We start from the raw sequence: 57671 nt of genomic DNA on the forward strand, positions 1-57671 counted from the left end.
GTGGCCCGTGATCACCAGTGGCATGTTTTCACGACCTTTGACCAGCTTGTCCCAGAGTTCCTTGCCATCATTTGCCCCCGTGGCCCAGCCATAGGAATGAGGATTGTAGATGGATTCGGTATGATTAACCTCGCCATCGCGGATTTGGTCATAAGTCGGACTCATAGGATCATTGGGGTCCACATGCGAAGCATCAAACCAACGGCCTCCATCGAACATGTAGGCATGAGTAAGAAGAATCGCCCGATGATCCGGATGCGAATCGAGAACTGCATTGGCCCAATTAATGACTTCATCACGAGGCCCAAATTCCAAGGCCATGATAATCGTTTTCTCACCATTGGCCTCAAAAGTGTGAAATGTGTTTAGCATGCTGTTTGGTTCGGCCGGATAGTTGCCACCGAGTGTGGATTGATTCGCATAGGGCGAACCGCTGCCAAATCGGTTGGCCTGGTTGAATTGTGTGACGTTGCGATTGTTGGCATAGTCATGATTTCCCGGTGCAATGGCATAAGGAACCTGGGCATTGTCGAGGGTGCTCATCGCAGCGGCGGCATTATTCCACTGGGTAGTGTCATCGAAATTAACCACATCCCCCACGTGGAGCACCATTTGAATGTTCCGACTACTGGCATTGTCTGCCAACCACTGGGTTTGCAGGGAATAAATGTCGGGACGGAACTGACTGTAGTTCTGAGTATCACCTAAAATCGCGATCGAGTAGGAACCGGGCGAAACCGTCGCAGGATCGGTTGCAAAAACTTGCCCCGCGACTCCTGTTCCCTGCGCGTTGGCTCCACCAAGCTGCAGAATTTCTCCCGAGCTCATGGCCCGATCCAAATAGCGGTAGCTGCTCACGTAGCCTGGGGCAGTATCATTGCTCTCATCAGCAAAAAGATGAAACGTCGGATCCAGTGCGAAACGGCTGCTGCTGGCATCTTGTTCGCCAACATAACCTCCATTGATATACTTGTGCCAAGTGCCTGTTGAATCTCGGGTGACGGCAATACGATTCCATTCGTCGGGGCGAATCGCACCGTGATACTGCCCACTAATTCCAATTCCCCCCCAAGGGACGTTACGCACAAAAAGGTCGCCATCGTTGCCGTTTGTAACACTTGTCTGCATCAACGAACGCCACTGAATATCGCTCGACTCAGGATACAAGACATCCCAAACCATAGTGTATTCCTGCACGAGAGGAGAACCCCCGTGCGTAACGGTGTAGCCTTGGCTCGGTGTGGCGGCTGGGAATGCCATTACTTGCTCGCTACCCGAGCTGCCGTAGATTGATGGTAGCCCCAAAGCACCTGTAGTTCCGAAGCTTGTAAAGGTCGCTGTGTCACCTCGATAGCTGAGTAAGCTGCTTCCAACAGAAGTACTGAGATCTCCTTCGAAGTTCCAAATCGAATCGATTCCGTCGGCTGATTTGGAATTACAGAGCAGTATCGTCAGAAGGGATATCGACAGGAACAGCCGAACATCAGAAATTCGTAGAATTGCCTCGTTCATGCGACACCTCGTAAGAAAAGGCACATAGCCATGTGCTTGCTTTCAGATTCAGGATAAGAAAATACGGTGGTTCCCTCGCGGAAAACCACCGTACGTTCGCAGGCTTCCATAAGTTAAGTCGACTAGCTTCTGCGGCGAACCGCCAGCAAGCCAGTCAGTCCCATTCCGAATAGAATCATTGAAGACGGTTCTGGAACCGGATCTGCAAAGACCAGCGGAGTTGGAAATGGGTTAGCAACTTGATCTGCAGCGTAGCCTCCCATTGCGGCAACTTCCTGAGTGGTCAGGGCATGATCCCATACCATACCTGTTCCCAAAAGTCCCCATCCGTCTTCGAAATTATTATCAGTCAAAAAATGAAACTGCGAACCAAGAGACCATCGACCGTCGATAGGTTGGCCAGCACCATCAAGAAAGAGGACTCCATCAACGTAGGCCCTGAAGAAATTGCCGTTGTCGACAGACAGGACTATTCTGTGCCATAGAAACGGGTCATAAGATGCTGCAGAATAACCCGGCTCACCATTCCCTGCGTTACCGACACCAATTTGGTTGTTAGGGTTTGTCCACAGGTCGCCATCATTGGCGTTGGGAGAGCCAGCAGTTTGATACAGGCTGTTGTAATTCCCGTTTCCGTTGCTTGTTTGTTTATAATCCCAGAGAATTGTATATTCATTGACGAAGCTGCCACCGCCGTTGGGAGCAATGCCATGAGTTGCCGTAAAGGTGTCAAAACTCCTGCTCTGAGCGACACCGCTGTCCTGGTAAAGGAAGGGAGAAGAATCCGTCCCAATCTGAATTGATGGTGCCGTAAAATAGCTGCCGTTATTGGCGTTGCTGTTTACCAAGTCTGTGCCAATAGTCGCGGCCATTGTCGCCCTGCCCGTATTGGGATCTTGGGTTTGGAATCGCCAAAGTCCGGTCACTCCACTGGGTACATTCACTACAGCAGAAGCCACGTTGGCTAATGCCAACCAACACAACGCTAGCAACATAGATTTCTTATTCATGAGCGTTTCTCCTAAAAAAAGTTGTGCGCCGAACAAAAACTACTCCCAATGAGAAGTGTCGGCTACAAATACCAAGGTGCCTATTCTCGAAACTCGGAAATGCAAAATCGAACGAGTCAAAAGTACAACGAAAAGCTAACCAAATTAAGTGAGAGGTGGTAACACCTTCATTCACTATCACCATTATTATTTAACACTCGTTGTCTACACATGCAAATTTGCAGTCTATTTTCTGTGTTTTTTCACAAATGTAGTCGCGAGTCCCAAGCCTAAGTTAGTGTGTAACGAGCGTTGGAGATCATAACAAATCCGGCCCGAACACTTATCGACGCGTTACCAAGCCACAAGCGGCCGCAGCTAACAGAAGTATCATTGCGGTAGGCTCCGGAACGGCCACAGTAGCAAATAAAGGCGAGGATCCATACTGGTCTTGCCATATAGTGAGATCTGCCCCGTTGACGCTCCCATCATTGTTGGCGTCACCCTGCGATAGAGTCGTCCCAATCCCATAACCTCTTTGCCAGGTTAGGAAATCAGCTCCATCAACATCTCCGTCTCCGTCGAAATCGGCATTCATTATCCCCACATCGGGTAATACATCGAAAGAAAAACCCGCGATACCTGCACCCGTCCCGCTTCCGGTGTTGGGGGCTGCTGTTGCCGCGAAAACGAACGAGTCGCCTTCTTGAGCATTGGTGATATCAAAGAAGTGCATATCGACAAACCGATCTTTTAAGGTACCTGATAGAATACCCGTTTGAACGGGTGATCCTACTGGCACAGGAGTCGCCCCCGAATTGTCAAACTGCTGGAGAAAGACTTCTTTCGGAGCAAATCTATCTGCATCCATGCCACCTGTCATAACGCCGACGCGGAAGGCCGATGGAGTGTCAGGGCCAACGGTAAATCCCCATCTTCCCGTGGGAGTGTTTTCAGGGAGATTGCCCAAAATGTCCGTTCCGTCCAAGTAACCCATTTTGACCCAAGGATTTTGCCCCGTGTTATTCCCTTGTGCAGCCTGAGGATAATTTGTTCCATCGAAAGACCACTGTCGCGTGCCATCATGCATTAGCACGGGATCATCGATAAGCGAGTACGCATAGCCACCCGCCATCCGAGTAGACAGAATCTGCGAATCCGAAATCCAGCTAGGAAGATCGATGAGGTTGGGAAAGAGCGGATCACTTCCATCGGTTGCAATAAATGCATCGCCAGGAACCAGATTTGCGTTGGGATACGTAAAAGTAGTGGCAAATAATGCATATCCAGCTTTGCCGTAGAAATTATCTGGATAGGCACCACTGCCCGTCGCATAGATATTTGCAGCAGTTGATGTTCTCCATGGGACAGTGACATAAGGTAGACCACCCCCAGGAAATAGACCCGCTAAATTGGCTTGCGATCCAACGAATTGTAAACTTACCCCGAAACAAGAACTCACTGCGGGGGCAATGCACAACGTGCACGCTGCCAAAGATAATCTCATTTGTTGCTGATTCATCGTCTATTCCTCAAATAAATGGAATTGCTGAAAAGTTTCACAATCACTGCAACGAAGCAATGACCGGCCAACCTACGATTTTACTCTGAAATAAGCTCAAAATCCTGTTGAAGGTATTCAACTGGATCGATCTGTACCTTAAGACTCGAACCTGTATTGAATTGTGGAGGTATGTATTGTTCCATTATATCTAGGGATGCCCCTTGGCTAGCTTCCGTAAATGCGTCAGGTTTGGCCTTCTTTCCGGTGGCCCGATTACCAGTGATTCGCACCAAGTATTCTCCGGGAACTAATCCAAATTCCGCTGGAATGGAGTACGTACCATCGACAATAATTCCAAACTCCATTTTTCCGCTTTCCCCCTGAACAGGTTCAAATGATACTTGTCCATCCTCAACCGGTTCTCCATCTAAACTAACGACCCCCGAAACCGCCGTTTTTTCTGCTTGCTTACTACATCCAGCTAATGTTGCCACCCACATGAAAAGTACAAGTAGGGATAGGTATGTCCGTAATTCCATAATATGCGTTGTATCCAGCAGCTACGAACTCTTACTCTTCAATTCATATTAAAAGCGCACGTTTTGCAATCTGAGAGGCCGTCAGAATTTGGACCCTAGTTCTGCAAACCTAGTGCCTCACCGTTAGCCATGGTTGAGATCGCTCTCCAGACATCGATGGAAACCTCATCATTCACAAACTCGACATGCCCGTCGCAGAAAGCCACATGGACTCCTCCAGGATGCGTGCTGCGGGCAGGTTGCGTCCATGGTCCTCTGGCGGCACTCCTCGATTCCGAGCATGGTGCCGACGGGTTAAGAATGCCCAGTTTGTCATCTCCGCCTGATTGATCAGCACACCATTCCAAAAGGTCTTGTGACCGAGCATTGGGCGAAAACTCATGGGAGTAAACACAACTTCCCAAAAACAGGACTCCTCGAGAGTCTTCGCCCGGATATTGGCGACATTCCCCAAGCATTACAGTATTGCTTAGACCATCCGTGATCTGGCTGAGTTTCGTACCTTTGTTTTCTTGGCCCCAGACCTTCCCGAAGGGACCCTGTTTGTCAATTCCAAGAGTAGCTTGCACGTCAATATCGCGGCGAAACTCGTACAGAGTCTTGGAAGTTCTTTGCCACCATTGCCACCAGCCTTGATTAGCCAGGTAGTTGCCATGAGCGAAGCATTCGGACGCTCCTGTATGGATGCCACGCGCCTGATCTGAAGGGCACTGGAAGACATCGAGTTGCGTATAGCTCCATGGAGCAGCATTAGGGCAAGTTCGCCCTGCAAGCTCCCAGGGTCGATAGGCAGGGATCGTAAAGTCAATTTGCCCAAACATACTCGCTTGCTCTAGGTAGGGGAGAATATAAGAGGCCCATGTATGGAAACAATCCACAGTGTCAGAGGGGCCACCGTCAACCGAAGTGAACCCTGCGGGCAAGCGACTAAAACTGCTTTCGTGATTCAAGCACGCCAATCCAAGTTGCTTCAAGTTGTTTTGGCACGTATTACGACGAGCAGCCTCACGTGCAGCCTGAACGGCTGGCAACAGCAGCGCCACAAGGACACCGATTATCGCGATCACCACCAATAGCTCGACCAGGGTAAAACCCCTGATGCTGTCTGACGCATCCTTAGGTGGCCGTTTCATGATTGCCTGTCTTCTCAATCTTTTCATTCCCTTAAAGCCTCAGCCTTCCCCGCACTGACGTGCTGGCTCATTGAGCTCTTACAGGGGAATCCCGCCTAAAAAACTCTGTTACCCGTGATGTATGCCTAGAACAATCAAGTACTTGAACTAATTGAAGAGTTACTGGAATGTGCCATTCATCATGAGGAATTTAGTAGGCAATTAGAAGAATAAGAAACTCCACTAGTGCCTACTCCTTCAATTCTTGATGCATACTCCGTTTTCGTCAATTGAATAATGCCAACGTAATACTGTGATAATTTACACGCCACCGCGAGCGCAAAACGAAGCATATGCTGTGAGGAGCCCTTTCTCTGCTAGATAACCAGTGAAAGGATTTGACCCGAAGTTGCCGTGTTATTCGGCAGAAGAAGTTGGGGGGCGATTTGCAGCCGAGAGTATCGCAGCTGGCAGAGAAGGAGCGATTCTGGGGTCCGCAACGGAATAATCGTATCCCAGCAGTGCTGCTACAGTGGTAGCTACCTGTCCTTGCGATAGTCTGCAACCACTTTGAATTCCGGTAGCAGGTGTGTCTGGTCCTAGAACGGCAATCCAGATTTGCTCTGATCCAGGTAGATCCGCACTATGATTCTTCCACCCTTCACGCCCATGGCCTCGCCCGTGGTCGACGGTTATTACAAGCGAGGTTCGTCCGCGATAGATTGGCGAGCTTTGAGCATAGTCCCACAACTCGCGCAAATAGCCATCACAACGGCGTGCAGAATCTAGGTACAGGTCGTAACGCCCCGAATGACACCAATCGTCGGGTTCATCCATTGAAATGTATAGTATTCGGGGATGCTGAGACTGTAAGTATTCCATCGCGCCCAAAAAAGTCAGATTGTCAAACCGTGCATATTCCCACAAGTGAGGCGTTTCACGTACGGATTGATTGATGAATTTGCGACGATCCGGATTCACGATGTGATCAAACTCTTGCCAGCCCGCATTCACATAGATCTTGCTTCGCTCGGCATTGATTATGTACGGAATGGCATCCCAAGATGCGAATGCGGCGATCTTGCCAGTCAACTCGGGCTTCTCATTGAGCCACTCAAGCACGGTCTTGTTTTTGTTGTTAATCTTGTCATTCGAGTTGATCGAGTCGTCAGGAAATCCGCACAGGAGTTCTTGATAGCCCGGGTAGGAGAAATACTTGCCGTTCTCAACCAAAACATGGCAGTCGTCCATTGCCGACCCATATATCTGCCCTTCCTTTGCTAGAACCTCCCAAATAAACGGCATTAATAGTTTTCGTCTTACCAGCGGATTCTCATGCCAAAAGGAGTTTAGAACTCTTTTCGGGTTGTAAACACCCCCAATATCTTTGTCGATGAGTCGATTGTCCGCACCCGTAAATAGCTCTTCAGGGCGCATGCCATCGATCGTGACAAGGAAAACATTCTGGGTGGACAATTCTTCAGCCGGGCAACTGCTTTCTAACATGCCATCGCAATGCGGTAAGCATAATAGCGTGGCTAGAAAGCACCACAATCGGAGTGAACGTACCAATGGTGGTTTTGCAATATGCGAACCGTCATCCATATTCTCAATGATTAAACCACTCATTCCAATTCTCTAATCATAGTTTCGTTCGATCAGTATGGCTTACAAAGGTCACAATTTGCAGCCACAATCAAAGCAACAAATGTCTCGTTCTATTCACAAGAGAATTCGTTTTGAGGCGGACGTGAGCGCGTGCATCAAGCTTCCCCAGGGCCTTGAATGCCACCGGTAAACTTCTCATCGATTGCGGCATGTCCCGTCAAAACCTCAGCACGATAACCACCTCGGGACTTAAAATACAAAACCAAGACGAGGTAACAACCGCACATGATCATTGGAAGAATTGCGATTTTGGCCAGGGCCTTTTGCTTGGTTTGACCTTCCAAGGCAATTATCTTCTTCTGGGTCTCCTCCGGTAGAGTAGAAACCTTTGCGCCATCGATTGCTTGATATTCGAAGAAGAGCCCCTGCTGATCCTTAGCGATCTCAGAATGAACTTCCGGCATGGCCAGCATTACCGCAGAATTGACCGTCTGATCTTGTAGAGTGCCAATGGCCGGACCGCCAAGAGTTCCAATCGAAATCATGCCTATTCCGCTGATCGCATTGATTAAGAGTGCTCCCCCCTTGGGGTACTGTTCAGAAACGACCCCGAGCGTAGTCGGCCAGAAGAATGTTTTTCCCACGCCATACAGTGTTGCAGCAGCGAACAGCATGCCGGCGGCAGTTCCGGCGTTGCCAAGCCAATAAAGACCAATCGCCGCAAGCGCAGAGCAACTTGCCAATAAGCCTAAGGGCGAAATTCGATGCACAATTGGGCCAGCGAAAAACCGAAGCACGAACATGATCGCCGAAGTGTAGATCAGAAACAATGTCCCTTTGATGGGATCATTCAACACGGTTCCCATTATATTTTGAATCCAGCCATCAGTTCCCAGTTCGGTTGTTGCCAGTAGGAACATGATTAGCATAAGAAAGACAAACATGGGTCGGCCGAAACTACGAATAAATGCCGCGAAGATCAGAGTGGGAGGCACAGCCCAGAGCAATGCCATCTTTGGCGACACGGGAGCGTATCCGAAAACGGTGATTAGTTGGCTAACGCCCATAACGATCAAGAATGAAACAATATAGGCACTTCCGGCACCGAACTCTTCGAGCATTGTTCGATAGCTAACACCTGCCTCAACACGCTCCTGCTGAGGAAATTCCATACCTCTTAAGAGAAATCCGTATAACAAGATTGGCAGCAACAGAATCCCAAGTTGCCACTGCCACAATTCACCGGGCAAGGTAGCACCGAGCTTATTCCCGACTGTTAGCACTAGAATCGACAGCACACCTCCCAATACAAGCCCACCTGGCCAGCCGGCATGCAAAATATTGAGCCAGTGAGTCTTGTTCTCCCGATGAATCGTGGCAACCACTGGATTAATCACAGCCTCGACAGCTCCGTTGGCAAGCGCGTAGATAAAAGTAGCAACATACAGCGTGCGAAAATCTTTGGCCATGATTGTAAGTATCACCGAAGCAAGATGTCCGACGAATGCGAAAACTAATATTCTTCCATAGCCAATGCGATCGACTACAAGACTAAGCAGGATGATAGAAATGGCAAATGGAAATAGCCCTACGCCTATTAAGGTGCCAATCTGCTCTTCGGTGAGATCAAAAGACTGCTGCCAGCTATCAATGACCTGCGGTGAGTTGCGGACTGCAAATCCAAAAGCGGTGGCAACAAGTGCCACGAAACAGCCCAAGAAAAGCCTTTTTTGATTATTTTCCGAGGACATCGTGTTGATCTCTCTATCTGGTGTGGAAGTGAGAAGTAATTGAATGTTTGATTGAAGGCAGAACAGAAAGTTAAGTGGCTTCTAATTTCGACGAGACAAGCGGTTTTTCTTGCGATAGTTTCTCGGTGTCGTCTCCATGTAATTCTTAAACGCGACGGAAAAGTAATCCGGATTGGCAAATCCAGATCGACTGGTAATTTCAGCTAATGAAAGATCAGTTTCGCGCAGTAACCGGCAGGCTCGTTCCATTCGGATGCGAATGATCTCCGCATGCGGAGTTCGGCGCACTAGTTTCTGAAAACGATGTTCCAACATCCTACGGGAGAGGGGTACAGCTTTAAGAACGTCGGCAACGCTAATTCCCTTACAGGCGTTTTCTCGAATAAAGCGGAGTGCCGAGACGATGTCAATATCGTCGAGCGCATAAACATCGCTCGACTGGCGCTCAGCGATTCCCGAAGGAGGGACGAGTATACATTCTTCGGACTCACCAGACTCTTGCATCAATTGATCCAATAGTTGAGCAGCCTGGTAGCCAGTACGATGCGTATCAGGAATTACGCTTGAGAGCGGCGGCGTGCAAAGACGACATAGCCTAACGTCGTTATCAACACCGATGACTGCCATTTGCTCTGGCACAGCAATTTCAAGCTCTCGGCATACATCGAGTAGTTGTTGTCCTGTGAAATCGTAACAAGCCATTACTCCGATGGGTTTGGGTAGATTCTGCACCCATTTCTTTAAGCGGCGGCGCTCTGCGTTCCAAGAATATCCGTTGTTGAATCGGCTCTTGCCTTCAAAAACAAAAAACTCGCAACCTTCCTCGGTGGCCATCTCAGTAAAATGTTGTTGACGCCATTGCGACCAGTTGAATTGTGGTTCTCCACAAAAAGCAAGCTTCTCGAATCCTCGTTCGATCAAATGCTGTGCTGCTAGTCTGGCAATCTCGCGATCGTCAGTCTCCACCCAGGGAATGTTCTTAACCAAACGGGCAGCACTTACGTCTACAACCGGCAGATGAGTTCGACGAACTACAGTTGCGATTGCATCGGTCTCGATGCGAGCAATAATGCCATCCCCCTTCCAATTCTTGATCCACAAAGGGGGTTGTGCACCGCGTCCTTGCTCCCCAACGTATATCGACCAGGGATCATGTTCACGCTGATACGCGATGATCCCGTCGAGCAATCCACGTGCATAAGCGTTCGACGTCTCAATCAACAAAGCAACGGATTTTCGGTTTTGAAGAGTCTTGCTATGATTCACATGGCATCCACGAAAAGGAGTTGCGAAATGATTCGGCTGCCACACGGGCATGTAATAAATCACAGGTGTTATGCGCTTTTCTCCATACTACATTAGCCTCCCCGTGATAAAATAAAAGAGTCAAATAGTATTTATCATTGCAGGATTTTTCTGCTCAGTTAAGAATTGCTGATAGCCTCAGCAATGCAGCCCCTCTCTTGCGCGGAGATATACAACGAAATGAAAGAGACACGTCCCTTAAACGCTGCTCTCGTAGGTCTAGGCTTCGGCGCAGAGTTCATTCCCATCTACCAGAAATATCTAGATGTAAATCTAGCAGCAATCTGTCGTCGCAATGAAGCAGAGGTCAATAAGATAGGTGACGCCTTCGGCATAGCCAGGCGTTATACCAGTTTCGAGGAGGTGCTCGCCGATTCAGATATAGACTTTGTTCATATCAATAGCCCTATCGGCCAACATGGCAAAATGAGTATCGCTGCACTTAAGGCAGGCAAGCATGTGATGTGTACCGTGCCAATGGCCACAAAGATAAAGGAGTGCGAGGAGATTTGCCAACTCGTGGCCGATACGGGACTCAAATATATGATGGCAGAAACCGTGGTATATAGTCGCGAGTTTCTTTTCATCAAAGAAATGTATGATCAAGGTGATTTTGGCAAAATTCAGTATCTTCAGGCTTCGCATCCCCAGGACATGGACGGCTGGCCTGCATACTGGGAGCACATGGTACCGATGCATTACGCCACTCATGTGGTCAGTCCTGTCTTGGGATTGATGGATAGTCGTGCTGAGTGTGTTTCTTGCTTCGGTTCGGGGAGTGTGCGTGACGATATCCGCGAGAAAAGTGGTAGTCCATTTGCGGTTGAGTCTTGCCACATCAAATTAGCTGACAGTGATGTTTCTGCCCACGTTTGGCGATTTCTCTACGACACGGCTCGCCAATATCGTGAAAGCTTTGACGTTTATGGCTCGAAGAAATCTTTCGAATGGTCGCTCGTCGAAGGCGAACCACATATTCTTCACACTGCCAAACGCCCTGAAAATGAAATCGCCGAGCGAATCGAAATCCCCGATTTTGCCCATCGCCTGCCCGAAGAAATTCGGCCCTTCACGCGTTCGATAGTCGATGCCGATCATCTATCGTTCTTGCAAGGTTCGGGGCATGGTGGCTCTCATCCTCACTTAGTTCATGAATTTGTCGATTCTTTGTTGTCCGATCGTGATCCATGGCCGGATGCGACCACAAGTGCCAACTGGACTTGCGTTGGCATATTGGCGCATGAATCGGCTATGCTTGGTGGTGAAATTCGGAGTCTCCCGGAGTTCACTCGAGCAGGCTACACGCGTGTCGATGCTATTGAGCGGGATGTTCGCCCTCCAATTCACGCACGCCAGGCTGCATCCACGAGTCAGCCCACATAGTAATAATAAACGATTTTCGACAGCGAATTAGTGAGATATCTATTCAGCCATGGCTGTTTCTAAGAAAACGCTGTTTCTATTCTTGATCTTGTTCTCAATGCCTTCACTGGCGAGCGCTGAGACAGCTGAAAACCTCCCTTCGTATAAAAGACACCAATTGACGGATCAGTTCCTGTCTGAAGGTGCAACCGCTGTTGATCTCAATGGTGACGGTCACCTCGATATTGTATCGGGCCCCTATTGGTACGCAGGTCCTGAATTCATGGATCGCTTTGAGTACTACCCTCTCAAAGCTTTCGACATCGCAGGTTATTCCGATAATTTCTTGGCATTTCACTACGACTTCAATAGCGATGGTTGGAGCGACGTCTTGGTAGTTGGTTTCCCGGGTGCTGAAACATGTTGGTATGAAAACCCTCAAAATAAGCCCGGCCACTGGCGTCGACATGTGGTCCTGCAGATCACCGACAACGAGTCCCCAACTTTCACGGATGTTACCGGTGACGGTATCCCGGAATTAGTCTGCATGTCCGGAGGTCAGATCGGTTACGCGGAAATCCCTAGCAACGATCAGTCCCAGCCATGGCACTTTCGCGCTGTCTCACCGGAACGAGGCTATGAACGATTTACTCACGGCCTGGGTGTCGGTGATGTCAACGGCGATGGTCGAATGGATTTACTTGAAAAGAGCGGTTGGTGGGAACAACCAAACGAGCAAAACGTCGAAAAATGGACTTTCCATGAAGTCCCGTTCTCTGAACAAGGTGGTTCTCAGATGTTCGCCTACGACTTCGATGGTGACGGAGACAACGACGTAGTCACCTCGTTGGCAGCTCATGCTTATGGCCTGTCATGGTTTGAAAACATTGGCAAAGGAGAGTCCGGTGACATTGAATTCCAAGAACACAAGATCATGGGTGAACGTCCCGATGAATACGACTTCGGAGTTGCGTTCTCACAGCTTCACGCGATAGCCCTGGCCGACATTGATGGCGATGGTGACCAAGATATTGTCACTGGCAAGCGATTCTGGGCTCATGGTGGACACGACCCTGGAGGTCGTGATCCTGCTGTGCTGTACTGGTTTGAGACGGTACGCGGCGAAGGTGCGATAAAGTTTGTCCCCCACCGGATCGATCCTAATTCGGGCGTCGGCACACAGGTATTTGTGAGCGATATCTCGGGTGACGAACTCCCCGACATAGTTGTGGGAAATAAGAAAGGCACCTTTGTCTTTACCCAAACATCTGCCAAAAGTGAAGAGAATGTCAGCGGTATCTCAGCCGCATCTGATGCTGAGACTGGCCTCAAAAATCAGCCAGATCATGCACATAAAAGAGAGGCCGAAGGCGAGATTCTCGCCACTGCAGACGATGGTCGCGTTCTAAATCTTGATTTTGAAACGGGTGATCTCCAAGATTGGACTGCCGAGGGCAATGCTTTCCAAAGTCAGCCCGTCAAAGGTGACACTGTTCACATACGGCGTCCCGAACTTGTTAGCGGCCATAGCGGCAATTTTTGGGTGGGCACTTACGAAGTGGGGGGCGACAATGTTCAGGGCTCCTTGTCCTCAGTCCCTTTTACAGTGACCCATCCTTACGCCAGCTTCCTCATCGGTGGGGGCGGAGGAAAGGCGTTAGGAGTGCAAGTCGTACGCGCCTCTGACGACAAAGTGATTCATCACGAAAGTGGCTACAATGCGGAAGAACTGCGTCCAGTTGTAGTCGATCTGAATGAATTTCAAGGCGAGAAGATTTACCTTCGCATTCTCGATCACGGAGTTGTCGGTTGGGGTCACGTAAATTTTGACCACTTCCGGTTCCATGACCAGCAGCCTGAATTCCCTAAAGTAGCTGAGGGGGATCCCAAGCCCGACGTCTACCCCTACGCTGGGCTTCCTGGTGCAGAAGCCGTAGCGGTTATGAAGTTGCCCGAAGGTTTTAAGGCGCAACTTTTTGCCTCAGAGCCCGAAGTAAGACAGCCGATCGCAATGGCCATCGACGATCGTGGCCGCATCTGGATTGCCGAAGCCTATGAATATCCTATTCGGGCTCCAGAGGGAAAAGGCCGTGACCGCATCCTGATCTTTGAAGATACCGATGGTGATGGCAAGTCCGATAAGAGGACAGTATTCGCCGAGGGGTTAAATCTGGTTAGCGGAATCGAGTTGGGATTCGGCGGGGTGTGGGTTGGTGCAGCCCCCTACCTGATGTTCATCCCTGACCGAGATGGCGATGATCGCCCTGATGGCGAGCCGGAAATACTACTGGATGGATGGGCCTATCAGGACACGCACGAAACACTTAATACGTTTATTTGGGGACCAGACGGTTGGCTTTATGGCTGCCATGGCGTGTTCACACATTCACGTGTCGGGAAGCCTGGCACTCCCGATGACCAACGAGTCCCGCTAAACGCCGCCATTTGGCGTTACCATCCCACGAGGCATGAGTTTGAAGTCTTTTCTGAGGGAACGAGTAATCCCTGGGGAGTCGATTTCGACGACCACGGCCAAGCCTTTTGCACAGCATGCGTGATTCCTCATTTATTCCACATGATTCAAGGTGGCCGTTACCAACGACAGGCAGGACAGCATTTTAATCCATACATCTACGGTGACATTCAAACCATCGCCGATCACCGTCACTATTTGGGTGACAATCCGCATGGCGGCAACGGAAACTCAGATGATGCCGGAGGCGGCCACGCACACGCAGGTGCCATGATTTACTTGGGAGACTCCTGGCCTGAAAAATACCGCGGCCGCATCTTCATGAACAACATTCACGGCCAGCGGATCAATACCGACATCCTTAAGCCTGAAGGCTCTGGTTTTGTTGGCTCACATGGGCCGGACTTTCTGCTCACTGGTGACATCGCCTCACAGATACTCAACCTGCGCTACGGACCGGACGGCCAGGCGTTCGTTATCGACTGGTATGACACGAATGCTTGTCATCATAACACAGTCGAAGGCCACGATCGCAGTAACGGCCGGATTTACAAAATCGCCTATGGCGATGATAAGTACGCGCCTATAGATTTAGCCGATCGAACCGACCTGGAATTAGCGGAGTTGGTACTCAAAAAGAACGATTGGTATGTTCGCCATGGACGGCGCCTCATGCAAGAGCGACATGCTGCCAAAGGGGTGTCCAAGCCAGCCCGCGACCGGCTCTCTGAAATTGCCACATCAAACCCTGACGCGACGCGTAGGTTACGGGCTATGTGGGCGTTGCACGTTACCGGGGGGATCACTGGCGATCTGCTTTCGAGTTCGATAATCGATAAGGACGAACATGTCCGAGCGTGGACTATACAGTTGGTGCTGGAGGAGAACTCTCCGGAATTAAAAGCCGAGCTACTGCCAGAGATGGCTCGGATGGCCCAAGATGACCCATCGCCTGTCGTGCGACTCTACATTGCCTCAGCCCTCCAAGACCGCGTGCCCCTTGAGTCTCGCTGGTCAATCCTGGAATCCTTGCTCGCACATTCCTTGGACGCGAACGACCACAATCTCCCACTCATGTATTGGTATGCTGCCGAACCTCTTGCCAAAGTTGATCCAGCACGAGCCTTTGCACTTGGACTTTCTTGCGGTAAGACGATTCCACTTGTGCGGAAATTCATGATCCAGCGCATAGCAAGCGGCGGCTCGCAAGCGGCATTGGTATTACTGCTCGATCGAATTATCGAGTCGGAAGACCAGGAAGAACATGCGGAAATTATCCGCGGCATTCGCGAGGCACTCCAAGGGCGTCGGCAAGTAGCGCCTCCACAGAATTGGCCCGCCGCATTTGCAAAACTGCGCAGCAGTGACAATGAAGACTTGCTTTCGCAAGCACTTGCTCTCGGGGTAACATTCGGTGATCAAGAGGCGATGAACGCATTTCGCGTAATCGTTGGCGACCCCAAGGCGAGTCTTGGAGATCGACGCCAGGCGCTTGATGCGTTGTTGCGAGCAAAAGATTTGAAACTCCCGCAGGTGCTTCTTGCCAGCCTCTCTGAGCCGGCCCTTCGAGAGTCAGCTCTTCTTGGTCTTGCTTTGTACGATGACCCGTCCGTTCCGAAATCTGTACTAGATATTTATGATGAGCTAAGCCCATCAGAAAAGCGCGCTGCACTTGCAACACTCTGTTCCCGTACAGCATACGGCCTTGAGTTGCTCAAAGCCATCCAGGCTAAACAAGTTCCGACTGCAGACGTCCCGGCTGACCTAATTCGTCAACTTCAGAACCTTAAGAATTCCGAACTCGATTCCTTGCTCGCCAATACCTGGGGGCAGGTCCGCAGCACCCCGGAGGACAAAGCAAAACTTATCGCCGAATTGTGCTCTCTCGTTGCCAATCCCCCCTCGGCGCCCGACCCTGAGATGGGCCGAGCTATATTTGCAAAGACTTGCCAGCAGTGTCACACGCTCTACGGCGTTGGTGCACAAATTGGGCCCGACCTCACTGGGTCGAACCGCTCTGACTTAGACTACTTACTGACGAACATTGTTGATCCTAGTTCAGTTATCACAAAAGACTATCAACAAACAATTGTTCTCACGGATGACGGGTTAGTCGTTTCTGGTCTCGTAAAGGCCGAAGATGACAACTCGGTGACTATTCAGACCACAACCAACGTCGTGGTGATCCCTAAAAACGAAATCGAAGATCGCTATTTGAGCGAACAATCGATGATGCCTGACGACCAATTGAAGCAATTTTCGCCTTCGGAGATTGTTTCGCTGCTCACTTATCTGGCTGCCCGGGAACAGGTCCCTGTTCTTGCCACCGAGGAAAATCAAGAGTTATTCTTTAATGGAAAAGACTTATCTGGTTGGTCTGGCGATGAGCGATTATGGTCAGTCGAGAGCAGTGAGATCGTAGGTCGCAGCACAGGACTGGAAAAAAATGCATTCTTGTTTAGCGAAATGTCAGTCGACAATTTTGAGCTGACGTTTGAAGTAAAGTTGATCGACGATGAAGGAAATAGCGGCGTACAATTCCGTAGTCAAGCAATGCAAGACGGCGAAGCAAGAGGTTATCAAGCCGACATTGGTCCTGGCTGGTGGGGCAAACTGTACGAAGAAAACGGCCGTGAAGTGCTATGGGGAGAATCTCGCGACGATTTTGTCAAAAAAGGAGACTGGAATCAGTACCGGATCGTTGCCAATGGTGGCCATATTCAAACATGGATCAATGATAAACCTTGTGTGGATTTAAACGATCCCTCTGGTGCCCGCCGAGGAGTGATCGCTTTGCAACTCCACTCCGGTGGTCCTATGGAAGTCCGATTCCGTAAGATTCGTCTTAAGGTTCTCTGATCGATCATAGCTGGAAGGTGTTTTGACCGCACGATTCAAGCTGTTTGATCACCTATAGATTTTTTCAACCGCTATTCACACGGATTTCGCAAGGTTCATCGAAGAGTCGGCACAAGCAGATACATATTCGCTGCATGCAACCGGCCATGCTTCTTCGGGATGCCTAGGTTAAAAACGTCGCGATCTAACCTGAAAAGCGAAGAGACTCAGCATAAGCAATAGGGTGCCCGGCTCAGGGACTTCGGTAGTAGCTGCGATCATGGGTAAGGTTTTGCCGAACTGCGATTGCCATAACGCGAGTTCATTAGAACTACCAAGACCGGGCGTGTCACCCAGCTGCCATTTGAGAAAGTCGGCCCCGTCGACATCTCCATCTTGATCGAAATCGCCTGTATTTGCCGCGCCGGTCGTTGCCGAGGCTTGTTGTTGAAGTAAGAGCAATTTACTCGCGCCGCCCACTGAGCCAGTGACGGCACCAGAGTATGTATTGCCAATGGTGCTCGATCCAGTGATCGTCTCATAGATGACTGAGGCAGCAAGATAGCTTCCGCGGTCGTTTTGGTGGGTACCATCGGCATCGTGCAACCTCATTGAGGAATTTCCGAAACCGTAGGTGTCGTACCATTCACCCCATGCATCGCCAACCCGAGCAATAGTTGCTATGTCGGAGTTATCCCACTCGCCGGGGTTCTTTTGAATACGATCGTACCCTTGGTTGGTGTAGCTGAGCATTTCGTCGACGTCGTTGTCAAAATAATCAATTAAATCTTGTTGCCCTGGAAACTTTGACCACGAGTTATAGAGTACGACAGCTGCCTGAGGTTGGTGCTGCTTGATGAGATCAATGAGCACAGGTCCACCAAGGTCGAGGTTCGTAAGTTGAGAATCCATGAACTTGATTGCTCGCCCGGGTCGGTTGCTCTGTTCCTGCAAGACAATAGCGTCCCATTGATACGTTGCCGAGTTTGTGATCAAGTCGGTAGTGATGCTACTTTCAGCGTGGGTTTTTAGCGACCAGGAACTTTCCGCTCTCTTGGTGACGGTTCCGGTATGTGCGGGGTCGGCATCGAAAAGCCCTTGTACGTCGAGGCTAACCGCACGGGCCGAAGAATTGCCTTGAACGTAGCTGTTACCAATCATCAAAACATTAAAATCGCTACCCGGAGCAGTCCTCCCAAAACAAAGCGTAGCTGTGATCCCGGCGAGGAAAGTCGCAACAAAAAGTTTAGATTCTCTAACGGATCGCGTTGGCATGACTGAATCGGGAGTGGAGTGGTCGCCGCTGATGGTAAAGATCTATTGTAACTGCTAGCGACGTCGTCCGCGCCTAATTGGCGGAGACTGAAGCTCAAAATTCAAGTTGTCTACGTCGCCGGCTATCTCGGCAGTGAGTTCGGTACGGGAATTGTAATTGACAGGAATGTACTGTTCGAACCGATCAACAATCTCGGTGCTGCCTGGTTCGGGAGGGACTTGCCCAGTCTTTCGCATTGCCCTGACCGCTACGTTGTAGTTCCCGGGCATAAGGGATTCGATCACAAATTCTCCGTCGACAATATTCGCTTGAACCTGACTTTCAAGCGTCGAATCCTGTGCATAGATAAAAGTGATACTTCCCTCGGGTATCGGCTCGCCGTCAAAAGCGATTCGGCCGCTGACTGTGGCACCATCACCTCCGCAGCCAACCAGACATATACTAATGGCCCACAAAACATACCTTGGGATAGCAAGGCGAAGTGTGCGTATGAAATCGCTTAGAGGTAGTTCCCGCCGATTAGAGTTCGCCATTGAGGATCTCTCCCCCATCGAAGGTCGAAGCCGCACGCCATACCAGCAGGTCGACATCGTTTGAAATAAACCTCACACCGCTATCAAGAAAAAGCGTATTGACACCGCCGCTGTGAGCGCTGCGTGCGGTGTTACGGTGCCACCCTTGCCATCCGGAAGAAGACTGAAAGCAGGGTACCTCTGGCTCGTCCACACATAGTCGAGTACGGTCTTTGAGCTGTTGAATAACTCCGCGGTTGTTTGGAGTCAGGCTATGAAGATACATGACCCCGCCTCCCCAATGCAGTGCGCCGCGGGTGTCGTCCCCTTCAACAGTACGAACCTCCGAGATGGCAACCGTATTGCTCGTTCCGTCAGTCGCCTCACGCAGGGCAATTCCTCGATTGACCAAGAATGGGCCGAAACCAGACATAGCCGATTTCACTTCAGGTCGAGCTGCACCGGCCACCGGGTTTGCTACTATTTGCCCCGTAGTGCAGTTCGGATATCCGCGCCCGTCTTTGCCAACCTGCTCCCAGTTCAGGTCATCCATCCAAAGCCCACATTCTTCTTCGGGATCTGTGTAACCTGCATTAGCTGCATAGTTGCCTCGCGCGCCGTACAGGCCGTTATTCCAGGTTACGATTCCTACCGGACCATTCGAGGGACAGATGTGGGACTCAAGTATGAAATGATGCGTTGGGGTTTTTTCCGGACCGATGAATCCTTGCTCGAAATAGGGTTTCGTGAAATCCATCTCGTTAAACAGATTACCGACTTCCATGTAAGGCATCGTCTCGGTTACCCAGGTGCCAAGTGAATCGATGCCGGTGGCTGACGTTTTCTGTCGCCAATCCCCTTTAGGAAGGGTCTTTTTGGCCGATTCAAAATTCATGACGGCTAGCCCGACTTGCTTCAAGTTATTGAGGCATTGAGTTCGACGGGCGGCCTCGCGTGCAGCCTGTATGGCTGGCAACAATAAGGCTACAAGCACACCAATGATCGCGATCACTACCAAGAGCTCAACCAAAGTAAAAGCCGTCCGATGGTTTATTCGCTTAGCCGTATCCATCTCCATGCTCCTTAACGATAAAACAAATCTACGTATTTAAGCCAAAATCAATTACGGCGACGCCTGCTCCCTAAGCCTGCCAAGAATACCATTGCAGCCAACGATAAAGCAGTCGGTTCAGGAACCACATTCAGCGATGGGGCAGCCACGACTTCGATTTGCACTGTTGTCGTGCCAACATAGTTAATCTGTAAAGCCAAATTGTTTGCCGCTAAATCTCCGAATGAGTCATCCACTATCAAGTTGGAAAATGTGCCCGTGATAGTCCCACTAGTTGAGGTGGCGCCGAAGCTTCGCTGCCATGCCAGTAAATCAGCGCCATCACTGTCGCCATCACCATCGGCGTCTCCGGCATCGCTGACGCCATAGGCGCCTTGCCAGATCGCAAGGTCCGCCGAGTCGACGCCATTGAACCCATCAAAATCCGCTGGCAGCGGGGAAGAGACAGTGGAAATGATGTCCCAGGTGTCTCCCAATACGGGAGGGAAATAAGAGGGATCAGGCGGCGGTGACACGCCTGGGACAACAACGTCAGGGTTAAGCTGAATGGTAAGAGTGCCGCCCAAGGTCACATTTCCTTCCACTTCGATTTTGTCGAAGAAGACCCCATCGTACTCCCCTGGGTCAGGTACATAATCTTCCGCTTCGTTGATCTGGATGGTCAAGTTGGAGCCCGAGGCGAGTGTCAGATTCCCAGTGCGACCGCCGCTCTTGACCAAATGGAGTTGTTGTGGCTGAGTACCCACGTTCAACGAACCACCTGAGTTGATCTGGATTTCGCCAACTTCGACGATAGCTTCCGGTGACAAGTCAAATCCCGTTATCAACTGTCCGGTACCATTGATCACAACTTTTGCCGCAGGCATGGATGTCCTCATTTCAATGTCTGCGTAGTTATTGGCTGTCATTGTTCCCGAATAGCTGACGCTCTCAATATTGGTGTCGGTCCCCTGATCAACCCCTATTTGAATCGAGTTATTGCCAACACTCACGCCCGGAGCGGACGGGGTGCCATTGACCGTCACGTCGCCACCGCCGCGTAAGGCACGCGTAATCTGGAATATCCGCCGTCCATTGCCAGTGTTTCCGCCTGTGTTGGAAACTTCCGGGGCAGTCAGGTCTAGCGTCATTGGTGCATTGACCTCTAGGTACGCAAGACCCTGAAGCCGATCGCTTTTAGGACTGGTGTTCGAACGATGGTCAATTGTACCTGGTTGATTAAAAACGACTGTTCCGAAGCCAAATTCCTGCTCGGTATCCTCACCGTCGAAGACGAGCATGTTGCCGCCAGTCGAGTTCATTTCCAAGGTACCGCCGACCCCCTCATCCTCGCTAAGAATAACCTCATCGCCTGAGCCGTTGAATTGGATCAACCCGCGACTAGATTGAGGGAACCGCATGATGAGATCCGATCCGACTCCACCATTAAACGTAAATGTGTTGCGAGTGCGAATCGGCAAGTTGATTGTCAGATTCTCACCCGCCGCAGCCGTATAGGAGAGATCGCGATTAATAACCAGTCCGCCGTGGAAGCGAGCATCGTTACGGCTGAGTGTTCCATCGCCGATCTCTATGTTACCGGGAGTAGAGTGAGTGAGTGTGCCGCCGGCATTGATCTGAATCAAAGGAATATCAACGACCACTCCAGGCACAAAATTGAGTGCACCGTTGTCTACGATCACGCCTTCGCCGGCGAAAGCACCGGCAGTGACCGTGACTGTGTTCCCGCCGGCAACTTGGTACCAGTTATCGGCCACAGGCGACCCGCCTACCCATGTTCCCGCGCTGGAAAGATTACCACTCGCTTGGGAATTGACCACGTCGAATGTGTATAGTCGCGCTGGTGTATTGACGTTTTCCTTGGTATTGAACCGAAGCCGGTTAATTTCTGTTTCCGTGATGCCAAATGTAGCAAACGTATTGCCGTTTACGAACGTGCTGATATCCGATCCGAGAATCGGAATACCGATTGCTGCGTCAGCCTGGGATGGTTCTGGAGCAAAAAACACGCCGACGAGAGGTCCTGCGGCGAGAAAGTTATCAAATCCGGCCGTGGCATTTGGCGCATTGTTTTGAAAATCTGCGTCCGCAAACTCCCACGAGAAGGTAGCCTCATTAAAGGTCTGTGTGGGTCCGTCTGTGATGGAGTACAGGCGAAAGGTGTCGTTGGAGTTTCGCGCATCATCTGTGGTAACTTCGAAAAAATACGGCAAGTTGGGGTCAATTGCAGGAGACGCACCCAGGTCGAACCGAACCAGCGACTTGGATGTCAAGCTCAAGCTATTAAACGGATCGCCTCCGCGGACTTCCATGTACGTGGCCGTGCCTCGGGGTGTTCCACCTATTCCACCGTTTGAGTCAAATTCCACAAACGTGTCCGCATCGACGGAGCCCAACGACTGCTCAGCGGCATAGGCAATCGAAATCGTGGTAATCGCCGCTAACATAGCAACTGAGAACACTATAAGGAAATGTAATTTCATGGCTGAAAGGCCTAGTCAGTAAGTTTAAGAATTGACGGATACGGAAAAATAGGCGTACAAACCCACACCGCAAAAGAATCCAAGAGGATGCCCTGCTAACTACGCAACTGTTACGCGGCGGCGTTCGCTGCAAACCATTACCACCGCCAGTTAGTTTCCGTGATTAAAGCTTATCGCATCCGGCGACTGGAAAAACATGCCAAGCTGCACAGGAGCAGTGCAACCGAACTAGGTTCGGGAACACCAGTAAGTGCTTCATTGAAGCTAGTGGCGACGACAAGATTGTCCACGATCTGCTGACCATCGTAATCGTTGCTTTGACGGAACGCATAGCTGAAATTGTCGGAAGCCGCAAGCGAGTTCGTCGCAGTGATGTTCGTGCTCGAAATATCGGCGGGATCGAGCCAGAGCCTACTTTGCTGGGTAGAAGCGTTGTACTCTGTCACAACTCGGTAAGTCGTATCGAATAACAACTCCGCAGCCCAGATGGCACCATCACCGATAGTACTATCTTCGGAGAGGACCAGTTTGAAGTCCCCGCCTCTATCAGGAGACAGAACGCCGACTCGAGCGCGGAAGGAAGTACCCGTACCACCGCGAAAATGGGCGAAGTACAGTCCGTTTCCGTCGAGATTGACAATGTCTGAATTGGTGTTAGCTGGTAGGCTAAAATCAAAACGGGCATAAGTAGTCGACGTGTCGCTTTGGATGGCGTAGGCTGTGCTGGCGTCCTCGCCCCCCTGCTGATTGATCACAGCAACTCCACCCGCAACTTGAATCGGATTAGTCCCACCAGCGCTATGGCCAGCCCATTCATCTCCCGGCCCTGGAGTAGGTGTCTGACCAACTAAATCACCGTCAGGATGCGAGAAATCTTCGTTGACGAGAATCGTCGCAGTGGCCGTAGAGACAAGTAGTGCTGAAACAGCTACAGCAATAGTCAGCGATTGGAACAATTGATTACATTTCGAAAGACAATTCATTAGTACCCTCCCGTGGGCAGCATTTGCACTGCCCTCTTGAAAAGAAAATCGACAACTTAGGTTTTACGAACAAGACCCAACATTATTCCATGTTAATGCCCGCCTAGTAGGAATCGCGCGCCAAATACCCTTTATCCGAAGAATAAGGGAAATTAATTGTCAATTTCAGCGTAAGTTCGATATCTCAAACGACTTGCAAAGATTATCCACGTCCGATCATTCCTTGGGAGAGGTGAAAAGATCGAACGGGGTAGGATCAGTAATTGCTTACTGATAGCTCCTCACCTGCGAAGGTGGAAACGGCTTTCCACAAGTTACGATCAATCTGGTCATCAACGAACCGGACACTTGAATCCAGGTACAGGACATTCACACCGCCTGGATGGGCGCTACGGGCAGAAAGTTTGTGGTAGCCTCTCCACGTTTCTTCTGTAGATACGCAAGGTGCCTCAATCGTACTAATACACAAACGAGTAAAATCTTGGATCGCAGTATTCGGCACCTCACTATGGAGATACATGACACCTCCTCCAAAGTGAAGTGAACCGCGAATGTCATCGCCTTGCACATTACGGACCTCCGAGACTGCTACCGTATGGCTTGTTCCGTCGGTGGCTTCTTGAAGTACAATTCCTTTGTTCACCATGAATGGTCCAAATCCGGAAATGGCTGAGTGAATCGTCCTCCCATTGTGTGCAATGAATTCAACTCCTGTCGGATTTTCTGGATGCCCTCTGCCATCGGTGCCGATCTGTTCCCACTGGATGTCGTTCATCCATACGCCACTATCTGGACCCGCCCAGCCAGCATTAGCTGCGTAATTGCCGCGTGCCCCGTAGTGTGCGTTATTCCACTGGATTAAATCCATTCGTCCATTGGAGGGACAAATATGGGTGTCAAAGAAAATATGATGAGGCAGCAGAGATTCAGCGAGCTCCTGTTGTTCGAAGAATGGTCGCGAGAAATCTATTCTTTTGTGTAAATTGGATTCTTCGAGATAGGGCAATGTGACGGATACCCATGTACCAAGTGAGTCAATATTCGACGATCTCATGCGCTGCCGCCAGTCCCCCTTGGGCAGTGAGCCATGAGCAGACTCATAGTTCATAATGGCCAAACCGATTTGCCGAAGATGGTTGGTGCATTGCGTACGCCTGGCAGATTCGCGGGCGGCCTGCACCGCAGGCAACAGCAAAGCCACGAGAATGCCGATGATCGAAATGACCACGAGTAACTCGATCAACGTAAAACCCAAGGATATCGGTTTTCGAAGCCTCAAGATAAATCTCAACGGTTACAGAGTAATAGAAATAGACAGCTGAAAAGAGTAACTAACGAGATCAGAGCACCTACTTAGCATAGTCAATATCACTAGAGATTGGGAGTCAGACTTCGATTTTCCAGCCTTGGCTATACTTTGTCTGCAAGCAAACCAACCGGGCTGAAGAAACTGCCCCTTTCTATACCACCGAATACCTCGCTACTTGTATCGCGCATCAATCGCCGGTTTCCCAAAAAATCGTTCTGAGTTGTTGCGTTTTTAAAAATTGAGCGTACCAGCACAGCTTTGGGTACTATATTGTTGATTACATCTTGAAATTCGTTTGAGACGTTTCGGTACTCTTCCTACGAAGTTCGTTTGAGTTTCCCCAATGCCCAACACTATCAGGCCAAGTATTTCGAAGGCGCTTTTGCTTTGCAATCTATTATTGCTGGTATTAGCTCCTTCGCTGACGCGCGCTCAATCCGAGTGGGCTGTGACAGGGCAATATGAATTCTCTGACTGGGCTGGTCCGAAGCTCAAGGTGTTCTACAGTATTCCTCCGCAGATGGATGCTGATTCTCAGATTGTTGTCGTGATTCCTGGCGCCAAGCGTAATGCGGATCAGTATCGTGATGAGTGGGACCATTTAGCAGTTGCCAACCAGTTTATCACACTTGTTGTTGAAGCGGCAATAAAAAGTTTTCCCACCGAATTTGAATACAATCTAGGAGGGGTTATCGATTCGTCGGGTAATCAACGGCCCGAAAATGAATGGCTATTTACGGCCATCGATCCTCTGTTCGACGATTTCAAGAATCGATTCGGTTCGAATCGAAAGACTTATAATCTCTATGGCCATTCAGCAGGTGGTGGTTTCGTGCATCGATTCTTGCTTTTTAAACCAGATGCTAAGGTCAATAAAGCTGTCGCGGCGAATCCTGCATTTGCCACTTTGCCGGATTACGAAAAGGACTTCCCATTTGGACTACGCGGAGTTAATTTGCCAGAAAATGCCGTCGAAAACTGGTTGGAGAAAAGTTTAGTTCTGTTGCTAGGAGACCGCGACCGGGATCCCCGGACCCATCCGCTCAGCAACAGTTTCGCTGCACAGCAGCAGGGGCCGCATGTGCTTGCTAGAGGAATGCAGCTTTATCAGTCGGCGCTCTTAGCGGCTGGATCCCAGCATTCAGGCCTTGTCTGGCAACTTGAAGTTGTGCCGAGGGTCGGCCATAGCAACGCACACATGGCTTCCTATGCAGTTAAGCATTTGCTGCACGAATAGAGCAATAACTATCGCAGTGAATGATTGCCAAAGACACTGCTCATCAATGAGCCAGTGGTTCTAGTTGAGCGAGAGACAAACGGCTGTGGTTGAAAAGTGTTCAAAATCTCTCGATAATTAGCTTCCGACAGAACTTTTCTCGGAAATAATGATTTCCATGCGCGATCCTTCACAGGGAATGCTAGTTTGCCATGCAGGGGTTCGCACGGCAGTTCTAGAATCTCAAACTGAAGAACTTGGGAAGCCTTAGCCTCCAGTTGGGTATAGTATTGCTATGGATGCGTCTTCAGCAGAAGAATTTGTTCGCCTGTTTTCCAAGAGCCAACATCGCATACTTGGTTTTATTCACACGCTGGTCCCAAATCTCCCCGAAGCAGAAGATGTTCTCCAAGAGACGAGTGTTATACTCTGGAAGAAGTGGCCAGAATTTCAACGAGACCGTGATTTTGTCAAATGGGCCTGTGGAATTGCGCGTTTTGAAGTTTTCCGGATTCTTCGCCAGAACAAACGTAACGCGTTGTATCTCAGCGAATCAGTGTTAAATCAGATAGCCGACATAGCTTTGAATGACGCCAAGGACAGCAGAAGATATGAGGAGTGTGGGACTGCCCTCACTATGTGCCTGCAGGAATTGCCTGATTCCGATAAACAGATTCTCGATTTGAGATACCAACACAACAAAACAGTTAAACAGATTGCCATAGAAAGCAATCGACCTAAGAGTACCATACATGATCTGCTGGGGAAGATTCGCTCCAGATTATTGCGCTGTGTCAGACGACGCATCAGTGCCTAACAATACGTGAATACCATGGATCAGGAAGACAACAAACGCCTGCAAGCCCTTGCGTCGCGTCTCTGCGATGGAGACATCGATGCAGAACAGCTTCAAGAGCTTTCAGCACTGCTAGACCAAGACCAAGAAGCGATTCGAGAATACTTAGACTTCACTTCGGTTCACCTCCATCTGGGGCACAAGTTGGGAGCCATCCAATCGATCGAAAGTGCGAGCAATGAGCTTACAGCTGGTCAACCTGAGAAAGTGGGTGTCGCACAAATCACCTCGAATGCATCGAGCAACAATTACATTAGCGCTCGAGCAGTTATGATTATCACACTTGCAGCTTCCGTGATTGTCGCATCAGTTTTCTTGATAAATCGATTCCAATCTCAGACTACATTTATTGCCCGAATTATCCAGAAAATTGATTGTGATTGGGGTGATCAACGATGGGGAGCTCCTCAAACTGCACTCTTGGAAGTTGGGCGTGAGATCAAACTCGATCGAGGGCTAATGGTTCTCGAGTTCGGAAATGGTGCGGAAGTTACTTTGGAAGCACCCATCCAGTTTAGAGTGCTTGCCGAAGATCGTGGGAATCTGAGTTTTGGCAAACTGACTGCAAACGTGCCAGAGCGTGGTCGGGGATTTACGATTCACATTCCTTCGGGAGAAGTAATTGATCTGGGAACCAGCTTTGGTTTGCTGGTCGATGAAGCCGGCATTTCAGAAACTCACGTGTTCCAAGGGAGAGTATTGCTGCGTAGAGATGCGGTGAAACAAGGACAATCGCCTCAGGAATGGGAACTAACTGCCGATCATGCCATAAGAATACCTTCGGCAACTCAAGATGTAGAACACTTGACTGCGAACCGTTCGCATTTCGTCGATTATTCGCATTTCGGGACTTCCGACAATGCAGAGGAGAAGTCTCGACTTGCAGTTCCAGGAGACGCCGATCTCGTTCTCTGGCTTGACGCAGGAAGGAGACAACAACTTGATTCGAAGAATGGTGTGATCAGTTGGGGAGATATCTGCGTTGGCAGGAATTCGTCAGAAGACAATGCCTGGCAAATTGATGAAGTCCGACGTCCTCATTGGATAGAAGATTCGCTGGCTGGCAGACCGGCGGTCCGCTTCGATGGTTCTACTCATCTTGTGACCACCCCATTTCAGACGGGCGACGAAGTCACTATTATCTGCGTGTTCAAGCCTCGCTCAGGAGAACAAATCAGCAGTCTGTATGGAAAACTTTTGACCCTAAATGCCTCACCGAGCCTAATTCTCGAAACTACTCGCAATAATCAGTTGGCTAGCATTCTTTTCTTAGCCAACCCGTCCAGCAAGAAAAAACGTACCGTCTTGCTAGAAGGTCCTCTTCCGGACAATGATTTGCCGACAGTGTGTGCACTCGTCTATAGTCATTCTGCTAACCGAGCGGCCCTCTATGTTAACGGTGACCTTGTTTCTGAATCGCATGCACCGTCGATTCCTAATGTTGAGACTACGCAAATCATCGGCAATTCAATCCAGGGAGTCGGTGGATTTATTGGTGACGTAGGAGATCTGCTTGTTTTCAATTCGGCTCTCCCAGCGAATCAGGCTACTGAGCTTTCTAATTCTCTTATGGAGAAGTACGGAATCACTGCGTCACAACGTGAGCCGAGAGTGCTATCCGGACTAATCCCTGAAGAACAGTAAGCAATTAGACCAATATTAAACCTTGGAGCTAGAGTCTGGAAAGTTAGCTTATTTGTTTAGATGCCTGATTCTGGGGTGGGTGCAGTGCCACAACACAACCAGACCAGATAGTGAGTTATCCAACTTGTCGGCAACTCGGACCCATCGGAAAACGCCTCTACGGTTACAGCAATGCACGCATGGCCTCGCACTCCGTGACCTCATCCGCCAAAAATTAGCACACCAGGTGAAGTAAAGTTAAGTAGGCGTATGGGTGAAGTTGCAAGACAACGATTTAGTATCAATTGGCTGTTAATAGCCTGTCTACTAGTAGTGTTTATCTCAAGTTTCCTTGCTTCTTTGGTTCAATCTTCCGGTGGTCGTGTCCAGGTTCATGAGATCAAGATACCCACACAGAATGGCCAATGGGTAGTAGCCGATTTATTTAAGCCTAGAAGTGCCACTAAGAAGTCACCTGCTCCACTGGTAGTTGTAGTTCCTGGCTTTCAACGCTCAAAAGAGACGCTCTCAAACATCTCCCTTGAATTGGCACGTCGTGGAATTGTCGTTATTGCTATAGACCCCTACGCACAGGGGGGGTCAAGTTCTTCAATGAGCAAACAATCAGCAACGACTGAGGGCTACGGTATGTTCGCTGTAGTTAATTACGTCTACGACACACCCAATTTGAACTATGTCGACAAAAGTCGAATTGCAGCGACGGGACATTCTGCCGGAGGAAATGCCGCAATTCGAGGGGCAAACTATTTTGGGAAGATCGCAAGGAAAAATGATAAGCCTTGTATACTGAGCGCGGTTTTCGTTTCAGGGTATTTACAAACTCTGACTGACAATGTTTTGAAGCAAGTCCGCTGCAATGTGGGGATTAGCTACGCCCTCTACGATGAGGGGGCTTATCGAAACGAGTTGAAGAATGGGGATATGCGGTTCGCTCCTGAAGCCCTGCGACTTGTAAATTCTGGACTGGTTGAATCGGGAACCGAGGTGAAAGAAGTAGAAATAGGTCGTTACTATGGCAACAAAGACAACAGGACCTTGCGCGTTGTGTTTAACGAAGGATTGCTACATCCCTTTCAACCCTATGCCATCGAGCCTACTGCAAATCAGCTTGATTATTTTGAGAGAGTGTTTGAAATCGACAGTGGAATTTCCAGCAAGGATCAGATTTGGTATTGGAAAGAGTTTCTAACTCTAGTCTCTTCGATTGCAGCACTCTTAACGCTGGTGCCTCTTGCTCGATTGCTACTGAAATTGCCTTTATTCATGGATTTGGTTCACCCACTTCCAGAGGCATTACCTAGACCGCAGGGTGTGGGAAAAATAATCTTCTGGAGCCTCTTTGTTTTGTCTGCTTTGGTTGCCTGTTTCTCATATATTCCGTTGGCAGAGCTTTCTCAAAAGCTCTTTGTCGCTGCCTCTAGTCGCGAACAGACGTGGTTCTTTCCACAACGCATGAATAATGCCGTAATGCTTTGGGCAGTCTTCAATGGCACCGTGGGATTCCTGCTGTTTTTTCTCTCCTACCATTACCATGGAAGGCTTCATGGCGTTCGTCCTGAAATGTGGGGAATAAAAACAAATCTTGCAGAAATCGCTTGCACGTTCCTGCTTGCCTGTTTGCTTTTCGCTTTTTTCTTCCAGTTGTTATTTACAGTCCACTATTTTTTTCACGTCGACTATCGTTTTGTCTTTTTTGGAGCGCGCGTGTTTCAGCCAGTCATGTTCCTTCTCTTGAGCATTTATGCCCCTATCTTCTTTGTGTTTTTTCTATCCAATTCTCTGCGTGTAAACGGTGCCATGCGTTTTGATGGTGACAAGGAGTGGAAAAGTATGCTGCTTGCTGGTTCGGCCAACACAGTCGGACTTCTGCTGATTCTCATAGTGCAGTATTCGGTGTTCGCGTTCACAGGAACCGTGTACTGGACCGACGGATGGCTATATGTCAACTTGCTCTTTGCGGTAGTTCCGATCATGTTTATCCTGCCGTATTTCAATCGTTACTTTTTTCAATTGACCGGAAGAATATATCTAGGACCAATGGCCACTTGCCTGATCTTTGTCATGATCCTCCTGTCCAACACCGTGTGCTACATTCCTCTCTAATACTACTGGAATTCCCCCGCTCCTGGCGTCTTGCGACGTTTCACCATCATGAAGATTCTTCATCGCCTTGAAGTTGTGAGGTTGAATCTCGGATTGTTCATGTTGAGACGGTTGTTCCGAAGGTATCGACCCTTTCCTCAGCAAAATAGCTTTTGTTTCCTCTCGATCTAATCGCTCCAAGCCTTCTTTCTGCCAAGCCGAAGTTTGACATCGCATCGGTTCGTACTTAGTGTGGAAAATTGGTAGCAGATACCGTGTCAACAGATGACATAGGGCTACTTTCTCCCCTTCCGCAAGTGACCTCGCGACGGCGCTTGCCTACTCTCGCCCGGCGTTTTCTGATGCAGTTTGGTTTTTGCTACATCCCCGATTACTACGAGCACTTGCATGGCTCGTATTCCGCTTGGTACAGACGACTTCTTCATGAGTGGGGGACGGCCGACGCGCTGGGGTATGATGCTCTTTGGATTGCCGAGCACCGATTTGCTGGCTATGCATTTTGTAGCACTCCGGTTGTCGCGCAGGCGATTGCCGACCGCACGGAGCAGATTCGCATCGGCACGGCTGTGTCGCTGATTTCCCAGAGGCATCCCGTTCTTACGGCAGAGGATTGGGCGGCAGTAGACCTGCTGAGCAATGGCCGGCTCAATTTCGGAATCGGTCGCGGTATTTTTGCTTACGACTTTGGTGCTGTCGGCGTCCCTTCCAGTGAATCCCGCGAACGCTTTCAGGAAGCGTGGGAAGTGATCCGTCGACTCTGGACCGAGGAACATGTAACGCACAGCGGAAAGTTCTGGTCGTTCGAAGACCACACTCTCGGTCCTCGTCCTCTGCAACAGCCGACGCCACCGGTCTACGTGGCCTGTATCGCGACGCCCGAGTCTTACCAATGGGCCGGCGAACAGGGTTGCCATTTAATGATTGCTCCGTTTCTGCTGAAATCGACCTCTCAACAAGTCGAGTACCTTGATCTGTACCGCGAATCCCTCGCGAAAGCAGGTCACGACGTCAGCAATTTTCAAATCCTTGGCAACTATCATTTGGCCCTTGTCGAAGACGAGCGGCAGTCTGAACAAATCGACGGCCACATTTTTAAGTATCTCAATTTCCTCAACTCGATTCAAACCAACCAAAAACAGCACCTCGATACAACCCATTACGCGGCGTACGAGTCGGGTGAGACTCTTTGGAAGGATGCCCAAGAACTTCGTGACAACCGAGCAGTCACCGGTACACCGCAACAGTGCATCGACCGCATTGAAGAACTCTCTGCGGCCTGTGGACTCACGGGCTGGATGTTTCATATCAACTACGGCGGCGTGCCTCACGAACGAGTCATCGATCAGATGCACATGTTCGCGGAGGAAGTGATGCCGAAATTCAAGGCGATGCCATCCTGCAAGAAAACGGAGGACAATTCCCGCCGCCAGTCGTTATCTTTGACGCCGTCCACGCCCGAACGCACCGCCGCTGCCAGTGCACGGAGAATCACTGAGCTTGCCACTAGCTATACTCGATCATGTGTGTTATTCGCCGCCAACAAACTTGACATCTTCACGTTGATCGGGGGTAGTGGAAGGAGTTCAGGAGAAGTCGCCCGACAGCTTGCCGCGAATCCCCGCAGCATCGAAAGGCTGCTCGACTCTTGCACAAGCCTGGGGCTCTTGTCTAAGCAGGCTGAAGGCTATCACCTTACTGCTGATAGCCGTAAGCATCTTGATCGCAGTTCGCCAAACTCAATCGCGGACTGGGTCGCTCATTGGGCCGACATGATGGTGAAGGGTAATTGGCAAGAACTAGCTGAGCTTGTTCGGGCAGGTAAACCACTCGATCTAGATTGGTCCAAATTCGGCTTCGATAACAGGCGTCCTTCGATCCAAAACTGGATTGACGGGATGCACCAGATGGCGTTGGCGGGCCATGCTGATATTGTGAGTAAGGTTGAGCCGTTGAACGGTGCAGCAAAACTACTCGATGTCGGTGGTGGCCCTGGCACTTACAGTATCGTCATGTGTCGCCATTATCCCGAGTTGCAAGCGACAGTGCTCGACTCCACCGAAGTGAGCGACGTCGGCTGCGAAATTGTTCGCCGAGAAGGTCTCGACGGTAGGGTCCGCTTCCGCATCGGCGACTTCTGTACAGAGAATTTGCAGGAGAACTACGATGTGATTCTGCTCTCGAATGTGCTCCACATGGTCGATGAACCTGGAGCGATGGCCATGCTGAAGAACGCACATCGTCATTTGACAGAGCAGGGGATACTCCTAGTTCAGGAGTGGATGGTCTCCGATGACGGTACCGCCTCAACACTCTCTACGCTGTTTAATCTTCACATGCTAATCAACCCTAACGGCGACCTCTATCGCTGGGGGCAGCTAAGGCAAATGATTGAACACGCCGGTTTTGCCGTCACACAGTCACTGGAGACTGGGGGCGTCTACGATGTGATCGTCGCCAAAAAGTCGAAACCATGAGCACATCAGCACAAGTTCTTGTCGTTGGCGCTGGCGCAGCAGGCATGGCTGCTGCGATCGGATCCGCCCGCGCAGGTGCGACAGTAAAACTTGTCGAACGAATGGCCGGACCAGGTGGGACAGTAGCGAGTGCTCTGATCCACACGCTGGGTGGGCTCTACAATGCTGACAAGCAGATGATTAACGACGGCCTCCCTGTGGAGCTTGCTGACCGTCTCTTTCACGCAAGTCCACTTACTCGCATTCGTCGTATCGGAAAGATGCAGTGTCTCAACCTCTGCCCGCAGATTTATCGCCGGGTTGTTGAGGCATGGCTCGACGAAGAATCCTGCATCGAACAACTTTACTGTGCAAGCATCACTCAGGTGACGGCAACCGATGGGCAGGTTGTCAAATGCGAATTGAATTGTGGAGGCTCAATTGAAACTCTTCGTCCAACTGCGGTGATCGACACAACTGGGACAGCCGAAGTCGTGCGGCTCATTGGTTCTCAGTATGTGTACGATGATGAGCAGCGAGCAGCGGGTGGGCTTGTCTTTCGACTACGCGACGTGCAGCCGAACACACTCGTATTTCCTAAGAGTATCGTCCTCATTGAGAAACTGAAAGCTGCTACTCGCAGTGGTCGCTTGCCTGCATCCTGCGAGCACGCGTGGCTCGACCAGGGTGCATACGACGATGAGGTATTCGTAAAACTGTTTGTCCCTCTGCCAAGTGACTGGCGTGATCCCAATCGACTTGTCGAACTTCAACGACAAACATCCAACGTTCAAACGCAATTAATCTCACTGCTGCGCGAGTGGCCGGAATTCGCTGAGGCTCGACTCACCGAAACGGGATCGCTGGGGGTCCGTGACGGTGGCCGTATTCGAGGCGAATACTACGTGACCGAGGCCGATGTTCGCAACTGCCGCCGGTTCGACGACGCAGCGTGCCGTTGCTGCTGGCCCATCGAATACTGGCACCCCACGCAAGGACTCCAGCTTGAGTATCTCCCCCCGGGCGGTTCCTATGAGATTCCCTTGCGTGCCTTGAAAGTTAAGGGTCTAACCAATGTCTGGTCGGCTGGGAAATGCCTCTCCGCAGACCACAAAGCCCAATCCTCTGCCCGCGTAGTCGGCCAATGCTGGGCCATGGGCGAAGCGGTTGCCAAAGCCGCAACCTCCTGATTAGAGCAACGCCCATCGATGCGTCAGTATTCCGATTTTACCGGCACTTTGCCTGAAAAACTCCACCCCAACTCACCTCTACGCAGACTTCCTATTCCATGCATGTTATCATGGTAGCTGTAACCTTCTCGCTTTGATTGACCCACCATGACGAATCTCTATCAGGTCCTGAAAGCTACCGTACAGCGGCAGCCAGCTCATATTGCTGTCTCCGATTGTGAGAATTACAGCTCCGTGACCTACGCTCAGCTATTAGGTCGGATCGACGGTCTGGCCAAACGACTTCAAGCAGCAGGTATCGGCCCTGGTTCATGCGTCGGGTTACATGCCGCAAGTGGCCTCAACTACATGATCCGTACATACGCTCTGTGGAAACTTGGTGCCTGTGTCGTCCCGATACCGTTGGAACTTGCTCCGCGCGAAAAGCGCCAAATTTGTCAGCGCATCGCAATCGACACAATTGTTTCTAGCGACCGAGCAATCGGATTTCTCAGTGGCATCGAAGCGACGGAAGTTGCCCAATCTGGATCGTGCCGAGTTATTCGCATTACTCCCCTCCGCGCGCACCCCGTCGACTTTGGAAGTGTTAATGCCGCGTTCATTCGCTTCAGCTCAGGGACAACCGGTGCCGCTAAAGGGGTCGTGCTTTCTCACGAAACAATTTTCGACCGAGTCCACGCAGCCAATGCTGGCTTGCGACTAACGCCTGACGACCGTGTTGTGTGGCTCCTGTCTATGGCTTACCACTTTGCTGTGTCGATCGTCGCTTATCTTACTTTTGGTTCGACGATAATCTTGCACAAGCGGGCCATCGACTTGGGCCGCGCGCTTGTGGAAGACACCGCCGTCCAACGCGGGACTGTGATCTACGGCAGCCCTTCGCACTACGAATTGATGGCTCGGGAACGTAGCGGTCGACAGCTCGAAGACCTCCGGCTTGCGATATCGACTGCCACTGCACTTTCAGCCGAAACGGCACAAGCTTTCAAGGACCGATTCGATGTGCCTCTGACGCAGGCCTACGGCATCATCGAAATCGGCTTGCCTTGTGTTAATCTCCTCCACTCTGGGAAAAAGCTTGATTCAGTGGGGCGACCCCTACCCAGTTTTGACTTGAGGCTTGTTGATGGTAATCACTTTGGTGGCATGAGCAGTATTGGATTCCGCGGCAAAGGATTCCTCGATGCTTACTACGAACCGTGGCAGCCTCGGTCTGAAATCATGCAGGACGGCTGGTTTTATACGGGCGATCTGGGCGAGATCGATTCCGAAGGTTCGTTATACATCCGCGGCCGAGCGAGTGAGATGATTAATGTTGGTGGAATGAAATTCTTTCCCCGCGAAGTCGAAGAGGTGCTCAACTCACACCCGGCAATCGACGAAGCTGTTGTCTTCGCTGTCCGGAAAGGGAACTCCCGCGAGTTTGCGTGCGCAAAAGTCGTACCACGCCCTGATTCGCGAGTGGTACCTACGTCCGTAGAACTTCGGCAATTCTGTGCCAAGCGCTTGGCACATTTCAAAGTGCCGCAAGAAGTGGAGTTCGTGACATCGCTGGAACGTACAGGTAGCGGCAAGATAGTCCGCACTGCCGTCGTCACGGAAATCCAGGCCACCTAACGCCGTCAATGGATTCGCTAGAGATTTGGAAAGTCGTCACATACTATGAGCCTCAATCTCGGCAATTGGCAACTCGATACTGTCAACGGAGGCATGTTTCGACTCGATGGCGGCGTGATGTTCGGCGTCGTACCGCAACAAATATGGAAACACGTGGCGATTCCTGATTCCAAGAATCGCATCCAATGTGCGAACCACTGCGTTTTGGCCCGTGACGGCAGTCACACGGTACTGGTAGATACCGGCTACGGCGGAAAGTACGCGCTGCTCGACCGTAAATTCTACGACATGGAGCCAGGAGAACCGCTCTTGGAGGGTCTAGCCCAGCTTGGCGTGTTACCGGAAGCAGTGGATTGCGTCGTCTTCAGTCATTTGCACTTTGATCATGTGGGCGGGTCCATGCGCCAGGATGCAGCCAAACGGCTCTCGCTGACCTTTCCCAATGCCCAGCATGTCGTAGGTCGGATTGAGTGGGAGAATGCATCGAGCTGTCTGCCTGAGTTGGTGACCGCGTACTCCAGTCAAGAGGTCATTTCGCTTCGCGAACTCACCCGCCTGCGGCTGGTCGAAGACGGCGAAGAGATTGTCCCAGGGCTTGCAGCACGCCTCACCGGTGGCCATACCGAGGGACATCTTAGCTTCATGTTTCGCTCCAACGGTCAAACAGCCTGCTATCCGGGCGATATTTGTCCCTCGACCTACCATCTTAGGCGAATGTGGCATTTGTCATACGATGTGCTTCCGCTCGAGACCCGTCGCAATAAGCCGCGACTATTGGCTGAGGCGGCCGATGACGGTTGGTGGATGCTTTGGAACCATGACCCAACCGCAGTTGTCAGTCGCGTCAATCGTGATGAAAAGCGAGAGTTCGTCGCAGTTGACTCCAGCAAGACCCTATAATTCCATACGAGAAGCCCATTGAATCCCGCACCCTATTATTCACGCTACGGTAAGCTCATCTGTGCGGTGGCATTTTGTCTCCTTCCGGCGCTTTTGTATGGGGCGATTGGGGCCTTCCGGTCAAATACGAACAACGTTCTCGACTGGCTCCCTTCGGAATTCTCAGAGACTCAGCGTCTCTTCGATTTTGTCGGCCGGTTTGGCAGCGACGAGATCCTCATCATTAGTTGGGAAGGCTGCACACTCGACGACGAACGACTCGACAATGTCGCCGCCGACCTTGTAAAGACAATTACCGCACCCACGGGCGACGAGGTAGACGTCTTTCGTCGTGTATTTACCGGTCGGGAGACTCTCGCCGAGCTAACGACCGAGCCCTTGAAGTTATCCTCAGACGAGGCCATCGAGCGGATGCGAGGCTGGCTGGTGGGGCCCGATGGTGAGACTACCTGTGCCCTGGCGCTCATCACCGAAATCGGTTCGATGCATCGCACAGAGTCCCTGCATTTCGTGCGTGAGGTGCTGGAGTCAAACGGCATCGCTTGGGAAGACGCCCATCTTGGCGGACCAACAGCCAACGCCGTCGCCATCGACGACGCGAGCAGCACTCGCATCGGCGAGATGACCCTTGGCTCATGTTTGTTGGGGCTGATGGTCGCATGGCTCTTCTTGAAGTCGTGGCGTCAAGTAGCAATCGTCATGATGACAGCCGTCTTTGCTTGGAGCAGTGCGTTGTCGCTCGTATATATCAGCGGCACCAACATGGACGCCGTACTTCTGTTGATGCCAGCCCTAGTTTTTGTGCTGGCAGTGTGTGGGGCAATTCATTTCACGAACTACTATGTCGACGCCCTTGAAGAATCCAACGCCCATGAGCAGGCTCTATCCACGGCCATGCGTCGCGGATGGCTGCCCTGTGTTTTGGCTGAAGTCACCACCGCGTTTGGCCTCGGGTCGCTTCTCGTAAGCGAGTTGGTGCCGGTACGAAAATTTGGTTTTTTCTCATCGGTGTCCATGGGACTGATCATCTTCGCGGTCCTGGTGCTATGGCCTGCGTTTTCGAGTGTGTGGCCTCCACGGACTACCGCGGATCGGTCGAAAGCGATCCCTTCGCATTGGTGGCGACCGCTGTATCACATCGCGACGCGCTATCCAAACGCGTGGCTTATTCTATTTGTCCTTCTGCTTCCCATCGGTGGATATGGTATTTCGAAGTTGCGAACGTCCGCACAACTGGGAGATCTAATCTCTCCTAACTCTCCGGCCATTCACAGTTATGAATGGTTGCAACGACATATAGGATCGCTCACTCCAGTCGAAGTTGAACTACGATTCGAGCGTAGCTCCGACGAGGACGCACTGATTATTCTCAAACGGGCTGAGATTGTCGAAAGACTGCGCCAGAAAATTGTTGAATCCTCTGAAGTTGATGGCACGATCTCTGCGACAACCTTCGCGCCTTCGTTGCCGAAAGCTGAGGGAGCGCGTAACTTGATGCTGCGACGTGTGATCGCCGCAAGACTGGAGAAGCATCGTGACCGACTTGAAGAATTGCAGTTTCTCCACACGAGCGACGACACCCAGGACTGGAGAATCAGTACTCGGGTCAACTCTCTCAATCTCAATTACGAACAGTTCCTTGCGGATTTGAATCATCTGATAGATAGTGAGCTCGGCAAGGAAAACGAAGCAGGCATGAAAGTCGTTTCTAACGTATGTGGAGGAGTACCGCTGATTTATATGGCCCAGGAACAGCTGCTTAAAGATTTAATCAAAAGCTTCATGACTGCGTTCTTCCTTGTGGGCCTCACCATGGTCGTACTCAATCGCAGCATCATTGGCGGTTTACTCTCTGTGATTCCTAACGTGTTCCCTGTCTTGGCAGCGTTCGGGGTTATGGGACTCATGGACTGGCCCATCGACATAGGGACCGTGATGACTGCTAGTGTAGCGATGGGCATTTGCGACGATGACACCTGGCATTTCCTCGTCTGGTTTCGCCGAGGTTTTCTACGATTTGGTTCGAGTCCGAAGGCCGTGCGGTTCGCATTCCGTCACTGCGCCACTGCGATGTTACAGACATCGATTATCTGTGGAGTTGGCCTCTTGGTGTTCATCGTGAGCCCGTTCATTCCGATCGCACGCTTTGGATTGGTTATGGCGATCATGTTGGCGCTGGGTCTCATAGGCGATCTCGTCCTGCTCCCCGCCGCTTTGTGCAGCTCGCTCGGTAGCAAAATGGGAGAGAAATTGGCTTCAATTGGTGAAGAAGAAGTAGTAACCCCTACAGCCGGACTTTCTGTTTAAATACCGTACTCAACTCATCTTGCGTAAATTGACTATTTTGGTGGCTTGATCATAATCAAGGTTTCGCCAATAGAACTTTCGAATACGTTCGTTTCACTTACGAGCTGAGCTATGGGTTATTTTCTACTGACAGGTTCCACCGGATTAGTAGGACGCTATCTGGTTCGAGAATTGCTTGAGTCAGGTTACGATTTAGCAGTCGTAGTGCGCTCTTCGAAACTCGAATCCGCCTCCGAGCGTTTCGATGGGGTCATGCGTTATTGGGAATCCGAGCTTGGCTACGCACTTCCCAGGCCTGTCGTATTGGAGGGAAATCTTACCTCTCCCGGCTTAGGACTGGCCGACGAGGACCGACACTGGATCACTAAGCATTGTGACGCGGTTATTCACGTCGGCGCGAGTATGGTTTTCCGAGAGGACCAGTACGGCGAACCCTTCCGCACCAATGTCGGGGGTATGGAGAATATCCTTCAATTCTGCCGCGAGGCGGAATTGCGACGTTTTCATCATGTGTCGACCGCCTATATCTGTGGGCTTCGCAATGGACGCATCCTCGAATCGGATGTCGACTTGGGCCAGGAACTTGGCAACGTTTACGAACAATCGAAGCTACGCGCCGAGAAGTTGGTTCGACAAGCCGACTTCGAAGAGTTGACCATCTATCGTCCGGCAAGTGTCGTTGGGGATTATCGCACGGGCTTTGTTACAACCACACATGGATTCTACCTCCCCCTGCAACTGGCACATATCGTGGCTGACAAGATATACGTCGGCGACATGAACGAGCGTTTCATGGGCCTCTTGGGCCTTGTGGGCAACGAAGGAAAGAACCTCGTTCCCGTCGATTGGCTCTCAAAGGCGATTGGGAAGATCGTCACGCGCCCTGCACTACACGGCCAGACTTATCACCTCGCATCGCCAAAACCCGTAGCAGTTGCGACTATTCAGCGAATCATTCAACAAGCGATCGAGTCGTATCACCCTAAAGCTTTGCGTGCTCCTGGCAACGTCGATCTCTCGACCTATGAGTCGTTATTCCACGAATATATGCGAATCTATCAGTCACATTGGCGTGACGATCCGAAATTTGATCTCACGAACACCTCTGCGGCCTTGCCTGAGTTGCCATGTCCTGAAATGGACGAAGCGGCGCTGATGCGAATCGCTAGGTACCCCATCGAGCGCAATTTCAATCTGTCATCATTCAAGCGGCTTGAGCCATCTTTTGATGTGGCAAGCTACTTGAGTGACAAAATTCTCTCTGCTGATCAGTTCGTTACCACGGCAACCCGTTGCAATCTTCAAGTAAACGGTCGCGGTGGAGGCCAGTGGCAGATTTGGCTCTACAATGACCGGATTAATCGAATCGAACGCGGATTTGACCAAGATGAAGCTAACAAGTGTTACATGACTTCGGCAACCTTTGATTTGTTGCGGAACGGCCAGTTGACGGTCGCCGAATCAATTGGCGCGGGGAGACTAGTAATTGAGGGGGACCCCAATAGGCGTAAATCCCTCGCCTCTGCGTTGGAGAAGTTCGTATCAGTTATCTGATTTATTATCACAGTATCAATCGAGGAACGGATTCTTTAGACCATGAAAGCGTGAGCAAACGGTGTCAAATTCGCCCCTCACTCCACGGCCTGAAAGCATCCCTATCGCAATTGTTGGAATGGCTTGCAAATTGCCAGGCGCCGACAATCTAGAGCAGTATTGGCAGCTACTTAGCGAGGGCCGCAGTGCGGTCGTCGAGTTGCCAACGGATCGACTTGATCAGGAACTCTACTTCGATCCCAAAGTCGGAGAACTCGGCAAGTGCTACTCAAAGCTTGGCGCGATCATTTCGAGTCGCGAATTCAACCATAAGAACTGCCCAATCCCCGAGAAACTCCTTCACGGAGTAGATCCGGTGCATCTGCTGATGTGTGAAGTAGCCGGCGATGCACTTGGTCACGCTGGTTTCGATCCGTTCAATCTACCTGAAAACGTCCGCAATTGCGGCGTCTACATTGGCCATGCTCAGGGGAGTGACCTTGCAGGTGACTTTACCTATCACACGTGCATTGAAGAGGCCGCCGACTTCCTGCGCGAGAGTGATGAGTTCCGGAAACTTTCGTCCGCCGATCAGCAGGCCATCATCGGCGAGTTGATTGCCGATGTTCACGGTCGTAAACCGCGACGAGAACTTGATTCTCCCGACGTGTCGGCCTCGATGGTTGCCGGTACGATCACCAAGGCATTCAATCTCAACGGTCCCTACGGAGCGATTAATTCTGCTTGTGCTTCATCATTGCAATCGATCTTGCTAGCCGTTCGCGCGCTCCAATTGGGCCGCGTAGATATGGCAATCGCTGGCGGGGCGAGCGATTGCAAGGGGGACTCTTTAGTTCTGTTCGCTGCCGCTCGGGCTATGAGTTCCACCGGCACCCGTCCGTTTGATTCTGAGGCTGACGGACTCGTGGTCGGCGAAGGTTATGCTGCAGTCGTCCTCAAGACACTCGATCGTGCATTGGCCGATGGCGACTCGATTCAAGCCGTAATCCGTGGACTAGGTGTGTCGTCGGACGGCAAAGGAAAAAGCCTCTGGGCTCCTCGCAAAGAAGGCCAGATGGAAGCAATGAAGCGAGCCTATCGCGCAGGCGTTGATATCTCAAATCTACAATATATCGAAGCCCACTCGACTGCTACGCAACTCGGCGACGCTACGGAACTCAATACACTCACCGAAATACTTTCGCAGCATTTCCCACCGGGCAAAAAAATCCCTGTCACCAGTGTCAAAGCAAACATCGGTCATGCGTTGGAGACTGCCGGAATCGCCAGCGTCATCAAGGCCGTGCTATGCATACGCGCGGGCGTCGTTCCACCGGCGATCAACGTCCAGCACCTCAATCCGAAAATCGATTGGGAAACTGCGCCGATTTACGTTCCTACCGCTGCAGCACCTTGGATGAGACCTGCTGATGGCTCACCGCGACTTGCGGGCATCAACGCTTTTGGCATCGGTGGGCTGAACATGCACATAGCGCTCGAGGAGTTCACCGAAGCGAGCCGCCAGCAAGCTGTACCCGCCCTTCGACCGACCGATGTAGACGCTGTCGCGGTAATTGGGATGGGCTGCATACTTCCCGGTGCCGCGAATATCGACGAATATTGGCAACTCCTAGCGTCGGGTCGGGATCCCAAATCACCCGCGCCAGTAGATCGCTTGCGTCATGACCTACTTCCCACAAATAACGGCGCACGCATAACGACACCCCCTGTGGGCGGATTCATTTATGGATTCGAATACGATTGGCGCCGCCACAAGGTACCTCCCAAGCAAATTGCCCAGGCCGATCCGCTGCAATTCATGCTCCTTGAGGCGGCAGATCAGGCGCTAATCGATTCAGGCTACGACAAGAAAGCCTTCGATCGTGGCAAAGTCGGTGTGTTGGTCGGTACCGAATTCGGCGGCGACTTCTCATTTCAACTTCAAATGGGCCTCCGCTTGCCAGACATGCGACGGGTTATTGAACGGAGTCTCGCCAAACGAAACTTCTCGCCTGAGCAATCAAAGCTCGTCGCCGATCAGTTCTCAAAGGCCCTGCTCAAACAGTGGCCAGCGTTGATAGACGAAACGGGCAGCTTTAGTACAAGCTCGCTAGCGTCACGTATCGGCAAGACATGGAATCTTATGGGTGGCGCAGCCGCATTGGATGCCGGCGAAGCATCTTCGCTCATGGCTGTTGGCATAAGCCTCGACATGCTTCTCACCGGGGATTGCGACATGATGATCTGCGCTGCGGGTCAGCGGCGTATGGGTCTCCCAGAGTATGAGGGCCTTGCCATGGCCGGCTTGCTTTCCAATGGCAACTCCGTGCGTTCGGCTCTGGATGCCGACGGAAATGGCTTTATTCCCGGTGAAGGAGTTGGCGTAGTATTGCTCAAGCGCTTGGCCGACGCCCGTCGCGATGGGGATAACATTCGTGCCGTCATTCGTGGTGTCGGAGCTGCGCACTTTGCCTCCGGACAACTAGCACTTGAGACGGCACTGCAGCGATCATTTCAGACTAGTGACGTGAGTCCTGACAAAGTAACAGTTATTGAGTTGGACTCGCTATCCCGCGAAATGACCGATGAACAACTTCAAGCGATCTCCTCCGTACAGGGACAATCACCCAGTCGTGAACCGATTGTCGTTGGCTCAGCCGCTAGTCAGGTGGGTTTCTCCCATGGCGCGTCAGGCATGGCCTCGCTTTTGAAAGCAGTTCTTGAACTAGAGCATGGGCAAGTGTCTGCCACATTGGGCGTAGAAAATCCTGTGCCCGTTCCCGCCGAACATGCCAACTTGCTTCGGATTGCGAACGAAAAAATCGACGTTTCACGAGCCTTTCAAAGTGGTGCGTCGATGGCATCGATCATCTCTTGTGGACGCGGCGTCGCGTATAATCTCCTCTGCGATTTGGGAACATCCGCAGCCGATATGCCAGAGATGAATAATGTCACCCAACACTTGGCTCCCGCAGTTGTAGATTCGGTTGCCGAGCCGCTCCCCGGCGCATCTGCTACCGAGTTGGAAGCGTTTCTCATCAACTTCGTTGTTGAGCAAACCGGCTACCCGGCAGAGGTGGTGGAACTTGACGCCGATCTTGAGGCCGACCTCGGCATCGACAGTATCAAGAAAGCCCAACTCTTCGGGGAACTGCAAGAGTACTTCGATGTGACTCCTGACGAAAACCTAACACTCGATGATTTTCCCACGCTACGACATGTAGTGAAGTTCTTAGAGCGTTCAACTAGCACGGGCAGTAGTCCTGCCTCCGCACCAAATCTTGATCAAGAAACGCAGGCTGTTCCGCAGTTTACGGAACCCGCGCCAGTTGCAACCACAGAGTCTGACGAACCGGAGCTTGTCCAATCTGCCGCAACTACCTGGCGCGTTATTCGCTTTGGTGCTGACTCAGCAGAAGGATTGCGCAAGAAACTCGTCGCTGAAACTGGTAACAGCTTCTTCACCACTCCAAGCGTCTTCGCGCGACATCACAGTACGCGCCTGGCAATCGTTGCCGAGAACAGCGAAACTCTGCTCAAAAAAGTTCAGCTTGCCATCTCGCAACTTAGCAATCCCACCGGACTTGCCGCGCTCGAGCGGCAGGGAATCTTCTTCTGTTCGTCGCTCGAAGTCACTCGGCCACGGATTGCATTCATGTTTCCCGGTCAAGGTTCACAGTACGAAGGCATGCTTCGCGGTCTAATAGAATTTCACCCAGCCGCGGCAACCGCACATCGCGAGGTCGAGCAGGCTTTGACCGAGATAGGTTCCCCCAGCTTCTCGCAAATGGCTTGGAGCGGCTCAGATCTGCTGGGCAACGACGCCTGGGCTACACAATCCTCGATGATGGCTGCCAGCCACATTCTCAATTCTGTCCTGCGTGCTGAAGGTATCAAACCTGAAATCGCCGCTGGCCATAGCTACGGCGAGTATTGCGCTTTGGTCGCCACCGGCGCATGGAGTCTCACCACAGCCTTGCGAGTCACTCGCGCACGCTGTGCTGGGATTGAGGCATGTAAAAGCGCTCGCGGTGGGTTGGTTGCGACGACCGCCACTCCGATACAAGTCCGTGAAGTGCTGTCCGGCTCAGGACTCGACGTGCATGTCGCCATCAGTAATGCCCCTTCACAAACTGTTGTTGGCGGGGACGTTGAGCAACTTGAACTCGCTGCCAAACACCTGGAGCGAGCTGGCTATCAAGCTCGTAAGCTGCCAGTTCCTTGCCCCTTCCACACCCCACTGATGGCGGATTCATGCGGCCCCTTACGTGACGCGCTACGCTCCGCCGAGATCGGTCTCCCAAGTATCAGCACTTTCAGTCTGGTGACCAACCGTGAGATTGATAACGCCGATGATATCCGTGCGAATCTTGAAGCACACATGACCCGGCCTCAGCTCTACACCGACGCCGTGCGCTCGCTTGCTGAAGATCGTCCCACTGTATTCATTGAAGTGGGACCACAACAGACTTTGACGCGACTGAACGAACAGATCCTCAGCGGAGCACAGGCACGGTTCATCGCTAGTGACAGCCCTAAGGGTTCAGCGATGGAACAAATCTGCCGCGTGCGTGCGCACTTGGAATGTTGCGGTGCACTCGACGAACTTCCTGTCACCAAGTTTACCGCCAAATCCGCTGTCCGCCAGGAGATCGTCCACTTCGACGCCACGCAGCGCCGGGCTGAGAAAATGCGACGAGCTGCCACCATGGAGAAAAAGCCTGTATCGCCCTCCGTGTCCTCGCAGGATCCAAACGATCTCCTTTCGCACGCTCTATTGTGGAATCCCATTGGCCAAAATGGTCATGACGATTCCAACGGAAATACGAATGGCGAGTCCAATGGCCATTCAAACGGCAGCAGTCCCGTCGAAGCCCCGGAAGTCTCAACACCTCGCACACCCGCTATGTGGCAAGCGCGTGAGGGGTTCGCAGTCGAGACTCAACAAGCACAACAGAAGATCGACACCGCGGTTCAGCTCATGGAAGCACCTGACAGCTACGCGAGCATCGATGTCAGTGATCTGGAAGCGTTCCTCATTAATTTCGTCGTAGAGCAGACAGGCTATCCGCCCGAGGTGGTCGAGCTCGATGCCGATTTGGAAGCCGACCTGGGAATCGACAGCATCAAGAAGGCTCAACTTTTCGGTGAGTTGCAAGAATACTTCGATGTGACCCCCGACGAAAATCTAACACTCGATGATTTCCCAACCCTGCGACATGTGGTGAACTTCCTGGCCCGTTCCACAACCTCATCCTCCCCAGCACCCTCTGCAAGTCCCGCCTACGATGCACCGGTGGCCGCTGCCCCAGTTGAAGTCACACCAGAGCCTGTTGCCGATACAAATACTGCCGAGCTCGAAGCATTCCTCGTAAACTTTGTCGTCGAGCAGACTGGATATCCGCCTGAACTGGTTGAGCTTGATGCCGATCTTGAGGCCGACCTGGGAATCGACAGCATCAAGAAGGCCCAGTTATTTGGAGAGCTACAAGAGTATTTCGATGTCACTCCAGACGAAAATCTAACACTCGACGATTTCCCGACCTTGCGCCACGTCGTAGATTTCCTGGCTCGCTCCAAAACAACTGCGCCGTCTGCAAGTCCCACCTACGATGCGGCACCTGTTCCTGTGCGCATGCCTGAAGCCCCTTCGGCTACCGTCGCTGATCCCGTTGTTCCAGATGCGGCCACACCTGCCGGTTCCAATACCGCCGAGCTCGAAGCATTCCTCGTGAACTTTGTCGTCGAGCAGACCGGCTACCCGCCCGATCTGGTCGAGCTTGATGCCGATCTGGAAGCCGACTTAGGAATCGACAGCATCAAGAAGGCCCAACTTTTTGGTGAGTTGCAAGAATACTTCGATGTGACCCCTTCCGAGAATCTTACCCTCGATGATTTCCCGACGTTGCGGCACGTGGTCTCTTACCTCACCGAGAATCTAGCCCCAACCCCCATCATCGAAGAAGCTCCCTCTACCGCGACACAAACTTTCGTTGCGCCGACCCCCATGGCGCATTTCCTGGAACCACCTCAGGCCTCGGTAGTAACTCCGCCAGAGCCTGTGGAAGTCGCTAAACATGTCGTAGAGGTGGCCGCGAACGCTACACTCACGGCCTTCCATGTTACAGATGAGATTCGAAAGTTGCGACTTGCGGGATCTGCCTACGAAATGGGCGTCATTCATGGCCAGAAATTTCGTACAGAAATTCGACGCCTGATGTACCGAGTAGCAGACTTGGCCGATTCTGAAGAATCTGCAGCCTGGACAAAGTTGGCCAAGCAGCCTGAGCTGACCTTTACCGAAGACCAATTGGCAGAACTCGAGGGCATCGCCGACGCGGTCCACGTCCCTATTGCGAATGTTGTCGCGCTGAACCTCGCGATGTTTGCCGAACTAAGTAGCAGTTCGATTCAATTCGCTATGGAAGTCGAACGCAATGGTAAAGCCGTCCGTCACGGACTCCGCGACGAAAGTTTCCAGGGTTCTAGGTTGGGCGACTGCTTTGTGCCGATCCTCCAGATCCGCCAGCCGAAGTCAGGCATTCCATCGGTCGCTGTCACCTACGCCGGTTGTGTTGGCGCGCTCGCTGGACTGAACGTCAGTGGGCTTGCCGTAACGAGCGGATTGATCGTGAGTGGACCTGCGACCATGTCGCAACGCCATGCTCTGCTGACACAACAAATCCTTACGGAAGCTGGCGATATACCTGCTGCCCTAGATGCCTTGAAACACGCTCCGCAATCAGGCCCTTGGAACATGGTGTTAAGTTCGCAAAACCGATTGCCAGTTAGTGTAGAATGCTCCGGCGATTCTCTGGAGATGGTCGAATCAAACCTCGTCGTGGCCGCCAACCATAGTGCGGTCAATCCCGAGAGTGGCTCGTCCGTAAAGCGATTGAACAACCTGCAACAGTTTCTGACCGGCTCATCGTATAGTCCGTCAGACCTGGAAATGGCTCTCACCAGCTTCGGTGTGGAATCTGATGAGTACTTAAGCGTACTTATCGATCACAATGCAGGCGAACTTGGCGTGTATTATGGGGTCGACCACGAGAAGAATCAGCAGCCATTTACTCGCTTTAATCTCGAACAGTTACTTGCTGATGTTTCTTCAACCGAAAAAAAACAGCTAAAGGGTCCCGAGTTTTCAGTCAAGCCTTACGATCTCGGCGATGAGCCGGGAATGGCTGAACGGTTCGTTATGCGACTCGTAGATGTCGCATGGCCCCCCAATTCACCGGCGATGCCTACGCTCAACGGACCGGTCCTCGTGATCGGCGACAACCCATCCGCCGATGCGCTCTCAGATCGGCTGACAGGTGTAGGAGCCAAAGTACACCGGCTCAACTCGCTCGACTCCCAGCAACATGCAGTTGATTCTATCGAGCAACTTTGTGCCGACGAGCCAGTCATGCACTTGTTTCTCATGTCCTCGCGAGACAAGAACGACAGTGATTTTTTCGACACAGCCGCTTGGCACCATGCTTACGAATCCCAAGTTATTGCACCATTCTTCCTTTGCCAACGCTGGGTACAACTTGCTAGTGAAGGGAAATGGCTCGACAAGTGCACGCTCGTCGCGACTGCCAACTGCAACGGCGATTTCGGCTTCTGCGGCGATGTTCCCACACCCGCTACCGGCGCACTGACTGGGCTTGTTAAATCGCTTTATCTTGAAATTAACCACATGGGTGGCAAACGCTCTTTCCTCGCCAAGGCTATCGACTTTCCGGACGATGAAACTCCCTGCCAGGTGGCCCGCTTCATCTGTGGCGAGCTGGCCGTCGGTACGCCCGACTATGAGGTTTCCTATGTGAATGGCACGCGTTACTTGCAAGTGGCGATTCCTCGTGAGGCACAGGTCCAGGAGAAGCCTGAGCATCCGCCTCGCGGCAACTGGATCGTCACCGGAGGCGCCCGGGGCATCACGGCCGAGTGTGCCTTGGAACTCGGTCGCCGGTTTGGTGTAAAATTGCATCTCTTGGGGACAAGCCTGCTACCCGAGATCGACCCAGCCTGGCGAAATCTCGATGAAGCTGGCCGCGCCGCGCTGCGCAGCGAAACCATCTTGCGAGCACGCGAGACGAACGACAAGCCAAACGAGGCTTGGGACCGCGTACAGAAGCAAATCGAGATCGACCAGAACCTCCGCGCGTTCTCCGATGCGGGCCTCGACATCACTTACCATACTTGTGACGTCGCCGACTGTGCAGCTTTGAACAAGGTGCTCGAATCAATCCGTCGAAGGCATGGCCCTATCAAGGGTATTCTCCATGGCGCTGGCATTGAACGTTCCTGCCGACTGGAAAAGAAGCGTACCGAGGATGTGCAGGCCACTTTCGATTCAAAAGTCCTCGGCGCTTGGAACCTTATGCAGCTTACACGAGAGGATCCCATCGGCCACTTCGTAGGGTTTGGCTCGGTAAGCGGCCGATTTGGGAGTAATGGTCAAGTCGACTACTGCATGGCGAGCGACATGCTCTGCAAACTAGTCTCATGGTATGGCAACCAGAGGCCATCGTGTCATGCGGTGGGTTTTCACTGGCATCCATGGGACGAAATCGGTATGGCTTTCCGCCCGGAGACCCGTTCTGCTCTCGAAAACACCACAGGGCTCAAGCTCATGCCAAAGCGTGAAGGCCTGCGGCAGTTCTTGCGAGAACTCTACTCTGAAAAGTCCGATAGCGAAGTTCTCGTCACCGATCGTGCCTACCATAATCGCTTTTATCCGAAGAATGTCGAAGCGATTGCAGAGAACTTTCGCACCGAAAAAAAGATCGAGTTTCCAACTCGGAAGCCGCGGCAAATTGCCTCTCGTCACGTTCTGCGCACGCGTCCTGCTCCGCTAGCTACTCAATCCGCAGGTCAACCTGGAATCACCGGCCCGGCTTACATTCTCGGCGACAATGACGACGCGTTGGCCCTGCGAGAAAAACTCATGGCAAGCGGCATAGCTGTACACATGCTTCCAGTTTGCGACGACTCTGAAACGGCGATTTCCCACTTGGAAGCCGCCTGGAAGTCACAGCCAGCCCGCAATTTGTTTTTATTCTCAGCCCGTGACTCCGACGCCGGTGAATTTCGAACAGCGGAAGCATTCCGCCGTCGTATGCAACGGGGTGTCTATTTGCCGTTTCAACTGACGCAACGATGGTTCCAGCTAGTTTCTGAACTGCCATTCAATGAGCCTGCGACACTTGTTGCAGTTACGTCTCTGGGTGGCGATTTCGGATTCAATGCCAGCGTTAAGTCACCCGAGAGTGGCGCACTAGCCGGCTTGCTCAAGAGCGTCTATGTCGAAGACTCCCGTTATCAACACACACGCTTTCGTGTGAAAGTGATCGACAGCCCCTCTGACGAAGCCCCCACCGATCTCGCCTCGGGAATTTGCTCTGAACTTGCCTCTGATGCGCCCGAAGTGGAAGTTGCCTGGTCACACGGCGAGCGTCGAACCGTAGCGATCTACCCCGCACCTGTGGAAAAACTTCCTCAACGTGAGATACCCTTAGGCGGTACTTGGGTTGTCACCGGCGGTGGCCGTGGCATCACCTCTTTTGCAGCATGTATGTTTGCTCGTCGGTATGGACTCAAAATTCACATGATTGGCAAGAGTCCTGCGCCCGACAAAACAGCACCTTGGCTTAAGTGCAGCGACGAAGAACTAAAGAAGTACAAGTCGACAATCGTCCGAGAGGCAATCGCCGCTGGACGTTCGCCGGAAGAGGATTGGGGCCGAATTCGAAAGGCGCGTGAGATCGAACTCGTACTTGGCAAATATGCCGAGGCCGGTGTTGAGCCCCATTATCATAGTTGCGACATTACCGACGAAGCAGCATTAGAGAAAGTCCTCGCTGAAATCCGCAGGATTGATGGGCCAATCGATGGGGTCATCCATGGCGCAGGTTATGCCAAGGCTGCACGATTTGAAAGTCGCGCTGGTGATCGGATCCGCCACACATTTGGTCCTAAGGCTGACGGAACCGCGGCACTCATGCGTCTAACCATGAAGGATCCTTTGCGCTACTTCCTTGCGTTCGGCTCTTTGAGCGGACGGTATGGCGGCAACGGACTGAGCGACTACGCCGCAGCCAATGAAATGCTCGCCAAATTATGCGACTGGCATCGAAAAGATCGGCCCGACTGCGCCACCACATGCTTCCACTGGCAAACATGGGACCGCTTCGGCATGGCACTACTTGCCGATGCCGTCGATATCACGAAGAGTTCGTTCAAGATGGAGTTCATGCAGCCTGAGGAAGGAATCGAACACATGCTTCAGGAGGTCCTTGCTGGCGCGCCTGAATCAGAAGTTCTCATCGCCGATGACTACTTCGAGAAGTCGTTTTATCCCTATTCAATCATGAAAAGTGAAGCACCTCCTGCAGGTCCGCCGGCAGCGGCTTCCGCTCCTGAGGCAAAGAGTGGAACGGACCGACCATTGATCGATTCGATCGGTACCAACGCCGATGGTTCCACCACAGCAGAAGTCACTTTCGATCCAATACACGACCCTTTCTTGGTCGAGCACCTTCTGAAACAAAGCCCGTTTCTCCCAGGCGTGCTGGGGTTAGAAGCTGTCTTGGAAGCGGCATCTCTCTGGCGCCCTGGACAAGAGATAGCTGAGGTCCACGACGTTGAGATTATCAACGGTCTCATGTTTCGCAGTGACGATCCGATCGTGACCAAAGTCCGGCTCGCTAACGATGGTAATGTGGTCGAATCGCAGCTCACCAGCGAGCTCCGCAATCGCGCTGGCCAAGTCATCGATCCGAATCGTGTTCACGTTCGCGCCAAGGTGCACTTTGGAGCCCCCGAGCCACTTGCGCCTTCCACCGCAGGTACGCCCCCTTTGGGAATGCATCCATTTACCTATCCTGACGACGCATTGCTCTACCATGGCCAGCCGCTGCGATGCCTCAAAAACTACGGCATTCAATATGATGGCGGTTGGGGGCAGATTATCGCTCCACCACTGTCCGAACTGGCCGGCCCTCGGTCAGACACCGGTTGGATCCTGCCAACCGCGGTACTTGACGCGTGTGTAGTCTGCTGCGGGAGTTTTGTGTTCCTCCAATTCGGAGGAATTCTGGAAGTGCCGCACGGTTTCGAGTTGATACGTTGGGCGCGCCAACCACGCGCGGGCGAAGTCTGCATCGCCCGCTTCTGGTTTCGTGCTCGCGAAGCCCGCCACAGCCTATTCGACTTCACGCTCTACGGTGAAGACGGTTCTCCTGTTCTTGAGGTTACCGGTTATCGCACCATTCGTGTCGGAGAAGAAACCCCATGATCGTCTCCGCACAATGCGACCTCCGCTATGCGCCATTTACGGATTTGGAACTTCAAAGAACTACCACTGGCACGGACTGGCTTTCACAGGACGAGCTTGCCTCGTGGCGAACATTTCGTTCAGACGTACGACGCAACACATTTCTTGCGGGCCGCATTCTAGCCAAGCGACTATTGCGAGCTCAACACTGCACATCGTGGTTTACCGCTCCATCACAAATCTCGATTTACAGCAATGATGTTTCGTCGGGAGTCCGACCCTACATCAAGCTTGGCGAAAACCGGCTCGGATATTCTCTCTCGATTTCGCACACATCCAATGCGGTACTTGTGGGTGGCACGAACCGTAACGGCGTCTCCGTAGGGGTCGATCTTGTGGAGATGCGCTCGCTGAGCGCAGGGTTTGAACGGAGTTGGCTTACCGACGCTGAGATCGCCTTGCTACGGCAAAATGAAGACAACATGACCGTTGCCGACATCTGGGCGATGAAGGAGGCGGTCTACAAGGCCGTCCACACTGGTGAATCATTCGCACCCCGCAATGTCGAGATCTGTCTTCAACCCGAAGGCGTCACAGTATTTTACCAAGGCGAGGACATCAGCGATCATTGCAAAGTGCGAGTTTGGCGATTCCGAGGCCAAATCGCCGCGGTCGCCACATTTCAACGACACCACAAATTGCCTAAATCGTACCTCGACAATCACGATGCACTCATCACCCTTTCTAAGTCTCCTGACCCCCGCTCCCTTTCGAGAAACCAATCATGATCGACCTAACCGGATACGTAGCTCTCGTGACCGGCAGCTCCCGTGGCATCGGCGCAGCTTGCGCAGTGCGCCTGGCAGAAGCCGGCGCTGATATTATCCTCAATTACTGTACTTCCCGTTCTGCTGCCGACCAGGTGGCAGAACAGATTCAGGCCCTCGGCCGGCGCGTTGCCGTAGTGAAGGCTGATGTATCGGAGCGAGACGATATCGAATCGCTTATCGATTTTATTGAAGAACGATTTGGCAGGTTGGACATAATTGTCTCGAACGCAGCCTCTGGTGGCTTCCGCTCGATGATGTCGATCACTCCCCAGAATTTCGTTGGCACGATGAAGACAAACGTACTCGCGCTGATTCAGTTGGTGCAAGTCGCTTCGAAACTCCTGGAAAAGTCACCGGGACGGGCAAAAGTGATCGGCCTCTCCAGCCATGGAGCAGCGATGGCAGTTCCCATGTACGGCAGTGTGGGGGGCTCAAAAGCGGCATTAGAAAGCTTCGCTCGCCACTTGGCGCTTGAGCTCGGTGATCGCGGCATCAATGTAAATATAGTCCGAGCTGGCCTCGTGGCTACCGATTCAACCTCGAAGCTTCCCTACGCAGACATGATGTTTGAGGGCCGCAAGTGGCGGAGTATGACTGGCGATCGTTTCGTCGAAAAAGAAGACGTCGCCAATGCGGTGCTCTTTCTGGCTAGCCCGCTCAGCGACATGGTTCAGGGCGAAACTCTTACTGTTGACTGTGGTGCGCAAGTCCACGTCTAACCTCGCGAGTCCTGCGATGAAAGATTTCATCAGTTTGCTATTCGTTACGATGGTCCTCAGGGGACTACCTGCAAATGCGCGCGAACCCTCGCTCACTACTCTCGTTCCAGCCAACGCGATTGCATACATTGCGGCACCAAATCTGGGACAGCTCGACTCCGGATGGACTGCAACTGGTTTTGCGGACCTCTGGCGAAGCGAGGGCTTTGCTGATTTTAGGAAGACTTTCTACGATGCATCTCGACTAAATCCAAACAGTGATCTTTCACTCCTTGGAATAAATTGGCAACAACTGCTGAGCGTTTCCTCAGGTGAAGCGTGTTGGGCGCTAGTGCCGTTAGACGACGAAGTAGGCTTTCTTTTGCTCGTCGATGTCGCCGAACACGCTGCTCAAGCTGCAAAGCTCATTGCTGAGTTGCGACAGAAAGCACCTTTCCGGATCTACTTCCTAGAAAATGGTGTCCTAGGCATCACCAACCGGCAAGAGTTAACTAAGTCACCAACCGAGATCCTAGCGTCGAACGAACAATTCATGGCCATTGCGGCACACACACACTCCACCACCGCACAGCTCACCTGGTACGTCAAGCCATGGGCAATCCAATCGATCGCCTCTCGATCCGGTTCAAATGAAGAAGGCAAGAGTTGGCAACAACTTGCCGACAACGGTTTTGAGGTAGTCCAGGCAGAGGGAGGTGCGATAACTCTCGCCACGGATAAACATGACGTCGAGCACAATTGCTTCATCTACTCCCCCGGCCAGAAGGAAAAAGCAGCGCGACTACTCAATTTCCTGCCTCTCAAAGACGAAAGCCTTCCGAACTGGATCCCTACTGAAATCGACTCGGTCTCATCGACTCAATGGAATCTTGCCGGTGCACTCGCAGGCTATGGTTCGTATTTCGACGCAACCTATGCCGAGGGAATTGATGGCACATTCGATGCCGTTCTCGATGACATTCACCAGGAGACGACCGGCCCGCAGGTCGACATCCTGGCACTTCTGGAGATTCAGTCCGGACCAGTGCTACGCCTCACTAAGACGTTGCAGAACGGTCTCACGGCAGTAGTTTACGCGGTAAAAGTTACCGACGAAGCGAAAATGAAAGATGCCCTCTTGCGGATGTTCGGCCCCGACGAAGAGGTTGAGAAAAAAAGTAGAGGCCAGTTCAAGTTGTGGGTCTTTAAGGATATCCAAGACGATCCCGATGCTGGTGAATCAATGGGACCCGATCTCGCCGACTATGCTTTGACAGTTGCCTGGAACTACTTCTTGGTCTCCACATCAGAGTCAGCCCTTGAAGCGCTCCTTGATGCTAACACGACCCCTCGGGTGGTCCACGATGAAACCGAAGACCCTCTGGAGAGCCTCCTGAAGGATCATAGTTCCGAAAACACAATCAGCGCCCATAATTCGCCGAGCGCTGCCGGACTCCGCCCCGCCTTCGAGGGAATCCGCACGCGTGGCTCCGTCGACTTGGGCCAACTTCTGGGAGATCCTGAGGACCCACAACACCTTCTTGACTTCTCTACACTCCCCGAGAGTAATACCCTCCCAAGATTCATTGCTTCTGGTTTCGGCTTTGTCAATCAATCAGAAGATGGCTGGCACTTGCAAGATTTCGTAGATAAGAAAGTGAAATAACACCATGATTCGAGTTCATTTATCCGCTGGCTTTGTGCTATTGGTATTACTAGTTTGTGCAGCCGTTGCCAATTTGCCTGATACTATCAATGCTCCTGCAGTCTCGATTCCGACAGATACAGTTCCGGCAGAGCCAGCTGGTCAACTGCAAACTGATGCGGCTCCAGTAGAACCAGTGCCCTCTGATCCGGTGCCAGTAGACGCAGAGCAAGTTGATACGGTGCCCGCTGACCCAGAGCCAGTTTCGACCGAGCCTATTTCTCCCAAATACCGCTTTCCTAATGTCCATCTAGATGTCTCTGAGGAGCTGTTGAACGCCGCGCTCGGCTCCAATACTCGTACATGTGGACCTTTCAGTGAATGTATCAGAGGTTCGCGCTACAGGGGCACGAGCACCAGAGATGCTCAGTTCAGCATTCAGACGTTGCCTGCGGAAGACTCGGTCGCACTCAACCTCGCCTGGGATGCCACTGTCAATTCCAAATCTCATACGACTCAGCGACGAACTACCGTCTCCAGTGTTGGCACCACTTATATCAAAGCCAGTAAGAATGCTACTTTCGAAGATGATGGCTGGCACGTCCAACCCACTCAGGCAACTGCGAAGTCCAGTTCGCGCATCACTGGTATTAGCAGCAACCGTATTCTCGGTCGACGTATTGCCGAGAGCAGAGCCCGTAGTGCTGCATCTCAGCAGAGCGGAGCAGTGAACTACAGCGTCGCACGTCTTGCCGAACGCCGGACTCGCTCAGAGTTCGACAATCAGACGGACGAAATGCTCGCTTCCTGGGAACAAGACCTGGATAGCAACTTCCGCGAACCTCTCACCGAACGCGGCCAACTGACACAACTTGTGTCGAAGCGATCTACCGACGACCGAGTTGAGCTTGCCTTTCTACAAGCGCAAGATGACGAACTTGGAGCCGTCACCGAACTCTCAACTCCACTCCAGCAACAGGCCTGCGATTTATTCTTGAGCCTGCACCAATCTGCTATAAACAATTTTACTGATGGAATGTGTGCCGGCCGTCTGTTCCGGGAAGACGAGGTTGCCGATTTGCTGGAAGAGCGCCTTGGCTGGAAGCTAGCGGGACTCGAACCGGATGACTTGTCTAAGGTATGGTCGATCGACTTTGCCGAGGAGAAACCTCTCCGCTTCAAATTCCACAACGGCATCGCCAAGGTCACTCTTGAGACTCGTGGGTTCACAGTCGGCGATCAGCAAATCCCCGGCGCGCGGCTGCAAGTTGCCTACGAACTTAGTACCGTCAGCGGAGAACTTCTAGGCAAGCGTCAAGGTCGCATCGAAATTACGCCATTGTCTGCGGAGAAAGACGATGAAAAGGTTGGTGTGCGTTTTCAAGTCTTCCGCAGCATGCTCCGCCGTCGCTTTGAGCGAGTCTTTCCTGAAGAATTCGTACTTGAGGAGTTTCCCACTCCTGCGTCATGGCCGACTCATGCCGCTCTTCATTTCGCCACCGCTTCTGCTGAGGACGAGTGGCTCCAACTTGCCTGTGATCTCCCAGGTAAAGAGGCTACACACACTGCAGGCTTGGTTGCTAAAAATTCGGTCACGGAATAATAGAGGCCTACGATTTCAAAATTCGACGGACATATGCGTCCAACAACGCACGGGCTGCGGTTTCGTCGAGTTCGAGTGGGTCCCAGTGAAGATTTATGGTCGTCGTGTAGGCGTAGTTGGCCACGATGATGGAGACCCGCGTCCCAGGCCTCACGGGTGGCACGCCTGTGATTTGCTCCAATACCGCGCCCCCTGAGATCCACTGTCGATGCTGGTGCTCAAGCGGCAATTTCGCCAGTGCTCTACCCGAGTTGCTTAGAACCGCTGTTGCGAACGATTTGTTCCCCCGCAGTACTCGCCGAATGAGTGTGGGAAATCGGCAGGCGTATCCCAGTCCGCCGATAAAATAGAGCGGCAAGCGCCACTTCTTAACGGCTTCCAGTTCCTCACGAATTCCACGCAAGAGGGCTCTATCATCATTACACTGACTCGCCTTGCGGTCTAGGAACCAAAAGCCTAGCACGTTCGCAGCAGGTAGCTTTTGATCAATTCGCGTCCGCAAACTTACCGGCACATTCACTACCAGCCGCCGCTGGTCGCCTCCATGCTTGCGATTCCATTCGCTTAGCGCCACCAGGAACTCTGTCAGCAATAGATCGTTGATACTCGCATCAGCCTCATTCGCTCGCGACTGTAAACGACCACGATCTTCTTTGCTGAGCACATGAGTGATGTATCCGAGGTCTGTCTGGTTCGCTGGCTTTGTGTTCTGGCTATGCGGAGCCGCGACTATTGCCGGCTTACACATAAGTCGGCTTAACCAGAATCGTGCCGTCCGCAGGGCATCTCGCCAATTCGGCTTGTATCCAGCTTCTGTGAGCCCATAGTCAGCACGCATGATCAGCCGCTCCGGTTCTAGCGGCTCAAGCTTTACATTTGGCTCATTGCCTGCGACGGCAGAGTCGTAGGCCACAAGTAGGTCTGCTACGAACTGCAACGCACCCAAGGCATCGCAACATGCATGATGAAATTGCAGCACCAATCGACTTCGCTCTGCCGTAGTCCTGGCCCAAACACGCACGCCAATTTTCTGAGCAAGATCAATGAATCTCCCGGCGGCATAGTCGATTGGCGTCAAATCATCGTGCCAATCAAGTGGCAACAACTTTTCTTGCGATGCGACCCACTGAGGAAACTTGGCTGAAACATCGAGATTTGCATTCAACAGCGGATGGCGATCCA

General features: G+C 51.8%; 32 protein-coding genes (2 of these 32 only partly in view). 17 read left to right on the forward strand and 15 right to left on the reverse strand.

The window, feature by feature from the left end; translation table 11 throughout:
* The 8 genes from Pla144_RS15460 to Pla144_RS15495 all read right to left on the reverse strand — a co-directional run.
* A protein-coding gene (locus tag Pla144_RS15460; RefSeq protein ID WP_146451570.1) for a metallophosphoesterase crosses the window boundary here: on the reverse strand, window positions 1-1512 show its 5' portion. It extends 480 nt beyond the left edge of the window; only the first 1512 of its 1992 coding nucleotides appear in the window; it begins with the start codon at window positions 1510-1512; its stop codon lies off the left edge, out of view.
* 122 nt (window positions 1513-1634) lie between these two features.
* Window positions 1635-2522 carry a PEP-CTERM sorting domain-containing protein gene (locus tag Pla144_RS15465; RefSeq protein WP_146451571.1) on the reverse strand — a complete coding sequence of 296 codons (888 nt, stop codon included), beginning with the start codon at window positions 2520-2522 and terminating at the stop codon, window positions 1635-1637.
* Between the two features lie 322 nt (window positions 2523-2844).
* Window positions 2845-4023 carry a hypothetical protein gene (locus tag Pla144_RS15470; RefSeq protein ID WP_146451572.1) on the reverse strand — a complete coding sequence of 393 codons (1179 nt, stop codon included), beginning with the start codon at window positions 4021-4023 and terminating at the stop codon, window positions 2845-2847.
* 80 nt (window positions 4024-4103) lie between these two features.
* Window positions 4104-4544, reverse strand: a complete 441-nt coding sequence (locus tag Pla144_RS15475; RefSeq protein ID WP_197530720.1) for a carboxypeptidase-like regulatory domain-containing protein — start codon at window positions 4542-4544, stop codon at window positions 4104-4106.
* A gap of 95 nt (window positions 4545-4639) precedes the next feature.
* Window positions 4640-5677 (reverse strand): DUF1559 domain-containing protein, encoded by a 1038-nt coding sequence (locus Pla144_RS15480; protein ID WP_197530740.1) that lies wholly within the window; start codon window positions 5675-5677, stop codon window positions 4640-4642.
* 396 nt (window positions 5678-6073) lie between these two features.
* Window positions 6074-7285 (reverse strand): AP protein, encoded by a 1212-nt coding sequence (locus Pla144_RS15485; RefSeq protein ID WP_146451575.1) that lies wholly within the window; start codon window positions 7283-7285, stop codon window positions 6074-6076.
* A 134-nt stretch (window positions 7286-7419) separates the two neighbouring features.
* Window positions 7420-9015, reverse strand: coding sequence for an MFS transporter (locus Pla144_RS15490; protein WP_146451576.1), 1596 nt, complete (start codon window positions 9013-9015; stop codon window positions 7420-7422).
* Window positions 9016-9096: 81 nt separating this feature from the next.
* Window positions 9097-10281 (reverse strand): XylR family transcriptional regulator, encoded by a 1185-nt coding sequence (locus Pla144_RS15495; protein WP_231936382.1) that lies wholly within the window; start codon window positions 10279-10281, stop codon window positions 9097-9099.
* A gap of 219 nt (window positions 10282-10500) precedes the next feature.
* Here Pla144_RS15495 and Pla144_RS15500 point away from each other — a divergent pair, with 219 nt between their 5' ends.
* Together Pla144_RS15500 and Pla144_RS15505 are read left to right on the forward strand one after the other, a co-directional pair.
* Window positions 10501-11703, forward strand: a complete 1203-nt coding sequence (locus tag Pla144_RS15500; RefSeq protein ID WP_146451577.1) for a Gfo/Idh/MocA family protein — start codon at window positions 10501-10503, stop codon at window positions 11701-11703.
* Between the two features lie 49 nt (window positions 11704-11752).
* Window positions 11753-17014 carry a PVC-type heme-binding CxxCH protein gene (locus Pla144_RS15505; RefSeq protein ID WP_146451578.1) on the forward strand — a complete coding sequence of 1754 codons (5262 nt, stop codon included), beginning with the start codon at window positions 11753-11755 and terminating at the stop codon, window positions 17012-17014.
* A gap of 168 nt (window positions 17015-17182) precedes the next feature.
* Here the strand turns inward: Pla144_RS15505 and Pla144_RS15510 are convergent, their stop codons facing one another.
* From Pla144_RS15510 to Pla144_RS15535, 6 genes are all read right to left on the reverse strand, one after another.
* Window positions 17183-18268 carry a PEP-CTERM sorting domain-containing protein gene (locus Pla144_RS15510; protein WP_146451579.1) on the reverse strand — a complete coding sequence of 362 codons (1086 nt, stop codon included), beginning with the start codon at window positions 18266-18268 and terminating at the stop codon, window positions 17183-17185.
* 54 nt (window positions 18269-18322) lie between these two features.
* On the reverse strand, window positions 18323-18802 hold the full coding sequence (locus Pla144_RS15515; RefSeq protein ID WP_146451580.1) for a carboxypeptidase-like regulatory domain-containing protein: 480 nt from the start codon (window positions 18800-18802) through the stop codon (window positions 18323-18325).
* Window positions 18789-19853: a DUF1559 domain-containing protein gene (locus Pla144_RS15520; protein ID WP_197530721.1), complete on the reverse strand. Its 1065-nt coding sequence runs from the start codon at window positions 19851-19853 to the stop codon at window positions 18789-18791. The genes Pla144_RS15515 and Pla144_RS15520 overlap by 14 nt, the downstream gene beginning before the upstream one ends.
* 47 nt (window positions 19854-19900) lie before the next feature.
* The gene (locus Pla144_RS15525) at window positions 19901-22336 is read right to left on the reverse strand and encodes a hypothetical protein (RefSeq protein WP_146451582.1); all 2436 of its coding nucleotides are present in this window, start codon (window positions 22334-22336) and stop codon (window positions 19901-19903) included.
* A 170-nt stretch (window positions 22337-22506) separates the two neighbouring features.
* Window positions 22507-23319 (reverse strand): PEP-CTERM sorting domain-containing protein, encoded by an 813-nt coding sequence (locus Pla144_RS15530; RefSeq protein ID WP_146451583.1) that lies wholly within the window; start codon window positions 23317-23319, stop codon window positions 22507-22509.
* Window positions 23320-23575: 256 nt separating this feature from the next.
* Window positions 23576-24598, reverse strand: a complete 1023-nt coding sequence (locus tag Pla144_RS15535) for a DUF1559 domain-containing protein (protein ID WP_197530722.1) — start codon at window positions 24596-24598, stop codon at window positions 23576-23578.
* A 373-nt stretch (window positions 24599-24971) separates the two neighbouring features.
* On the opposite strand from Pla144_RS15535, the gene Pla144_RS15540 reads away from it, so the two are divergent.
* From Pla144_RS15540 to Pla144_RS15610, 15 genes are all read left to right on the forward strand, one after another.
* Window positions 24972-25865: an alpha/beta hydrolase gene (locus Pla144_RS15540; protein ID WP_146451585.1), complete on the forward strand. Its 894-nt coding sequence runs from the start codon at window positions 24972-24974 to the stop codon at window positions 25863-25865.
* Between the two features lie 274 nt (window positions 25866-26139).
* A complete protein-coding gene (locus Pla144_RS25580; protein WP_146451586.1) occupies window positions 26140-26661 on the forward strand; it encodes a sigma-70 family RNA polymerase sigma factor in 522 nt (173 codons plus the stop codon).
* Window positions 26662-26676: 15 nt separating this feature from the next.
* Entirely contained in the window at window positions 26677-28344 is a 1668-nt protein-coding gene (locus Pla144_RS15550) for a LamG domain-containing protein (protein ID WP_146451587.1), read from the forward strand.
* A 249-nt stretch (window positions 28345-28593) separates the two neighbouring features.
* A complete protein-coding gene (locus Pla144_RS15555) occupies window positions 28594-30447 on the forward strand; it encodes a dienelactone hydrolase family protein (RefSeq protein WP_146451588.1) in 1854 nt (617 codons plus the stop codon).
* Between the two features lie 254 nt (window positions 30448-30701).
* Entirely contained in the window at window positions 30702-32921 is a 2220-nt protein-coding gene (locus Pla144_RS15560) for an LLM class flavin-dependent oxidoreductase (protein ID WP_146451589.1), read from the forward strand.
* Window positions 32918-34090 (forward strand): FAD-dependent oxidoreductase, encoded by a 1173-nt coding sequence (locus Pla144_RS15565; RefSeq protein WP_146451590.1) that lies wholly within the window; start codon window positions 32918-32920, stop codon window positions 34088-34090. The genes Pla144_RS15560 and Pla144_RS15565 overlap by 4 nt, the downstream gene beginning before the upstream one ends.
* 147 nt (window positions 34091-34237) lie before the next feature.
* A complete protein-coding gene (locus Pla144_RS15570) occupies window positions 34238-35707 on the forward strand; it encodes a class I adenylate-forming enzyme family protein (RefSeq protein ID WP_146451591.1) in 1470 nt (489 codons plus the stop codon).
* A 45-nt stretch (window positions 35708-35752) separates the two neighbouring features.
* Complete coding sequence (locus Pla144_RS15575; RefSeq protein ID WP_146451592.1) at window positions 35753-36607, forward strand: MBL fold metallo-hydrolase; 855 nt, start codon at window positions 35753-35755, stop codon at window positions 36605-36607.
* Window positions 36608-36625: 18 nt separating this feature from the next.
* Window positions 36626-38914, forward strand: coding sequence for an efflux RND transporter permease subunit (locus tag Pla144_RS15580; protein WP_146451593.1), 2289 nt, complete (start codon window positions 36626-36628; stop codon window positions 38912-38914).
* 111 nt (window positions 38915-39025) lie between these two features.
* Entirely contained in the window at window positions 39026-40468 is a 1443-nt protein-coding gene (locus Pla144_RS15585) for an SDR family oxidoreductase (protein WP_146451594.1), read from the forward strand.
* A 61-nt stretch (window positions 40469-40529) separates the two neighbouring features.
* On the forward strand, window positions 40530-51734 hold the full coding sequence (locus Pla144_RS15590) for a type I polyketide synthase (protein ID WP_261342328.1): 11205 nt from the start codon (window positions 40530-40532) through the stop codon (window positions 51732-51734).
* Window positions 51731-52501: a 4'-phosphopantetheinyl transferase family protein gene (locus Pla144_RS15595; protein WP_146451596.1), complete on the forward strand. Its 771-nt coding sequence runs from the start codon at window positions 51731-51733 to the stop codon at window positions 52499-52501. Before Pla144_RS15590 ends, Pla144_RS15595 begins: the two co-directional genes overlap by 4 nt.
* On the forward strand, window positions 52498-53262 hold the full coding sequence (locus Pla144_RS15600) for an SDR family oxidoreductase (RefSeq protein WP_146451597.1): 765 nt from the start codon (window positions 52498-52500) through the stop codon (window positions 53260-53262). The genes Pla144_RS15595 and Pla144_RS15600 overlap by 4 nt, the downstream gene beginning before the upstream one ends.
* Window positions 53263-53278: 16 nt before the next feature.
* Window positions 53279-54907, forward strand: coding sequence for a hypothetical protein (locus Pla144_RS15605; RefSeq protein ID WP_146451598.1), 1629 nt, complete (start codon window positions 53279-53281; stop codon window positions 54905-54907).
* Window positions 54908-54911: 4 nt separating this feature from the next.
* The gene (locus tag Pla144_RS15610; protein ID WP_146451599.1) at window positions 54912-56489 is read left to right on the forward strand and encodes a hypothetical protein; all 1578 of its coding nucleotides are present in this window, start codon (window positions 54912-54914) and stop codon (window positions 56487-56489) included.
* Window positions 56490-56496: 7 nt separating this feature from the next.
* Here Pla144_RS15610 and Pla144_RS15615 read toward each other — a convergent pair whose 3' ends face one another.
* Window positions 56497-57671 carry the 3' portion of a condensation domain-containing protein gene (locus Pla144_RS15615; protein WP_146451600.1) on the reverse strand. 154 nt of this gene lie beyond the right edge of the window, so 1175 of the gene's 1329 nt are visible here — the last part of the coding sequence; the start codon falls outside the window, past its right edge — the gene reads right to left on this strand; the stop codon is at window positions 56497-56499.

The organism is Bythopirellula polymerisocia (genome assembly GCF_007860015.1).
Lineage (GTDB): Bacteria > Planctomycetota > Planctomycetia > Pirellulales > Lacipirellulaceae > Bythopirellula > Bythopirellula polymerisocia.

Coding starts and splice junctions, on each gene's coding strand:
- Pla144_RS15585 (WP_146451594.1), top strand. CDS start 39,026: ATGGGTTATTTTCTACTGACAGGTTCCACCGGATTAGTAGGACGCTAT.
- Pla144_RS15475 (WP_197530720.1), bottom strand. CDS start 4,544: ATGGAATTACGGACATACCTATCCCTACTTGTACTTTTCATGTGGGTG.
- Pla144_RS15555 (WP_146451588.1), top strand. CDS start 28,594: ATGGGTGAAGTTGCAAGACAACGATTTAGTATCAATTGGCTGTTAATA.
- Pla144_RS15500 (WP_146451577.1), top strand. CDS start 10,501: ATGAAAGAGACACGTCCCTTAAACGCTGCTCTCGTAGGTCTAGGCTTC.
- Pla144_RS15485 (WP_146451575.1), bottom strand. CDS start 7,285: ATGAGTGGTTTAATCATTGAGAATATGGATGACGGTTCGCATATTGCA.
- Pla144_RS15480 (WP_197530740.1), bottom strand. CDS start 5,677: ATGAAACGGCCACCTAAGGATGCGTCAGACAGCATCAGGGGTTTTACC.
- Pla144_RS15605 (WP_146451598.1), top strand. CDS start 53,279: ATGAAAGATTTCATCAGTTTGCTATTCGTTACGATGGTCCTCAGGGGA.
- Pla144_RS25580 (WP_146451586.1), top strand. CDS start 26,140: ATGGATGCGTCTTCAGCAGAAGAATTTGTTCGCCTGTTTTCCAAGAGC.
- Pla144_RS15575 (WP_146451592.1), top strand. CDS start 35,753: ATGAGCCTCAATCTCGGCAATTGGCAACTCGATACTGTCAACGGAGGC.
- Pla144_RS15550 (WP_146451587.1), top strand. CDS start 26,677: ATGGATCAGGAAGACAACAAACGCCTGCAAGCCCTTGCGTCGCGTCTC.
- Pla144_RS15470 (WP_146451572.1), bottom strand. CDS start 4,023: ATGAATCAGCAACAAATGAGATTATCTTTGGCAGCGTGCACGTTGTGC.
- Pla144_RS15595 (WP_146451596.1), top strand. CDS start 51,731: ATGATCGTCTCCGCACAATGCGACCTCCGCTATGCGCCATTTACGGAT.
- Pla144_RS15520 (WP_197530721.1), bottom strand. CDS start 19,853: ATGGATACGGCTAAGCGAATAAACCATCGGACGGCTTTTACTTTGGTT.
- Pla144_RS15510 (WP_146451579.1), bottom strand. CDS start 18,268: ATGCCAACGCGATCCGTTAGAGAATCTAAACTTTTTGTTGCGACTTTC.
- Pla144_RS15530 (WP_146451583.1), bottom strand. CDS start 23,319: ATGAATTGTCTTTCGAAATGTAATCAATTGTTCCAATCGCTGACTATT.
- Pla144_RS15570 (WP_146451591.1), top strand. CDS start 34,238: ATGACGAATCTCTATCAGGTCCTGAAAGCTACCGTACAGCGGCAGCCA.
- Pla144_RS15610 (WP_146451599.1), top strand. CDS start 54,912: ATGATTCGAGTTCATTTATCCGCTGGCTTTGTGCTATTGGTATTACTA.
- Pla144_RS15465 (WP_146451571.1), bottom strand. CDS start 2,522: ATGAATAAGAAATCTATGTTGCTAGCGTTGTGTTGGTTGGCATTAGCC.
- Pla144_RS15515 (WP_146451580.1), bottom strand. CDS start 18,802: ATGGCGAACTCTAATCGGCGGGAACTACCTCTAAGCGATTTCATACGC.
- Pla144_RS15540 (WP_146451585.1), top strand. CDS start 24,972: ATGCCCAACACTATCAGGCCAAGTATTTCGAAGGCGCTTTTGCTTTGC.
- Pla144_RS15525 (WP_146451582.1), bottom strand. CDS start 22,336: ATGAAATTACATTTCCTTATAGTGTTCTCAGTTGCTATGTTAGCGGCG.
- Pla144_RS15565 (WP_146451590.1), top strand. CDS start 32,918: ATGAGCACATCAGCACAAGTTCTTGTCGTTGGCGCTGGCGCAGCAGGC.
- Pla144_RS15490 (WP_146451576.1), bottom strand. CDS start 9,015: ATGTCCTCGGAAAATAATCAAAAAAGGCTTTTCTTGGGCTGTTTCGTG.
- Pla144_RS15600 (WP_146451597.1), top strand. CDS start 52,498: ATGATCGACCTAACCGGATACGTAGCTCTCGTGACCGGCAGCTCCCGT.
- Pla144_RS15505 (WP_146451578.1), top strand. CDS start 11,753: ATGGCTGTTTCTAAGAAAACGCTGTTTCTATTCTTGATCTTGTTCTCA.